We start from the raw sequence: 55,078 nt of genomic DNA, 5'->3' as shown, positions 1-55,078 counted from the left end.
GATTTGAAGACCTAACTCCCATTCAGGGAAATTCCCATCTTCAATTGCTTGCCACAGATCTTCACGGTGGAAGTCCGGGTTTTTCCCATTTACTTTTTGGGCTTCATCCCAGACCACTGAATGTGTGCCGAGCACTGGTTTCCAGTGGAACTTCACAAAATGGGATGTTCCTTCTTTATTAATCAAACGGAATGTATGCACACCAAAGCCCTCCATCATACGAAGGCTACGCGGGATAGCACGGTCAGACATCGTCCACATCACCATGTGCGCAGACTCTTGATTGTTCGCAACAAAATCCCAAAACGTATCATGCGCAGACGCCGCTTGTGGAATTTCATTATGCGGTTCTGGTTTTACGGAATGGACAAGGTCTGGGAACTTGATTGCGTCTTGTATGAAGAAAACAGGAATGTTGTTTCCTACTAAGTCATAGTTTCCTTGTTCTGTATAAAATTTTGTAGCGAATCCGCGAGCATCACGTGCTAAATCTGCAGAACCACGAGATCCTGCTACTGTTGAAAAACGTACGAATACGGGTGTTTTTTTCGATGTATCTGTGAGGAATTCAGCCTTTGTATAGGCTTCTAATGATTCATAAAGTTCAAATTCACCATGCGCTCCTTCGCCCCGCGCGTGAACAATGCGCTCTGGGATACGTTCATGGTCAAAATGGGTCATTTTTTCTCTGAAGTGAAAATCTTCAATGAGGGTGGGTCCTCGTTCACCGGCTTTTAAGGAAAATTCATCCTCTGCCATTTTGAGGCCTTGATTGGTCGTGAGGGCCTGGTCTTGATCATTTACACGGAACTGGTCAAGCTGCTGCTGCTTACTGTTCTTTTCTTGATTGGTCAAATGGGCTTCCTCCTTTAATGAACTTCGTTTCCATTTTTATTTTATTTTATTTTACTGTTCCCTAAGTTCATTAAAAAAAACCTATTCCAGTGAATTTGGAATAGGTTGTTGTATAAGGTTACGCCATAATGTGGTAGCCACTATCTACATAGATGACCTCACCTGTGACACCGCGTCCTGTGTCTCCAAGAAGCGCAACAGACATGTCACCCACTTCTTGTTGTGTAACATTTCGTTTCAGAGGTGCTTTTGCTTCAATCTGATGTAAGATCTCGTTGAAAGCTGGAACGCCTTTTGCAGCGAGTGTACGAATCGCACCTGCTGAGATTGCATTGACACGAATTGCGTCTTTTCCGATATCGTTTGCTAAATAACGAACAGATGCTTCTAAAGATGCTTTCGCAACGCCCATCACATTGTATCCATCTAATACGCGTTCTGCGCCTAAATAACTCATCGTGATGATTGATCCGCCTTCTGTCATGAACGGCTTTGCTTCCCGCGCTGTTGCAATTAACGAGTACGCACTTGTGTCTTGTGCGAATGCAAACCCGTCACGAGACGTCTGCAAGAAATTGTTGTGTAAGTCTTCTGCGTGAGCAAATGCAATCGAATGGACGACGCCGTGAATCACACCAAACTTCTCACCGATTTCTGTGAATGCCTGCTTGATACTCGCATCATCATTCACATCACATTGGATGACCGCAGCTTCGCGTTCTTGTTTTTCTAATACTTTTTGAATTTTTCCTAATGACCGTTCTTTACGGTACGTGAAAATGACATTCGCTCCAACATCAAACAATGATTTGGCGACTCCCCACGCAATACTCCGTTCGTTCGCAACACCCATGACAACAATATTCTTCCCAGCTAAGTTGATCAAATCTCGCATAGCGACCTCCATTGTTAACTGTTATTAGTACCTACTACTAATTTGAGTGTAGCATAAAAAAAAGAGCCTGTCATCACATGACAGACTCTACTTTTATAAGGATTCTTGAATAATAGCGTTTAAGTCTGGAGCAAAATGAATCGAGTCCAGATGATTGGTCTTCAAATACGTTTCCATTCCACTCCCACCTGCAAAGAACTTGACCTTTGGATGCTTTTTAGCAAATTCATTTAAGTTCACTAAAGTTTCCGGATGTTCCTTTAAGGGAACTGACGTAGAAGCAGACAACAAAACAAATTTCGGCTTTAGTCGGTCGACCAATGCTTCGATGGAACCAGGCGCTGGTGACGAGCCGATCATAAACGATTTCCAGCCGCGGACCATAAATTGTAATAGCAAAATATGAAGAGGCACTTCGTGATATTCTCCCGGGACACATGCGCCAAGAACGAGCGGTGCATCTTCACGGTACGGATAGTTTCGGCGGATTTGTACAAGAAAATCGCGTACAACCATACTTGAGACCGCTTCTTGGTATTCATCCCATTGCTTCTTCTCCCAACGCGTCCCTACTTCTCTAAGGTAAGGTAGAACGACGGAACTTAAGAATAAGTCGAGTCCCAAATTTTGATGCGCTTGGTGAAGTGTTCGGTTTAACTCGAGCTCCTCACAATTTGCACCGTATTCAAGTAATTTAAATACATAATCATTCCACTCTTCTACAACGGGAACGGGAATAGTTTGATTCCCCGCCTGTTCAGCCTCGCGTTCTTTCTCGAGAAGCAACGCAGCTTGTTTAATTGTATACCCTTCTTCAGAAAGACGTTTTACACGAAGAAGCGTCGAGATATCTTGATCTTGATAAAGGCGGTACCCATTGTCCATCCGTTCGGGCTCTATGAGCTGGTACCTCTCTTCCCATTTCCGAATGACTTGTTTCGACAGACCTGTTACATCAGAGACCTGTTGGATATTATAATTTCCCTTCATTAGTCGGCCTCCTTTCAATTTGTTGATTTGATAACATTATACAATAATTTGACGAAGAAAACAATCTTTCTGTATAATTGTTGTAAAGGATGTGTTGAATGTATGGATAAAGCAGGCCGTATTTTACTCGTTGGACTCATCTCAGGACTTGTTTTAAATTATTACTTCAAGTTCATTGAATGGCTAACAGGAGATAAAGTTTATACACTATTGTTAAATGTTGATTATTTTCCGATTTTGAAAAATTACACATTCCCTGAGTGGATTGAAATCAGTTTCCACATGGTCGTGTCGTTTGCATTGGCATTTATCTATGCCTGGCTTTGGAAACGCTGGAACAAGCCGTTCTTGTATACAGTGTTAACAGCACTACTCATTGGATTGATCATCTATCCAACGACAGGGTTTTCAGATCGGACACCTGAAGTGACCGACTTAAGTGCGCTAGCTTGGTGGCAGACAGGTCACCTTCTCTACGGATGGCTAGTTGCTTGGCTGCTTCAAAGACTTTACACCAAGACAGGAGGATGACTAGATGTTTTTAGCATGGAATGAAATAAAAAAGAATAAATTGCGCTTTGCGCTTGTGATCGGGGTACTGTTCCTTGTCTCTTATCTCGTTTTTTTCTTGACGGGACTTGCAAATGGACTCGCAAACTTAAACCGCGAGGCCGTAGATAAATGGGACGGTGACGGCATCATGTTGACGGAGGATTCTGACCAAAGCCTTCCACAGTCGTTCCTATCGATTGACGATGCGGATGAACTCGACGCAGAAACTGCTGTACTTGGCCAGTTGAATACCATCGTGACAAGCGGTGACTTGAAACAAGGTGTGGCGATCTTCGGTATTAACGAAGATGAATTTATCACACCAGCTATCTCAGAAGGAGAACTGTTCTCCGGAGAAAATGAAGTGGTTGCAGCAGACTTCTTACAAGAAGAAGGATTTGAAATCGGAGACACGCTTACGCTATCTTCTTCCGATGAAGAATTGACCATCGTAGGTTTCACAGAAGATGCGCGCTTTAACGCAGCACCTGTTCTCTACACGTCACTCGACACATTCCAAATAGTGCGTTTTGGAGAAGCTGCTGAGCAAAATTCAGATCAAGTAAATGGTATTGTCATTCGTTCAGATGATTTATCCGCACTGGATGCGCCAGAAGATTTGGCAATTGTCGATACCCAAACATTTATTGAGAACTTACCAGGCTATACAGAGCAGAAACTAACGCTCGACTTTATGATTTACTTCCTATTCATCATCTCTGCAACAATCGTTGCGATTTTCTTATACGTGTTGACCGTGCAAAAGATCAATATGTTCGGAGTTATGAAGGCTCAAGGAATTTCAAATGGGTACTTGGCACGTTCAGTAGTAGCGCAAACGTTTATTTTGGCAGCCGTCGGGGTTGTGACGGGCTATGTGTTGACCCTTGTGACAGGCTTGTTCCTTCCGAACGCAGTGCCTGTGCAATTTGATGGTGTTGCAATGGCCATCTACGGCATCGTGTTAATTGCAGTTGCCATCTTAGGCGCGATTTTCTCCGTATTAACGATAGTAAAAATCGATCCACTGAAAGCAATAGGAGCGTGATGATATGACAGTACTTGAACTCAAACAAGCGAAAAAGACATTCGGCTCGGGTCATAAAAAAGTCGAAGCCCTAAAAGAAACCAACTTTCAAGCCAAAGCTGGAGAAATGATTGCTATTATCGGTCCTTCTGGTTCCGGTAAAAGTACGTTTTTAACAATTGCCGGCGGATTGCAGACACCATCGGAAGGAGACGTTCTGATCAATGGCACTTCTCTAGCAAAACTCAACGAGAAGAAGCTATCCAAAGTTCGATTGAACGAAATCGGCTTTATTTTGCAAGCATCTAACCTGGTGCCATTTTTAACGGTCCACAACCAAATGATGCTCTTAAAGAAAGTAAAAAAAGACACATTAAACGACCAAGAGCTTGAAGATCTCTACAAAGACCTTGGTATCGAAGAGCTTCGCAACAAGTACCCTTCCGACTTGTCTGGAGGGGAACGCCAACGAGTGGCGATAGCAAAGGCTTTGTACACGAACCCATCTATCGTATTAGCCGATGAACCGACAGCCTCCCTGGATTCAGAGCGCGCGTATGAAGTGATGGAACTGTTGCAAAAAGAAACGAAGTCGAAAAAGACGACCACACTCGTCGTCACACATGATACGCGATTGATTGACTACTGTGACCGTGTCTTTAAGATGACAGACGGCACGTTACGTGAAGAAGACCATACCCCGAAAGAAGGCGCTGCGCATGACTAAACGGACACTTGTCTGGTTTCGTCGTGACCTCCGCCTTCACGATCACCCTGCGCTAGCACAAGCCGGTCACGATGGCCGCGTGCTAGCTCTTTTCACTCTATCCCCTGAGATGCGAAAACTAGAAGCTTCTTGTTGGTGGTTAGAAGAATCATTGAAAGAACTGAAAAGCACACTTCATGAAAAGGGAATTACACTTCTAGTCACGGATGAAGATCCAACGACTTGCATCCCAAAACTTGTAGACGAACATAACTGTGACCAAGTTCTGTGGAATGACAGCTATGCAACAGACGAGCGAAAGGTAGAAATCGCTGTAAAAAAAGTGTTAGAGGATAAATCCATCACGTATCAAACACTGGATGGAGACCTCCTCTTCCCCCATCACGAATTAACAAAAGATAACGGTGAACCTTATTCGATTTTCACTCCCTTCTATAAACGCTCGCAGCAAGAAACGGTGAAACGACCGGTTGCAATGCCTGAAGAATGGCAAGGGATCCGTGCAAAAACATTGAAGACAATTGAAGAACTAGAACTTCTCCCCGATCATCCGTGGACGAAAAAGTTTGCGAAGCACTGGACCCCTGGTGAGAAAGCGGGCATCAAAAACTTCCAACAATTTGCAAAAGAAAAGATTGAGGACTACAAAAAAATGCGAGACTTTCCAGACGCGCAGGCAACTTCTGAAATCTCTCCGTATTTGACGTGGGGCAATCTTAGCGTTCGCGCTGTTTACTATGCTGCGAAACGAGAAAAGAATGCGGAGCCTTACCTACGCCAACTCGTGTGGCGCGAGTTCGCAAAACGTCAATTGTTAGAGCATCCAACGCTTGAGACGAAGGCGTTGCGGTCTGAATTTGATAAGTTCCCATGGAAAGCAAGTAAAGCCGACTTCGAAAAGTGGAAACGCGGTGAGACGGGCTATCCCCTTGTAGATGCTGGCATGAAGCAGCTTTGGGAAACAGGCTGGATGCACAATCGCGTACGAATGGTCGCAGCTTCCTTCCTCACCAAACACCTTCTCCTTCCTTGGCAGTGGGGAGCTGAATGGTTCAAAGAGACATTGGTCGATTACGACGAGGCGAATAACGGGATGGGTTGGCAGTGGGTCGCTGGGACGGGTATTGACGCTGCGCCGTATTTCCGAATCTTTAATCCCACGACTCAACTCGAGAAATTCGATAAAAACGCGGAATACGTACATCACTGGAAAGTTGAGCAAGATATCGAACCCATCGTCGACCATAAAGAAGCACGGGAACGCGCACTTGAAGCGTATAAATCTATAAAATAACACAGTTGTACTTCTAGACAATACAACCCATGCTATACTGAAAAGGTATTTTATCCAATCAGTTAAGGAGTGACGCATGTGAATGTTCAACCTGCAACACGAATGGAACGCTTCCCTACATCAATTTTTGGAGAACTAAAAAAAGCCGCGGCTGTCCGCACCTCAAATGACTTACCTGTTTATGACCTGAGCCTTGGCAGCCCAGACCTCCCACCAGCAGAAGCGGTCCGTCAGACTCTTTCAGAGAAAAGTGCGCTTGCCACTTCTTATGGTTATACATTGACTGGGACTACACGTTTTTATGAAGCGGTCGCAACCTATTACAAAAATCGTATGGGCGTCCCCCTAGACCCCGAAACTGAAATTGTTCAGACAATGGGTTCACAAGAAGGTCTTGTCCACCTCCCTCTTGCGTTTTGCAATGAAGGCGATATTGTCCTGACAACCAATCCCGCATATGTCGCATATGATGCAGGCATCCATGTAGCCGGTGCAATACCTTACTACCTTTCACTTGATGAAGAGAACGGTTTCTTACCGGATATCGCATCGATACCTGATGAAATTGCAGATAAAGCGAAATTGTTGATTTTAAATTTACCTGGCAACCCAGTTCCGGCTTTGCCAAGTGATTCGTTTTTCAAAGACGTCGTCACGTTTGCGAAAAAACACAATATTATTGTTGTCCATGACGCTGCGTACGCTGAATTTTATTTTGATGGAAGCGGACCGAAGAGTTTCTTGGCCACTCCTGGAGCTAAAGAAGTGGGGCTTGAAATTAATTCTCTATCAAAGACCTTTAGTCTGGCTGGGGCACGAATTGCGTACATCGCAGGAAATGCTGAATTGATTGCTGTAATCAAAAGCTTGAAATCTCATCTCGACTATGGAATTTTTGAACCGATTCAAGAGGCAGCCATCACAGCCCTATTGCACGCAGAGGAAATCACTGACAATCTGCGCCGCGTATTTTCAGAACGTCACAAAGTATTGCGACAAGGACTTGAAGAACTCGGCTGGAAAGTCGCACCTTCAAACGGTGGTATGTTCATTTGGGCAGCGTATCCGTATCCGATGAAAGACACAGAATTTGTGTTCCACGTGTTGCGTGAAACAGGAATCGTCATGGTACCTGGATCTATCTTTGGTACAGAAGGTGACGGGTTTGCGCGTATTGCCTTAGTAAAAGATGTTGAAGTATTGAAGGAAGCACTCGAAGCATTAAAAACTCTCCAACCGATAGAAGTTGGATAAGGAGGAAGTTTAGGTATGTACATTTATTTGACAGATACACCACAAGTGAGCGGTTTTCATTTAAAAGGCGAAACAGAACGCTATATTAACGAATATGAAACTCTGCAAGAACTAGAGGGGCATGGCTACAAAGTGATTGATTCGTCTGGAGAGCTTTCTGATAAAGGATTTTTCGTACTAAATAATATTCCTGTGACGGAAGCAGGTCGCCCCGTGTTCGAACAACGCTTCATGAACCGCGCTCGCGCGATTGAAGACGAACCAGGGTTTATTGCGATTCGCGTGATGCGCCCAATGGATTCCAACACATACATCATATTGACGGAATGGGAAGACGAGAAGAATTTCAAGGATTGGCAGTCATCACAAGCCTATTCAAAAGCACACGCAAAACGCGGTACTGACGAGGGTATCGACAAACGTCCAGCAATTTTTGATGGACCGAGTTTTGTTACTACGTATAGCGCAAAATAAAACAACCGGCCCCGCATCATTGCGGGGTCGGTTTTTTATTACTCATATTCTTTTTGAATATCCTTCGTACTACGCACCGTATCAATCGGGCGAACTAACGCTTCGATTTGTTCGCGGCGGCCTTCAAACTTCGGTGGCAATGCTAGCTTCTCTCCCAAAGTCTCATATGGCTCATCATCCATAAATCCTGGTCCATCTGTCGCAAACTCGAATAATAACGGTGGCGCAATTCGTGCATACAATGACTCGAAATAGAATCGGTCGACATAGCCAGATGACGGAATACCCACTTGGTTCAAACGGTCAATCCAGAAATTCAATGCGTCCCGATCTTCAACGCGGAACGCCACGTGGTGAACCGTACCGAAACCTTGACGACCTGGTGGTAACACGACGTTCTTCTCGATGATGACCGCAGCCCCATTTCCACCTTCCCCTACTTCCATCCACGTCAAATCGCCTTCAGATGCGATTTCACGGAAACCAAGTACTTTATCTAGCATCTCTTTTAAGAAGTCGACGCGATCGTAGCGGAACACAATCGGACCCAATCCTGTAATCGCAAACTCTAGTGGAATCGGACCGTTCTGCCATGGAGTACCGGAAGCGACTCCACTATTTGTTTCGTCTGAAATCAATTGATAACGCTGGTCGTCAAAGTCAGCAAATTTTACAACTTTACGGCCAAACAGCTCTTCAATTCCTTGATTTTTAACACCTAGACGGTCAAATCGTTTCACCCAATACTCTAATGCTGCATCCGTTGGAACACGGAATGATGTACGGTAGATTTCGTTCGTTCCGTGAGACCCTTTTTGAATTCCTGGAAAGTCAAAGAACGTCATGTCTGTTCCTGCGCTACCGCGGTCATCTGCAAAGAATAAGTGATACGTCTGGATATCATCTTGGTTGACTGTTTTCTTTACTAAACGCATCCCGAGCACATATGTGAAGAACTCATAGTTTTTCTCCGCACTGCTTGTGATCGCTGTAACATGGTGGATTCCTTTTAATTCATTCATGATTTTTTCCTCCTTGTGTTTCTTTCTGATTTTAGTATACGACGTAATTATCTTGAATTCAAGATATTTGTTTACTAAAGAGCCCATTCCTATAGAATGGGCTAAAAACTCTTAGTTATCATCTAAAATCGAATCGCGTTTTTCAGTAAGGAACGTGAGAACTTTGTTGGTTGGATCATACGATTCCCCATAAAATTCTTCATCTTTGTACGTATGGATATTTTCATACGTCCATTTCATCGCTTCGTACACTTCTTTCTCATCACGTGGTTCAGGCGTCCAGTAAAGAATCTCAAGCACTGTGTTCTCGCCAGTTGCTAGAGAACGTCGATTGTATCCAATTTGAGTCGCGTGGACAAATCCTTCACGCTGATAGAAACGTAAACGTTTTTCAGTATCTGTATCTTCATAATTCACAGGCTCAACTTCTAATAGAATCGTTTTACCAGTGGCTTTTAGTTTTTCGAGTAACTTCTTCCCAAGACCTTCTCCGCGTGCTTCTTTTGAAACAAACAAGTAGTCGACAAAAATAAAGTCTTTAAATTCCACATACATGAGGACATGCTTTGGCCCCTCATCTTTGCGGTAGACTTTGCCTTTTTCTTCTAGCAACGTCTCCATATGCTCACGTGACTTCATTTCTTCTACAGGAAAGTATTGGTTCAATTTTGTATACCAGTTCATTGTTGTTAGCTCCTTCGAATTTTTCATTGCCCGGAGATTTTTGTTTTTTGCAGCGTACAAGTTGAGGAAAAATCAGGCTAGATAAAAATCCTCACCACGACATGTTTACCCGATATTCGTTATACTTAAACATAAAAGAGGTGTTTTTTTCGATGAAACTGTTTAGAGACCATTTAGATAGGGAATTACAGATTCCTACTTTTCCACAGCGAATCGTTTCAATCTGTCCTGCCATTACCGAAACGCTCTTTGCACTGAACGTTCAGGATCAAGTAGTCGGCCGTACAAAATATTGCATTTTCCCAAAACATCAGGTGGAGGCACTTCCTTCAGTCGGAGGCACGAAAGATGTTTCCATTGAAAAAGTACGCGCTTTAAAGCCTGACTTGATCCTTGCTGAAAAAGAGGAAAATACAAAAGAAACGGTAGAGCTTCTTTCAGAAATCGCACCTGTCGTCGTATTTGAGGTCCAAACGATTGAAGATTCTTACCGACTGATTCGTGACCTTGGAGCAGTGTCGGGTGCGCAACCTGCTGCAACCAAACTTGAGCAAGAGGCGCGCATGTCTTTCGACTCGCTACCTAAAGTTTCTGGACAGCCATCTGTCCTCTATATGATCTGGCGCAAACCATATATGGCAGTCGGTGATACTACGTATATCCAAGCAACGTTAAAAGCACTTGGATTCCAAAATGCAGCAAAGCCTCTTGATGGACGCTATCCTGAAATCACACCTGAATTACTCGAAGAACTCAAACCGGATTATCTACTTCTCGCATCTGAACCGTTTCCATTTGCCGAGAAACACAAACAGGAATTTGCAGAGTTCACATCAACTTCTAAGCCCGTGTTAGTCGACGGGGAAATGTTCTGGTACGGTGCAAAAATGACGGAAGCCGCACACTATTTTAAGAAACTTTTTGAAAATAATGAATCCTTCATCATTGACAACGACACAGTAAAGAAGGTAAGATAAACAAAACTTTTTGTTCGGGATGGGTAGAAGATGCCGGAGAGCCGCCATCGCCCTAGAGCAGAGTTGAGATGAGAGAGCAGAGATGAGAAATCCTCGACAAAGAAGAGTACACTGACGCGACATGTCAAAGAGAGCCGGTCATCGCTGAAAGCCGGTCATGTCATCAGCTGGAATGGACTTTGGAGAGTCTTCTGAAAAGGAAGAACGGATGATCCCCGTTACAAGATCTGGAGAGAGTTTTTGAACTTGAAACCAGAGGTGGTACCGCGAACCGTTCGCCCTCTGCAGGCTTTTTGCCTGTGGAGGGCTTTTTTCATTTTCTGCTCCTATGAGAGGAGCCAAGTCCAGATGACACACTATGTGCACGAATCTCTTAATGGAGATTCTTTAACCCCTATTTCTATCTACCACCGCTTACAAGGCGACCGTAAGTTTTTGCTTGAAAGCTCTTTAAAGCACGAAAAATCCGGTCGCTATTCCTTTATCGGCGCTTCCCCATCCACGATGTATCGTGGGGAAAAAGGCCAGTTGACTGTGAAAGACTTACTGAGTGGGGCCACTGATCAATTTCATGGAGACGCGATGACGCTTCTGAAACAGTTGCTTCCCCCTCCACTTCCCGAAGGTCCTTTCCCCTTTTCCACAGGGGCAATCGGCTACGTAGGATATGAAGTGCTAGGGCATACAGAACCAACAGGCCACCCACTTCCGAAAGCACGAGAATTACCAGACATCTATTTCCTGTGGTATCCAACAGTCGTCGTCTACGATCATCAGACGCATACGGTAACCGTACTAAACAGCAATGGAAATGAAGACGAAGTGGCGCAAGTGGTTGCGGAATTACAAAAGACGCCCACGACTGAGCTTCCCGATGAAGCGACGCCGCTTCACTTTACATCCAACATCACAAAAGACGAATTTCTAGCGAACGTTGAAAAATCGAAAGAATGGATTTATGAGGGGGAAATCTTTCAACTTGTATTGTCGCAAAGACTTTCTGCTTCCATTAATCAGACACCCTTCGCCTATTACCGAAAATTACGTCGCGTCAACCCTTCCCCTTATATGTTTTACATCGACTTCGGGGATGCCGTAGTACTTGGGGCTTCACCGGAAAGTTTCGTACGCGTTTCGGAAGGTGTTTTGCAGTCCAACCCGATTGCTGGAACGCGACCAAGGGGCGCTACGCCGGAACTTGATCTTGCGCTTGAAGAAGATTTGCGGCAAGACCCGAAAGAACGCGCAGAACACGACATGCTTGTAGACCTAGCACGTAATGACGTCGGTCGACTTAGTAAAGCTGGCAGTGTAAAAGTCACAAAATATCAGCAAGTCGAGCGATATCAACACGTGATGCACCTGGTGTCGGAAGTCGAAGGACAGCTACTTCCAAACATCCACCCACTTGAAGCACTCACAGCGTGTCTGCCAGCCGGTACCGTTTCGGGCGCACCAAAAATTCGAGCAATGCAGTTGATCAATGAACTTGAGACGACGCAGCGCGGTGTCTATGCAGGAGCAGTCGGCTATTTGAGCGCGAGTGGCAATTTAGATGCTGCCCTAGCAATTCGTACAGCGATCATCTCAGAAGGTTCCATCGCAATCCAAGCCGGTGCTGGTATCGTGTACGATTCAGACCCTGTGAAAGAATATGAAGAAACGTTACACAAAGCACGCTCTCTTCTGGAGGTGTTCCAATGATTCTCTTGATTGATCACTACGATTCGTTTACGTACAATTTGGCCCAGTACTTTCAAGAACTCGGAGAGCAAGTCGAAGTGGTGCGCTACGACACGTTGACAGTGGAGTCCATCCAAAAAATGAACCCAACTGCTATCGTACTTTCTCCTGGCCCGGGCCACCCAAAAGACTATACAGTCACGCAAAATATTTACAAAGAGCTCCATACTACTTACCCGTTCCTCGGCATCTGTCTAGGGCATCAGTTAATGGGACTTTGCACTGGAGCAGCCATTATCTCAGCTCCGCAAATCTTTCATGGCAAGACCTCACGCTTACTAGATGCAGATACTCAAGAAGAAAGCGGTGTTGTGATGCGGTACCATTCGTTAGCTGTCGATGCAACGACTCTTCCAGAAGAGTTTCTACCTGTCAGCTTCGCACAAGAAGACGGTACATTGATGGAGATGCGTCACCGCACGTTACCCATTGTCGGGATGCAGTATCATCCGGAATCCATCGGAACACCGGACGGCAGAAAGCGCTTGGCCAATTACTTACAAGGAGTGATGCGAAGTGAAAGCTACTTATGAGCGAATCCTACAAGGGGACTACTTATCGCGATTGGAGATGAAACAACTCGCCGGTCAATTTTTTGAAGCAGATGCAGAGGAGAAGTTGATCAAAGATATCTTGCTTGCTCTTCACGCGAGGCAAGAAACGGCGGAAGAACTTGCAGGTGTTGTGGATGCCTTGATGGAACGTGCGACATCCTATCCTACTGTTCCCTTCCCGGTATTCGATATGTGCGGTACAGGTGGTGATCAATCGGGAAGTTTCAATATCAGTACAACAGCTGCATTTGTCACTTCAGGGGCTGGAGTCCGTGTCGCTAAACATGGCAACCGGAGCATCTCTAGCCGTTCAGGAAGTGCCGATGTACTAACCGCTCTCGGATTAGAACTTACTGTTACACCGGAAGAAAGCGCACGACTCCTTGAGACGACAGGCCTAACGTTTTTATTCGCACCGGATGTCCACCCGGCGATGCGGGTTCTGCAACCGATTCGAAAAGCAATCGGGAAACCAACACTTTTCAATTTGATTGGCCCCCTCGCCAATCCGTATCCGTTAACGCATCAATTAATTGGCGTGTACCGTGAGGACTACCAGCAAACACTGGCTGAAGCGGCACGTCTTCTTGGAAGAAAGCGGGCGGTCATTGTAACGGGTGAAGGGTGTCTTGATGAAGCTTCTCTTGATGGCACAACGCGCTATACTGTGTTGCACGATTCGGAAATCATGACGCACACCCTTACTGCAGAACAGGTCGGGCTCTCCCCACTTCCACGTGAAGCGATTGCAGGTGGCGACGCAGAACAAAACGCACACATTTTACGGGCTGTATTAAATGGCGAGCCTTCAGCTTATTTGGATACGACACTGTTAAACAGTGGACTCGCATTGTTTGCTGCAGGAGCTGCATCTTCTGTCAAAGAAGGAATTGAAACTGCGCGGGAGAGCATTCAGTCCGGCAAAGCACTTCATCAATTGCTGCATTACCCAACAGCTGTGGAGGTAACGTCATGACAATACTAGATACAATCATCGCAACGAAATATAAAGAAGTAGAACAACTGAAAACAACAGTCTTACCGGAGCGATCCATCCCATTGCGCCAAAAATTATCGAATACACTCACGCATTCGAATCGCCTTGAAGTGATTGCTGAAATTAAGCGCGCGTCCCCTTCAAAAGGGTTGATACATCCGAACCTTGATGCTGTGGCGCAAGCCAGCCGCTACGTTGCAGGTGGTGCAGCTGCGATTTCGGTTCTCACGGACATCGAGTATTTCCAAGGGTCGTTTGAGGATTTGACGCAAGTAGCAAACTCTACCGATCTTCCAGTATTGTGCAAAGATTTTATGGTCGATCCAATTCAAATCGATGCCGCGTATAGCCACGGAGCGTCCATCATCTTATTGATTGTTGCAGCACTAGAAGTTGATGCACTACACGCACTCTACGATTATGCGACTCGTCTTGGCCTTGAAGTACTTGTTGAAGTGCACGACGAAGAAGAATTGGAAATCGCTCTAAATCTAGGTGCTCAATTGATTGGCGTAAACAATCGAGACCTTCGTACTTTCGAAGTGTCTCTTGATACGACAGAACGGCTGGCACGGAAAATTCCTGCTACTGCAAACGTTCACCTCATTAGTGAAAGCGGTATTGTCTCCCCGCAAGATGCAGAACGCCTAAGTGCTTGTGGTGCCCATGGATTACTAGTCGGTGAGACATTGGTTCGCGCAGATTCAGTGGAAGAAGCGCTGCAAGCATTCCAGGTCGGGAGGGTCGTTCATGACGCGTATTAAGATTTGTGGATTAAAAGAGGCGGAACATGTGGAAGCTGCAGTTTTTGCTGGGGCAGATGCCATCGGTTTTGTATTCGCCCCGAGCAAGCGCCAAATCACGCTATCAAAAGCCGCTGAACTTGCGAAAGCCATTCCGTTCCCTGTCAAAAAAGTAGGGGTTTTTGTGAACGCGACTGCCGAAGAAATCAATGCCACGGCACAAGCCGTTCCTCTCGATTACGTGCAGTTGCACGGGGATGAACCCGACACATTACTGGATGCCATTGAAGTACCCGTGATTAAAGCATTTTCAATCCGTTCAAAAGAAGATTTGGAGCGTGCGTTTGCAAGCCCCGCTCCTCTCGTACTCGTGGATGCACCAGGTACGACACACCGAGGAGGTTCCGGTCACACATTTGATTGGACGTACTTCCATCAAGTATCAACGTCGAGACCCTTCATCCTAGCAGGTGGATTGACGCCAGAAAATGTAGGAGAAGCCGTACGAGATTTACAGCCCGCTATGGTGGATGTATCGAGTGGCGTAGAAACTGATGGACGAAAAGACAGCGAAAAAATTAAGGCGTTCATACGCGCCGTACGGGAGGAATTAGGATGACAAACTACACAGCACCAGTAAAAGGTCGCTACGGAAATTACGGTGGCCAATTCGTTCCAGAGACGCTCATGCACGCTTTAGCAGAACTTGAAGAAGCCTACCTTGACGCGCAAAAAGATCAAGCGTTTAACGACGAAGTCCGCTATTATCTGGAACAGTACGTCGGGCGTGAAAATCCTTTATATTTTGCAGAACGTTTAACTAAACATTATGGCAAAGCAAAAATTTATTTGAAACGTGAAGATTTAAACCATACAGGAGCGCACAAAATCAACAATACAGTCGGACAAGCCCTCCTTGCAAAACGCATGGGGAAAAAGAAAGTCGTTGCTGAGACTGGTGCCGGCCAACACGGCGTTGCTACTGCAACTGTTAGTGCGTTGTTCGGCCTTGAGTGCACGATTTTTATGGGAAAAGAAGACATTCGTAGACAACAGTTGAACGTTTTCCGGATGGAGTTGCTGGGTGCTAAAGTTGTCGAAGTTACACAAGGAAGCGGTACGCTGAAAGACGCTGTCAACGAGGCTCTTCGTTACTGGGTCACACATGTGGACGACACGCACTACATCATGGGGTCAGTTCTAGGACCTCACCCATTCCCGCAAATTGTCCGAGACTACCAATCCGTAATCGGCCAAGAAACACGGCGCCAAAGTCTCGCGCAATTCGAGCAGTTACCTACACACGTTCTCTCCTGCATCGGCGGTGGTAGTAATGCGATGGGTATGTTCTATCCGTTCATCAATGATTCCGATGTAAAGTTGATTGGAATTGAAGCAGCTGGACACGGGGTCGCTTCTGGGAAACATGCAGCAAGCTTAACTGGTGGGAAAGTTGGCGTATTACACGGTGCCATGATGCACCTCTTACAAGATGAAGCTGGTCAAATTCAAGAAGCTCACTCGATTTCAGCAGGCCTTGATTACCCGGGTATCGGACCCGAGCATAGTTACCTGCACGACCTCGGTCGCGTCGAGTACACGTCTGTGACGGATGAAGAAGCATTGACAGCTCTACAATTACTCGCCCAGACAGAAGGCATTATTCCGGCACTTGAATCAGCACATGCACTTGCTCACCTAGACGTCCTCCTCCCAACGACAACCGAAGATGATCATGTTGTCATTTGTTTATCAGGTCGTGGAGACAAAGACGTGCATACAATCCGAGAAGCACTCGCTAGTAAGGAGGAAAACGAATGAGTCGATTAACAAAAGCAATCCAGTCGCGCGTGGAGGCAGGAGAAACTGCGTTCATCCCCTATATCATGGCGGGTGACGGAGGACTCGACGCGTTAAAGGATCAACTGCTATTCTTGCAGGAATCGGGTGCAACAGCGGTCGAGCTAGGCATTCCGTTTTCCGATCCAGTCGCAGATGGCCCAGTCATCCAAGCAGCTGGCCTTCGTTCACTTGCCCATGGAACTACGCTTCGCGACGTCCTTGAGGCTGTGAAGGCAGTAGAGAGCGACATCACTCTTCCACTTGTGGTCATGACGTATTTCAATCCTATTTTACAGCTCGGGCTTGATACATTTGCGAACTTGGCCAAAGAAGCGCGCGTTGCAGGTGTCATCGTACCTGATCTTCCACTCGAGGAATCCGAGATTTTGTCTGGTGTACTAGAACCTGCTGGAATCGATTTAGTTCAATTAGTCAGTTTAACGAGCCCGCGCGAACGTGTGGAACGGATTGCGAAAGCTTCCCAGGGATTCGTCTACGCTGTAACGGTGAACGGCATCACTGGGACACGCCAGTCGCTGCCAGAAGAGACATTTAAGCATCTTGCTGCACTTAAGTCTGTGAGCCCAGTTCCAGTGATGGCAGGCTTTGGTGTCTCGATTCCTGAGCATGTACAGCAATTAAGTGAGGTCGTGGATGGCGTAATCGTTGGAAGCTTTGTAGTCGACGCACTGCACCGGGGTGACCGTGACGCAATTCTTCCACTACTAGATGCAGCGCGTTCTGTGCGAGCAGAGGTTTAACTGATTTCTTAAGGTCTTTCTAGTAAGGGCTTGGGTCGCTCGGGGGGGTTTGTGCCCTGGGCGGCTGTTTTTGTGACGTGCGTGAGTTGTTTTGTTTCTCGAGCGAGCATTTCTATGCTCTCGAAACTCATTTGTGTGCCCTGAGTCATGTTATGGAAACTAATTTCATCTGCCAGCCCTGATTTCCTAAGATCTTTCTAGAAAACCACACAAAAGAGCCCGACACTCCCCAGAGTATCGGACTCTTTTTCTATTGGTAAAAGACGTTGGTCCAAATCATCAAAACGATACTGGCCCTTACATCCCTATGCTGCTAGTGTCCCCCGAACTAACTCTGAATAAGAGCTGTAAGGGTCTAAATTGGAATCTTCCAATCTAGTGGTCGTCGCGCATGATGGGATCCATGTCTTAACCCGCTGGATTAGTTCTGTTCGCTTTTACGGCGACGAGTCATGAATGCTGCTGCACCAAGTGATGCTGCTAGTAAAGATCCAAGTAGGAATCCTTGTGCACCCATACCTTCTTCTTCAGCCATTCCGCCCATACCAGTACTTGGCATACCTTCTGGCATCTCTCCACCTTGGAAGTTTTCAGGGAATTGATCAACAATTGCGCCTGAGATAGCCGCTGATGGCATTAACATGTGCGCATAAGCTTCACGAAGGTTTGAGTAAGCTCCTTCGAAATCGCCCTCTACATATAGATCAAATGCTGCTAGTAACTGATCTACGTGTTCAGTCAAACCAGCTTCTAAATCTGCTGCTGGTAAACGGTCTTCAGTAGCCGCTGCTAGGAATGCTGCTTGCTCAACGATATACTCGTCAAGTTCTGCCATTGCCTGCTCTTGTCCAGCTTCATCCTCATTTGCTGTAGCAACCACGTAATCTACGAAGTAGCCAATGTGGCTGTTCCAGATTTCTTTAAATTGTGCTCCGCCTTCTTCACCATACACTGAAGCGACTGCTGCTGATAGGTCATCTGCGTTAGCAAGAAGTGCTGCTGCTGATGCATCATAGTCAGGGTCACCATCTACTCCATTTTGCATAGCCATTACTGCAAGTCCAGCATGCTCTGTGAAGATACGGTCTAGGTTAGCACGTAAATCCGCTGCTGGTGTTACAGCTACAGTATTATCAAAGTTCTCTGGGAATTGGTCAGTAATTGCTGAAGCCATACCAGATGCTACCATTACCATGTGGTTGATTGCTTCGCGCTCGCTATTGTAAGACGCTTCATAATCTCCAGCTACATAGCTATCGAACGCTGCGACTAATTGACCTACATGTTCAGTCAACCCTGCTTCTAGATCTGCTGCTGGTAAACGTCCTTCAGTTGCTGCATCTAAGAATGCTGCTTGCTCTACAATGTATTCATCTAATTCAGCTACAGCTTGATCTTTTCCTGCTTGGTCATCTGCTGCAGTTGCATTTGCATAGTCTACGAAGTAGCCAATGTGTGAAGCCCAAATTTCTTTGAATTGTGCTCCTGCTTCTTCTCCATATACAGAAGAGACAGCTGCTGTTAAGTCATCTGTGTTCCCGTTTAATGCGCCAGCTAATGCTTCAAAATCTTCTGTTCCATCTGCACCTTTTTTCAATGTTTCCACTGCTAAGAATGCATGCTCAGTAAATAAGTGTGTTAGTGTCGAGCGAAGTTCTGATGCTGGTGAAGAAACTCCCATGTCATCTGAAACTGCTCCACCCATTGAAGAATGATCGCCGTGGTCATCTGCTAGTGCAATCGCCGGTGCCGCCATTGTCATTGCCAGTGTTGCTGCTAAAATTGCTTTTGATTTCATTTTGTAGTTCATGTGAATCTCTCCTTTTTTTTGGGGTTTTTAATTTACACCAAGCTAACGGAAGAGAAATTCGATTGGATCACTTTTTTTGAAAGTTTTTTTAAATTCTTTTGACCAACCTTCTCCAAACGTTGATACATAAAGGTTTCAACCTTCTACAAAATGTATAACAAAAAGAAAAAATCGCCCATTTTCATGAGCGATTCAAGAAATTAATTGGCATTTGGTGCTGAAATAGTTGAAGCCATCAATACATCACCAAGTGGTGTTTCACTATCTTTTGTTGGTTCATGAGATACAGCAATCTGATCCCATGTGAAATCTTTCCCAGCAGGAAGTGTATACACAACCGCTCCATCTGTTCCTGTGGATGTAAATGTTCCTGCACGATCTGGACCATCCTCATCAATTAACCAAACTTGATAGACTTCTTCATCTGTTAGTTCTGGCAATGAAGATGCTTGGACGACCACTCGAATCTCATCGCCATTTCGGACAATAGATGCGGTTCCTGTTGAGTCACCTTCAAGAGGTTGCAAATTCACAAGTGCAATCAATTGATCGACTGTTTCACTTTGCGACACTAATGTTTGTTGTTGATCACTTACCATCCATCCTAGATAAGCGTTTCCTACTAATGAGAGGACAAGCGCTGCTGCAAGGAGTGGGAGCCATTTTGGTGTACCTCTACTCTTACTAGAGGTATGTGTTACAGGTGTTGGCTGTGTAGTTTCTTTAGTTTCTGGTCGGAATGGGACAAGGGGATCCGCTTGCGCTGGTGGGGTCTCTTCAAAAATTGACCCAAGTACGCGTTCTTTCATTCCCACTGGCGGTTCCGTGAATTCCGACACGTACGGTAAATCTTCTGATAACGCCTGCCACTCAGCAAGCTCTTGTTGACACTCGGCGCATGTTGCCAAATGCTGTTCAAACGCTTCCTTCTCTTCCGTTGTCAGTTGTTCGTTGAAATAATCAATTGTTAAATCACACATCACTCGTTCCATCTGCAAGTTCCCCCCTTTCCGGTTCTAATCGTTTTCTGAGATGTTGTAAGGCTAATCGTATTCTACCTTTGACCGTGCCTAAAGGAATATTCAAATCCTTTGAGATCCGGTCCTGCGAATAGCCATGAAAATAAAACAGCTCAACGATTTTTCTTTGATCTTCTTTCAAATAAGACAATGCCTTGCGAATACGATCACTTTTCTCTTGCCACTCGACCGCTTGCTCGGGGGCATCATGCATTGTATCCGTGACACGTTCAGCATCTTTATCTAGTAATCCGACTTCTTGTTGTTTAGCAGACTTTCGAATCACGTCCAAACAACGGTTGCGTGTCATAGTGAGCAACCATGAAGAAAACTTGCCACGGCTAGCATCAAATGGTGCGTGATCACGCCAGAGCTTTGTGAATACATCTTGTACGATGTCTTCTGCTCGTTGTTGATCTTGCATCATGCGGTAAGCAAATGAATAGACCAGTCGTTCATATTTATTATAAAGCTCTTCTAGCGCATGTTGATCCTTGGCTAAAATTTGCTCGTACAACTCTTCATCCGAAAAAGACACGTAGTTCCCTCCCCTACTTCCAGTTCCTCTTATCATAACGGAAAGTAGCAAAGTATTACTATTAATAAGATAACGCAGAAACTCTGCATTTGGATCACTTTTCCTAGAACTAGGTGACAAGAATCATTTTAGGGTATGATGAAAAGAAAAAAGAGGTGGTCCAATGATATTTTTTGTAGTGTGGATTTTACTCGTTGGCTATGCTGTTTTTCTAGCACCTGGGCAAGGCAACAGCAGTGATCCCGTGTTAACAGAAGTATTTGCAGGGAATTGGGCGGCGATTGATCCCCTCGTGTTAACTGTATTTAATTCGTTAGGGATTTTCCCACTCATCTTTCTCACAGTACTACTTCGCAATGATACGAAACGTTGGCCGGCTTGGCCGTTCTCGCTCGTTTCATTCGGCCTTGGTGCGTTTTCACTACTCTTGTATTTTGCTTTCGGAAATCGACCACCGGAACGAAAAATCCGAACGCCTAAATGGTTGCTTCGTATTTTACGCTCAAAAACATGGCTACTATTCTTGATTGTGATTACAGTTGCCAATTTGATTTCCTTACAAAACGGCATTTCACTAGATGCTTATATGGAAACTTTCCAACAGTCGCATCTTGTATCGGTCATGACAGTAGATTGGTTCGTCCTCTGGGGCCTATCCATTTATGCCGTGTATCACTTTTATCCAGAAGCTCGCGCAAAGGCATTGGCCTTCATACCAATTGCCGGCCCAGCACTGGTGTTGCTAATTAATTCGAATCGTATCGACGTTTAAATTTTTTCATGGCGGGGTATTTCATAGTAAACACCTAAACAAGGAGGTCTATTTATGGATAACAACCGTCATGAAGAAAAGCACGTTGAGGTTCGACGTGAAGAAAAGACAGACAGCGGTCTAGTCGGTGCTACATTTATCAAATATGCAGCGTACATCATTATTTTCTTTGGTATTCTTTGGTTCTTGATCTCATACGTATTCCCGATGTTCAGCTAGCAGTGAAGCCGAGTTTACAACGACTCGGCTTCTTTTTGTTTTTCTGGCACTTTAACGAGCGCATATCTTTTCCATGCTTTGCTCTTCCATCTAAACAACATGATCAATCCACGCGTCCATTCATCAATTGCAATCGCAGCCCACACACCCACTAGTCCCCATTCCAAAGTAAAAACGAAGAAATAACCGAGCGGTAGACTGATACCGATCATTGAAATAGCTCCCATTATTACAGGGAAGCGTGCATCTCCTGCAGCGCGTAACGAGTTAATGATGACTATATTCAAGGTTCTTCCTGTTTCGAGTGCAAGACCTAACACTAGCACTTGTGCAGCAAGACGAATGACTTCAGGGTTGTCCGTGAAAATCCCTACAATCGACTCTCGGAAGATGACCACTATGGATACAGCCACAATAGTAAATGTCATCGCGTATTGCACACTCTTCCAAAGTTGACTGTACGCCTCTTCAGAACGCCCAGCCCCTACAAACCGTCCAACAATAATGGCAGTCCCCATTCCAATAGCTATCGCGAACAAGTACGTGAACATCGAAATGTTGTGCGCATATTGCCTCGCCGCAAGTGACTCTGCCCCAAGGTACGTAATATAGAAGAGAAATACGATTTGCGCAGCTTGGTACAAAATTTGTTCAAACGCAGCGGGCAGTCCAATACGAAGAATTTTTCCAATATAGTCTTTTGACCACTGGAAATAGTCTCGCCACATAACGCGAACATCCATCACTTTATAAAATAACCAGAAGAACACGAGCATCGCCAAGAAACGACTTCCAATTGAAGAAATCGCTGCCCCTTCAACGCCGAGTTCAGGAAAACCAAATTTCCCAAAAATCAAAACATAGTTCCCGATAACGTGAATGATGTTCATTCCAAGCGACACATACATCGTCTGTTTCGTCCATCCATGAACACGAATGACGGCCGACAAGGAGTTAATAATGGCTTGTAAGAAGATGGCTCCACCAACAATCGATAGATAACTCACTGCGTAGTCCAGGACATCTCCTTGCAGGTTCATCGCAACCATCATCGATTTGGCAAAAATCAAATAGACGATGCTGAGAATAATTCCGATCACAAGATTGAGTGTGATGGAGAGTGCTGCAACTTTGGAAGCTTCTTTAAAAAGCTTTGATCCAAGGTACTGCGCAACGACGATTGAAGCTCCTGCTGCCACTACTTCTAGTAGCAATATCGCTATATGAATATACTGATTAGCCGCTCCTACTCCAGAAACTGCGTCGTCTGAAAGGGAGCTGAGCATAAAGGTATCCACTATACCCATCAACATGAATAAAAAGACTTCTAAAAAAATCGGCCATGTTAAATGAAAGAGGTTTAAGTCACCGGTTTGTTTTGTTTTTTTCATTGTGCGTTCCTTCTTCCTCGCTAAACATTTACTTAGCATAGCAAAATCTCCGGAAAAAGAAAGGGCAATATTTTACTATTAGATGTGGAGCCGACTGTTCAGAAATAGTGCGAGATGACAGCGTGGACTGTGAAGTGTTCTATGCTTCATAGACCGCGATGGCATCTTGCGGGATTTCTAGGAGGCGCAACTCGATTACGGTTAGATGTGGCGATCAGAAGTTTTGGACTGAGCGAGCGTTCATCTACCGAAAGTATGATTTATTCTACCCAAATCGACTTTTTTTCTACCGAAACTGAAATTTATTCTACCCAAACCACTTTTTATTCTACCGAAGTCATACTATGGAAACCATTTCAGCCCCCTCCCCCTCCCCTCCCTAACCAGCACTAAAAAACCACGAGCGCAAAGCCCGTGGTTTCGAAAATTAATCTAAGATTTTAATTGTAACTGTTTGACGTCCCCAGTTTAGAGCACCTTGCTGATCTGGGATGAAGACATCGATTTTGTTCCCTTTGATTGCGCCACCAGTATCTCCGGCAATCGCTTCTCCATATCCTTCAACCCATACTTTTGAACCTAATGGGATGACAGATGGATCAACCGCGATTACTTTTTGATTTGGGTTCGCACGTAAGTCGATACCTGTTGCTGTTGTACCTGAACATCCTTCACAGTAAGCTGTGTAAGCTGTTGCTTCAACCGTCATCGTTTGAGCGGCTTCTACTGGAGCAGACTCAACAGGTTGAGACTCTTGTGGTGCTGCCGCTTGCTCAGTTTGTTCAACTGGCTTAGACTTTGCTTCTTCTACAGGAGCTTGCGCTGCTGGAGCCTGAGCGGCAGGTGCTGCTATATAGTCATTCCCTTCCACAACTAACACTTGGTCTGGGAAGATTAAGTCTGAAGTTAAGCCGTTCCATCCTTTAAGGTCGGCCACTGAGATATCATACTGCTGTGCGATTTGGTAGAGCGTGTCGCCGCTAACCACTTTGTATGTTTCAAGTTCCCCGACTTGTAGTTCTTGATTTGGGAAAATCAAAGTAGAATCTAAGTTGTTCCATTCTTTGATGTCTCCTACAGATACTTCATTTTGCTGTGCAATGGACCATAATGTGTCCCCGCTTTTAACTGTATATGATTGTTCGGCTGCAGACGCACCGGCTGCGCCAATAAATAATCCTGAAATAGCGGTTAGTGCAACGATTTGTTTTTTCATAAGTTAAAATTCCTCCTTTTCACTAACGACCCCTATCGTACCACCTCCACATTGCAGAACAATGACAGGAAAGTACCACGGGGCTATCAATTACACGTCAGCGAAATCTCAAACATAACAACCACACCACAACTATGACAAACACATAACAGACATGACCCCTCACTAACAATACGCAAAAAAACAGCCAGTTGAAGGGTTATCCCTTGCAACTAGCTGTTTTCCATCATTTCTCATTCGGTTTTAGAAAGCAAACTGACGGAAACTTTTACATCAATTTTACTAGCTCCACCGCGGTATACACCTTGGACTGGACTCACATCGTTGTAGTCGCGTCCCACACACATACGGATGTGGTTCTCAAGTGCTTCCACGTTATTCGTTGGATCTAATCCTACCCAACCAATTCCGGGAATCATCACTTCCACCCATGCATGGCTTGCTGCATCACCGACAAGTGCAGAGTCTTCACCAACATACAAGTACCCACTCACGTAGCGAGCCGGAATTTGTTTCGTTCGTAAAATTCCTAGCATGACGTGCGCCATATCTTGACAAACCCCTCCACGAAGTTCAAACGACTCCGAAGCTTTCGTTGAGACGTCTGTAGCATTCGGATCATAATTGAATGTGTCATAAACGTAGCGCATGACTTCAATGGAATATTGTACAGGATTGGTCATGAGCCCGATTGCTCGGTCGACGCGATCCATTTGTTGTGGCTCAAGATACGTGAAAGAGGTGTTTGCTAAGTAGCCTGCATAGTGTTCTTGGAACAAGTCGGAATGAAAGATGTCTTTCATTTCTGGAGAATAATCAATTTGTTGGATGAATGGACTTCGCTGAATACTTACAATAGAAGTCGATTTGATTTCTAAATGTTGATGTCGTTCAGCAATAAAGAAAGTCTCTACATTGTTCCCCCAAATATCGGTATGCTCTTTTGTCAATGACATTGGTGTGATATCTGTTCTATAGGAGAGAAGTCGCTGGCACTCGTCCGAACGCGGCTTCAAACGAATCGAATTCATACTTTGATCGACGACAGTGTCGTAGTCAAAGATGTTCGTATGTTCAATTTTGTACTTCATTGCTGTCTTTCTCCTCACTTCTGGCGGCAAGCTTTGTTCTTGGTGTTGTGAGATAGTTGGTGCTTCAACAGGTTGTGTTAAGTAATAAGTTCTCGAGAAAATCTGACCAATCTGATTACATTTATCTTGGAATTTATTTAAAAAACCAATTGTCTCATCTGTATCTAGATCTTGAATTTTCATTTGATTGAATTCCCGACGGAGAGCATCCATCGCCTCGTAAAGTTCCACAGAATAATGCGCAACTTTTGCATTCTCAAGAGCATCGACTGCTTCTCGTACATGATCCATACAATAGCGAATCGACCGCGGGAAGTCCTGATTCGTAATCAAGAAAGATAAAATCTTCGCTGGTTCCATGCGTGGCGGGTTTGACTTCAAGTAAGCTTCATACCCATTGACCATGCGAAGTGCACTCGACCAATAGTAGTAGTCGCTTGCTTCATATTCTTTTTCTCGGCTTCTTGTCTGTTCACTTACCACATTTAAAATGCGCGCTGTTTTTTCGGCACGTTCTAACCACTTTCCAATCTTCAACATATAGTATGCCACATCACGGGACATTGCTGCTTCAATAATGCCTTGTGCCATATAAGACGCTTGCTTTGTCTCATTGAAAAAGTCGCGCATCGTATGAATGGAATAGGCTCTGTCCGGAATTGGATTCGCCGACAAGTAAAATTGATTCCAGCACTCGAATAAATCATTGGGAATATAATCGCGGGTGACGCGGGCGTTATCTCTTGCAATACGCACACAATTAAGTGCTGAGTTCAAGTTATCTTCCCCATACGTTAAATACGAAATTAAATCTTCGACCCGCGTCTTTCCTTCACTTTCTAAGCGCTTTAACTCTTCGGCTGTTGCACACACTTCAAATAGAATATGGTAATCCTCTTCTTGAAAAATATCTTTATTCCCAGCTTCAAGCATCTGCGTTAAATGTACATGCATAATGCGGGAGTGACTTTCAGACCGTTCGATATTTCGCGCCATCCAATACAGCGCATCCGCTACACGACTAAGCATGTGCAGTCCCCCCATTCTTTAAAATCCAAGTATCTTTTGCACCGCCGCCTTGAGAGGAATTGACGACAAGTGAACCTTCTTTTAATGCAACCCGGGATAGTCCTCCAGGCAGTACGTGTGTTTCCTTACCACGCATGACAAATACACGTAGATCCACGTGACATGGATAAAATTCTTCTCCTTGAAATGCTGGCGCTCTTGAGAGTTGAATTGTCGGTTGTGCAATGTATTGGTGTGGTGTTTCTTGAATTTTTTGCTTAAAGATTTCAATCAACTCGTCATCTGCTTGAGGTCCAATCAACATATCATACCCACCGGAAGCCCCTACATTTTTGACAACGAGATCTCGGATATTGGCGAGGACCCAATCACGTGTCTCTTGTTCCTCGAGACGGTATGTCTTCACATTGGCGATAATCGGCTCTTCATTCAAATAGAACTTAATCATATCTGGAACATAGGAATACATCGCTTTGTCATCTGCAACACCATTACCTATTGCATTTAGTATGGCTACATTACCTTGTTTGTAGACGTCAACAAGTCCACTCACCCCGAGCATCGAATCTTCCCTAAATGCTGCAGGATCTAAGAAGTCATCATCGATTCGTCGATAGATGATATGAATGCGTTCTAGTCCGCGAATCGTTTTCATATAAACATGACCGTCTTTGACCAACAAGTCACGCCCTTCCACAAGATGAATGCCCATTTGTTGCGCCAAGAAAACGTGGTCATAATAGGCGGAATTATACATTCCAGGGGTCAGCAGGACAGCCGTAGGGTTTTCAATCCCTTCCGGTGCATGGTCAAGCATTGCCTCATGGAGATAAGTCAATTGATGTTCAAGTGTATGTACCGGCTCATCTGCAAAAAATTCTGGATAGACTTGACGCATGACATACCGGTTTTGATAGACGTATGACATTCCTGAAGGATTGCGTAAGTTGTCTTCTAACACCATATAGTTGCCTTCTGCATCTCGAATTAAATCAATACCTGCTAAGAAAATATGATTATCTAACGGAACACGCACACCTTCTGCTTGTGCTTTATAGTAATATGCATTCTTTTCAACTAAATCGCGTGGAACGATTCCAGCATCCAAAATGCGCCCTTCATGATAGATATCTTTTAGAAAACAATTTAGCGCTTCTGTGCGTTGCGCCATTCCTGTTTCAATCATCTTCCAGTCATCATTTGGAATGACGATTGGCACAAAGTCAAACGGCATGGTGCGTTCAGTCCCCACATTCTGATGGTAAACCGTAAATGTTATACCCTGACGTAAAAAGGAGAGCTGGGCGAGTTCATGTTTTTCTTTTAGCGTTTCATGCTCACTTTCAATTAGTTTCGTATGAAAATTTTTGTAGTGGGGTTTCGGGGAGCACGTGGTATCGAACATTTCATCGAAAAACGGGTGCACTTTGTAGTTGTCGAACATTGTGTCGCCTCCTATCGTCTTAATTTTCTGATTTCTAACATAATACCATACCCTTAAATCGATGTTCCTACTCTAAAAAAAATTCTCTAATTTGTTTGAGATTTGTGTAGTTGATAAAAACTAGGGTAGAGATACCATAATAAGTCTATTTAGGGAGGTTTCAAAATGACGAACGATTTTAAAAATGAACCTAGCTCGTACTGGCTTGATGGCCCTCAAATTCCGGAATTCGCATCACTTGGTGGCTCGATCAAAACTGATATTGTCATTGTTGGTGGAGGAATTGTAGGTATCACTGCCGCCTATTTGCTTCGAAATTCCGGTCGATCAGTAACTGTTCTTGAAGGTGGAAGATTGCTGCACGGAACAACAGGCTATACTACGGCTAAACTATCCGTACAACATGGTCTTATTTATGACGAATTGATTGGTACATTCTCAGAAGAAGACGCGCGCCAGTACTATGAAGCCAACCGACAAGCAATGGACTGGGCAAAATCTGTCACCGGTGAGTTAGGAATTGATTGCGGATTTGAAACGCGCCCTGCTTATCTATATGCAGAATCTTCTACTGGTGAACAAAAAATTGAAAAAGAATTTGAAGCCTATGAAAAACTAGGGATTCCAGGAGCATCTTTAACGAAGCAGACCGACCTCCCGTTTCCGATTCGTACGGCACTGAAGCTTGAGGATCAATACCAATTCCACCCCGTCTATTTCTTAGCGGCTCTTGTGAAAGAAGCGCAACAGGCCGGTGTGAAATTTTATGAGAATTCGCGCGCCAAGACCGTTCATATGCCAAGCCAAGTTGAACTTGTGAATGGCTACACGGTCCATGCGCAACAAGTCCTCGTAACGAGCCATTTCCCATTCAACGATTTTGAAGGACTCTACTTCTCTCGTATGCGTGTTGAGAGAAGTTATGCGATGACATTGCGGGGGAACTTTAATGAAGACATGGGGATGTATATTAATGTGGAGTCTCCAACCCGGTCGATTCGAACTGTGCTCGATGCTTCTGGTGAGCGTCTCTTACAAATCGGTGGCGAGGGTCACGTATCCGGTCGTCATGAAGAAAGCACACGCAACAATTATGCGAAACTACGGGATTTTGCATCAAGCTACTTTGGCACATCGGAAGTGACACACAACTGGTCGTCACAGGATTTGCTCCCACTTGATCACCTGCCGTATATCGGCCAGATGGTGACGGGCATGCCACATGTATTCGTAGCCACAGGGTTTTCAAAGTGGGGAATGTCTAACGGCATTGCGGCTGCACATGTCTTATCTGATCTCGTTCTCGGAAAAGCCAATCCGTATGAAGACCTGTTCTCCCCTACTCGTACAAAACTGCGACCTAAGGGAATTGGAAGCTTCATCAAAGACAATGCAGGTGTAGCTAAAGAATTAATCAAAGGGAAAGTCACAGGTGCAGAAGCAAATCTCGACGAGCTCGGTCTCGACGATGGAAAGCTTGTCCGCGTAGAAGGCGAAAAACTCGCGGCTTACAAAGACGACAACGGCCACGTGACTTTCTTAAAGCCAGCCTGTACACACATGGGCTGTGACGTCGCCTTTAACCAAGCGGAACGTTCGTGGGACTGCCCATGTCACGGTTCGCGCTTCAGTTACCGCGGGGATGTTTTAGAGGGCCCGGCAACTCAGCCACTTGAGCAGGTGCACCCGAAAGTTTAGATGTGGAGAACGCCATTCTAGAAACTCCGAGGAAATCAGTCGTGCCCGTGAAGGCTTTTTTCAGCCTTGGCGGGTGCGGCTGATTCCGGAGCGTGTTTCTGGCGGTCGGAACTCGATTCCGATTTAGATGTGGAGCCGACTGTTCAGAAATTGTGCAATTTTAGAAGTTGAGTTCCATTGCGGGGCTGCTTTCCGTGGGCGCTGCGTGAGCTTCCTCGTCGCAGGCTCCTGCGGGATCTCACGGCAAACTGGAATCCCACTGGAGTCAACCCCTCCATTCCACTCAACTATAGTTTTAAATGTAACAAACGCCACACAATTGCATAATAAAAAAGTGCAGCTCATCGCGAGCTGCACTTTTTAGTTGCGCTTAAAGCCTTCTTCTTTTAAATAGAGAATTGCTGCTTCTTGAGACTCGAAGCTATCTTCTAAGTTCAGACCGTGGTAGATGTTCCAAAGATCGTCTTCTTGAACAAGTTTGAGTTCTCCACCTGTTTTTGAAGTCCAGACTTGGTCCGCTGCTTCTTCATCGTCTGTAGCTTCTTTAGTAGAAAGTAGCGCAATCGAGTAGTTGATCATCTCGCGCAGCTCATCTTCTGTCACTTCACGAATGTTGGCAAGCCCACGCTCGTCCGCTTCGTACGGTCCGCCATCTCCAACGAATACATATCCGTTGCCATTCGGGTGCAATTGTTGCACAACGATTGTTTTGTCGTATTGGCTGTCTTCAAAGTGGTAGTTGAGACGTTTTAATGAGATCGATTTCTTCTTAAGCTCCGGAAATGTTTCGATAATCTGTTGTTTTTGTTCAAATGTAAGCATGTGGTACCTCTTTCTCCGTATGGAATGTTCGTAGTTTGTAGTATAGCACAGAATCGGGCTTGGAGGGTGTGCGCCGATGAGGGCTTTCCGGAAGTCGATGGTGGGGTGAGCGGGCGTTCATTAGCCATGTTTCTTTGTTTATTGGCCAGTAAACGTATTCCATTAGCCATGATTTAACTTTTATTGGCCATAATTACTCTTCCAATGTCCACAAATCGTATTATGGAAACCAATCTTTCTCTCGACCAAGTCCTCAGTGTCTTAAGGTCTTACTAGTAAGATCTACCACCATTTCAAAATGTTCTTGCAATTCAAGTTAGTAGCAACTAAAATTGAGAAAAAATACCATAACGTAAGGATGTGAATGTGATTTTCCATCTACCACTACTCAGCTCTATTTTCGTATTCACTTTGCAAGCTTATTTTGGTTTGACCTATCGAGTACGTGCAACTGTTGTAACGGCTATTCTTTTTACAGCGGCTTACTTCGGATTCTTAATCAATCACGAATGGGTCTTCATACAAAATATATTCTTGATTCAGTTCTGGGGTATTGCTCTTGTCACATTCCTACAGCGTAACTCATGGAAAAGAGTTCCCGAATTTTAATTTGAACAGGAGGAGTTAGTATAAAAGTCTATTCACCAGAAATTCAAACGAATCCCTTACACGCGTTTCTTGGGAGAGTTTCACCAAACCATCCCAGTTATTCCTTACTGCTTTCTATAACTAATAACCAAATGGCCGGTCAAGACGGCGAGAAAAAAGTTCTCTCATTTTTGCGTGAGGCACTTCATCATCAATCTGCTACTGTACTACATGATTTCCACGTACGAATCCCCAACGCATATGCTATTCAAATTGACTTCATTGTTTTCACCAAATCCTATATTCTCTTACTTGAAGTAAAAAATATCAAAGGCTCGATTCGGTTACAGCATTCCCCTGCCCAACTCGTCCGGACTATGAATGGCGTGACACAAGCAATGGATTGTCCATTTACTCAAATGACGCGCAATGTTCTGCAGTTTAAAAAACTCCTAGGAAATCAGCAATTACCGATCTATACAGCGATTGTGTGGACAAACCGCTCAGCAGTGATTGAGCCACTTCTATTTGATGCACCCCATCCTTTACTATTCCTCAAACAACTACCAGGCTTTATATCCAGCCTGCCGACTGATGAAGTGAATGGTTTATCCGTGAGTCGCTTAGTGAAGCAAACCCAGATGAAAGCAACACTTTTTCGGCAAATCAATTTATGTGAACGATATGCGATAAACCCTTTAGAGCTTACTGGTGGTCTTCAATGTATGAATTGTTATTCACTAGCTAGATTGTTTGAGAAGTCTTGGGTTTGTATGAAATGTAAGTGTAGAATCAATACGATGCTCACAGAAAATATATGTCTGTTATTTCACTTTGTAGGAGAAGAATTACCTCTTCGAACCTTTCAGCAATTTATCCCCTCACTCCGTTCTAGAAACTTAAAGGAATTGATTTTATCTGGGCGAATTCAAATTTCAGGAAATCGCAGAGGCCGTCTTTATCGTTTAAATCCCGAGACGAAGGTAAACTGGGTGGAGCTAACGAACTTCTAGTTTTCAAAGTAGCAATTGGTGGAAGACAGCATTTACTTATAAGAGCTTATTGCTTAAGTTCTTACTAGTAAGGGCTTAAAGAAGATAGCACTTTTATTAAGAATTTAGTTTACATAATTCGATTTGCGGCTAATGGAATGTGAATCATGGCTTATAAATGTTAGATCATGGCCAATGGATTGCAAATCATGGCTAATGGAGAGTGAATCATGGCTAATGAACGCTCGCTCACCCCAGAAACCACGATCCATTCCCGCCCCAAACCACACCCAACCAACAAAAACCCCAGCCATATAGGCTGGGGCAAATCATCAGCTTTCTGAAGAAGTTGGCTGAAGTTGTTTTTTCTCTTCACCAGATTGCTCTACTCTTTCAGCGAACAGTCCGTCAGAGATGCGGTCTAAGCTTGGACGGATCGTGCCTTTACCCGAGTAGTTTTCAAGCATTTCTTTTACATCGATGCCTGAAGAAGCTTTCAATGTTTCTTGTAGTGTTGACATCAAGTTTGTAGCGTATGAAGTGACTTTGTTTGCGCCGCCACCTTCACCGCCGCCTGTATCGACAACAGTAATCTTATCGATGTTGCCAAGTGGAGCTGCGATTTGTTTCGCGTATTCTGGCATCATGCGGACGATCATGTCGAGGACAGCCGCTTGTCCGTATTGTTCGAAGGCTTCTGCGATTTTACGTTTTGCTTCAGCTTCTGCAAGACCTTTCAAGCGGATAATGTCTGCTTCTGATTCCCCTTGCGCGCGTTCCGAGTCGGCTTTCGCCATCCCGTCCAATCGGACTTTTTCAGCATCGGCTTTTGCACGAGCTTCAATTGAGTACTTCTCTGCATCAGCTGCTGCCATTTGACGGGCTTTGTCAGCGGCTGCATTTTGCTCAATTGCGTAGCGGTCTGCATCGGCTTTTTTCTTTACTTCTGAATCGTATTGTTTCTCACGACGCAAAATCTCTTTTTCTTCAAGCTCAATTTGTTTTTGACGCTCGATGATCTGAACTTGCATCTCTTGCTCGGTAACTTCCTGCTTCGCACGCGCCGTTTCTAACTCATACGCTTGGTCAGCACGTGCTTTTGCGATATCTTGCTCTCGGCGGTACTCGGCTACTTTCAACTGGTTGTCTTTTTCAGACTCTGCAATTTCAGTCGCACGCTCAAGCTCTGCACGTTGCGCATCTTTTGAAGCTTCCGCACGTTTAATGCGCGTTTCTTTTTCTGCTTCGGCTGTTGCAATATCAGCATCACGTTTTACTTGCGCGATACGTGGTTTCCCGAGTGACTCTAAATAGCCATTCTTGTCGCGAACGTCTTTAATGGTGAACGATACGATGATAAGACCCATTTTCGCTAAGTCGTGCGAAGCGACGCGCTGCACTTCTTGAGAGAACTTGTCACGGTTTTTATAAATTTCTTCTACAGTCATAGACCCTAGGATTGAACGTAGGTGTCCTTCTAGAACTTCTTTCGCTTCGTTTTCACGATCTTCTTTGGTCTTCCCTAAGAACTGCTCAGCAGCAGTTGCGATTTGCGGAATCGTTCCACCAATCTTGATGATGGCTGTTCCGTCCGCCATAACCGGAACCCCTTGCTCCGTATAGACTTCAGGTGTTGTTACTTCTAGTTTGCTCGATAGTAAGCTAAGTGGCTCAGACTGTTGGAATACTGGTAACACGAATGTACCGCCACCACGAATGATTTTAATACGATTTCCAGATTCGTCTGTGTGAACGGTCTTTGATCCTAAGTAACTACCTGTAACAATTAACGCTTCATCTGGACCTACTGTTTTATACTTCGCTACATACACTCCAATGATTGAAAGCAAGACGAATGCGACAACAGCAAGCACAATCCATAATTCCATTCCCATGTGTGTTTCCCCCTATAATTTGATTGGTTCATATTCTTTGACGTAAAACGTCCCATCTTCCACTTCGACGACTAGCACGGTCTTTCCAAACTCTATCTCTTCATTTTCAAGTCCCGTGGCACGCTTGGCGAGATTCCCATTAACGGTTTCGATCATAATCTCTCCGTACCCATCGGCGGGAATTGGGATGATGACAGTGGCGACCTGACCAGCAAGTGTTTCATCCGTATACGCTAGAGATGCTTCAGCAGACGACAGCGGAATCAATACTAAGAAATAAATGAGCGCATCTAAGATTGCCGCAATGATCATAGCTGCGAATAAAATCACTAAACTGTTCCAGCTTGTGTACCATTCCAAGATAAGCCCCGTGGCGGACGTGAGTGTCACAAATGCGAGTATGAGTGTCGGGTGCAGGAATGGTATACCTTCCCCGATCGCTTCAGTCACATCACCAAAGAACAAATATAAGAAAGTCACAGCTGCCATTACAATCAAAACAAAGAAGTAAACTTGTTCAATTGAATAGCCGAAAATCTCCATCTTCATCACCTGCCAATATTCGTCATATTTAGTGGTCACCTACTATACGCACTGCGGTTCTGAAGGTTTCAAATTTACACAAAATAATTAGTGAATTGCGTGTTTCCGATTCTTTCGGGAACACGTTTTTTTAGACAATGCTACTATAAAAGAGACTTTTACAAAAGGGAGTGTTCTGCTGATGGTATTGGAACTAATGAAAGCTCATGCATCTGTTCGTGACTACAAAGATCAACCGTTAACAAAAGAACAAGTCGTGGAACTTGTCGAAGCGGCTCAAATGGCAGCTACGTCGCACTTCGTCCAGGCCTACAGTATTGTTTGGGTGACAGATCAAGACATGCGTAAAGAGATCGGGCAACTTTCAAGTAACGTGAATCAACTGGAGACGGCAGGTGCTGTATTTTTACTTTGCGCGGATTATCGCAGACTTGAAGAAGCGAGTAAGATGCACGGAGAACCTGTTGTTTATGACCTCGCAGAACAACTGATTGTAGCTGTGACGGACGTTGGTCTCTTAGCACAGAACTTGGCACTGGCTGCCGAGTCGAAAGGGTACGGCATCTGTTACATCGGAGGGGTTCGGAGTAATTTGGAGAAAATCAGTAATTTGGCGAAGTTACCGAAAGGTGTCTTCCCTGTTTACGGATTGACTGTAGGTGTTCCAAATGAAAAAAATGAAGTAAAACCGCGTCTACCTGTCGAAGCAATTTTGCATGAGAACGTTTATGACGCTGAAAAGTATGCCACTTTGCTTCCGGAATATGACGAAACAATGAAGGCATATTATGCACGCAGAAGTTCGAATCAAAAGTCTACAACGTGGACGAAACAAATGGCAGACTTCCTAAAAGCACCACGTCGCGCGGAAATCACGGAGTTCTTAAAAAAACAAGGCTATGAAATGAAGTAGGTGCAACAGCAAAAGCAGCTTGTCCAAGTTTGATCGGGCAAGCTGCTTTTCTATAGACGATATTTTAATGTTTCAAAAACTACGCGAATGTGATTGTCGAGTGCTGTAAATGTAGTTTCCGTTGTAAATAAGTGCGTCAGCATATAGACGATTCCGATAATACCTAAAAATCCAATGACAAAATACATGCTAAGTGTCATGAATTCTTTAATGCTGCCCCATATATCTGTAAACATACTGTACATCCTCTCACCCCTTACAAACAATAGTGCTAGCGACTGATTTAAAGCTCGATTCGTTATCGAAGCATTATTGAAATTTCAGAACCCACGTAGACTTCCGATGGATCAGAGTGCTTCCGAAGCCCCGCAGAGGGGAGCAAAGCGCTAGCTTTGGGTAACCAAGAGGAGATTCGGAAGTACTCCCATGGAAACGCGAAGTGGGTTCTGGAATTTCATAGCAATTAGCCTGCTTCACTTTCCTATACTATACTCCACCAATGTTTCTATACTATGTCAGTACGTTTAAGAGGATGTTTCGTTACAGTTTCAATTAAATTTTACAAACGAGGATCTGCAGGGTCTGATTCAATCGCCATCACTGCAAGTACGCATTCATGGATTCGCTCCACCGACTCTTGGTGAATGAAACGCTGAATGCCTTCTAAACCTAAAGCATATTCATCAAGCGCCATTTGTTGTTTCTTTTTCAGTCCGCGTTTCTTCACATGTGCAAGCACTTCTGGTTCTAAGTAATTCATGCCGTAGATCAAGCGCAAATATTCGCGACCACGTACTTTCATAGCTGGCTGAACCGGACGATCAGTGGAAGATGAAGCGTCCCAGTCGAGAGGCTTCACGACAAACCCTTCACCCCCAGCATCTGTCAGCTCATGCCACCACTGAATGGCGTCTTGCTTTCCTTGTTCTCCGGAAATCAATCGGAACTCAGTCGCTACAAATAATTCACTTGCATCTGCTAAACGCTGACTCTGTTCCATATGCCACGAGTGTGGTTTAGATATTAATAGCTCATGTTGATGTGCAAGAACATGGAAAACAGCAATTTGAATGGCATCGTCATTTTGGACGCTCCAGATGTAGGGTGCATAAGCATTTCGGAACGCTTCTGCATCGCGTAAGCCTTTCTCTGCCTCTTGTTGCCAATCGTTCACATCAACAGTTGCCGCCTCAGACAGAGTAGTTGCAATCGAGGCACGGTCAAGTATCGCGGCGTTCGCCACATGCGCATATTCACTCGCAATTAGCTCGCCTGCTTTAACGTTCCACGGAAGAATTTCTGAATCAAGTAGGATCCACTCGGTCTCCAATTCCTCGAAATAACCAGCGGTCACCACAGCGTCATGAATCCGTTCATGCATTTTCATTTTCAGGTCCCCATCAAAGAAATCGCGACCTGTGCGAGAAGTCGTAATTACAGTATCGGCATAACCTGTCCATTTCAAAGCAACTTCTTGCGAACGGAATACGAGGATCACTGCGCGGCTTCCCATGTGTTTTTTCTGAACAATCAAGCGGTCGATTCCGAGATCTTGATAATACGCAATCGCCTCTTCTGGATGTTCCAAATAGTCTGGAAGCGTAGATACCGGAGGAGGACTCATTGTCGGTGGTAGGTAGACGAGCTGCTCAAGTGGAAGTGTAGCGTGCGAGAAATGATCGAGTGCCGTTTTGACTTGCTGGCCCGCAATTCGAATCGCGCCACGCTCTGTTTTAGCAGTAAACCCACCCAGCCATTTTTGAATCGCAGGTGGCTTCAAGCGTTTCTCAAACCACTCTTCAAGCGGGTTGATCGCTGACTTTGCATAGTCTATTGCTTCCACCTGTACAATCTCTTTTGATGGCAGACGCAGGGCCGTCAGTTTACCGCCAAATACAGCCCCTTGATCAATATTGATTGTGCGCTGAATTTCAACAGGTACAGGACGAGGATCATGCCCCCACACCACAAGTACAGGATGTAGATGGTCGATTGTCCAGTCTCCTCGTTTTGGTTTTCCGTTTTGCTCAACACCACCTACAGGGCCGTAGCGGCAAAAATCTGCGATACGTTCGGAATGCCTTCCAATAAATGAATCACGAATACCTGCATGAACCGCAACAGCTAGTGGAATGCCTTCCTCTTCAATCACATAATGAGACGGAGCATCGAGAAGCATCTTCTTCATGCGCGCTTTCAACACACTTGTCTTCTCTTTTCCATATAGATTCTCATACGCCATGAACTCTTCTTCGACGTTCTCATCTCCGTGGGCAAGCGTCACTTTTCGACCATCGAGCCAGCGTGCAATTTTCCACCCATGATTCGAATCAATCATATATGCAAGACCTGCTTGGATATGCGCTTCAAAGAACAACATCGCTTCAAGTGATTTCGGTCCACGGCTCATGATATCACCGAGCGACAAAATCTTGCGGCCTTCCGGATGACGATATAGACCGTCTTTCCCTTGTTGATAGCCTAGTTTCACAAGCAGTTCTAACCACTCATCCATGCAACCGTGAATATCTCCGATTACATCTAAACCATCGCCAAGCGGAAGCGTAAACGGAGAACTTGTTCGTGTGACTTCTTCACGCCCTGACTCTACTATATACAGCGCATCGAATTCTTCGCGTTCAATTTTTCTCATTTCACTTTTTAGTTGTCGTACTTGAGATTGTACGCGGCGTTTGCCTCTTGCATGCTCACGCTGGGCATCTCTAGTTAATAACTCACTTTCTGAAACGTTAAACAGTAAACCGTAAAAGGGAAGATGATAACGACTAGCTAGCTTCCGGTAACGTTCTCGGTCGAGAGTAGCAAGGTTTGTCGCATCAATGATCACAAGTTTACCGAGTTTCAATCGAGCCTCTGCTAACGTTTCCATCAAGTGAAAGGCTTGCTCTGAAATTTGTGCGTACTCTTCTCTCAAATACGCCTGTTTTTGAACGTCTGCGTGTGTGGTCGGTGTAAACAATGTGCCACTGACTTGCAGGCGACACTGATCGGAACTGATGATTTCATCTTGCGAAATGATGCGGTTCGCAACCCATTGCTTAAGGACAGTGGATTTTCCGCTGTTGGATGGACCAATGCACAGAACAATCCCTGCATTCGGAAGTTGAATGGTCATGCACGTGTCCACTCCTTTCGTGTAAATATGGCCGCTTGTGTCGGAGAACCGAAATCAGAATGATGTTCACCAATGCCATAAAATGTGAGGGTATAAATAGTGTGTAGATTCATTTGTTCACACCAGTTTTGAAATTCAGAACGCGTCCACTCGAATCGATGATCGGTATGCCGAGATGTTTCTAGGCCATACACGGTATTGTATTCGCGGTTTGGTGTGGTCAAAATCAATTGTTTTGGGAAATAATCGTGCAAGATTGTATTGAAGATGCTTGGTAAACGTTCTTCTTCGATATGCTCGATGACTTCACATAACACGATAGCACCTTTGTCTTTCCACTGCGCATCGTAGTAGAACAATGAGCCCCATGTCGCTTCCGGAACTGAACAACCAATTCGATTAGTCAACGCTTCAAAACGCTTTTGCGCTTTTTTAAGTGCTCGTGCAGATGGTTCAACCGCCCAAATTTGCTCTACCCCAGGAACAAAAGCAAGTCGTTCAGCAAGCTTCCCTTCTCCTGCTCCAAAATCGACAACAGAACGCACACGGAGTGCATCGATTTGTTCTGCAATCCAGTCGTAACGCGCATCATTCAAACGTGGCGATTCATCACCGCCAGACCGTTTAGGAATGAACTGTTCAATCAATCCTGGAAACTTCAAATACTTCCGCACGATTTCTTCACGAAGTGGGTGCGTGTCTAGCCATCCTGCACCATATCGCTTCAATTTTTCAATTTGATCGTTATCGAGGAAGTGGTGGCTGTCGGCATCTAAAACCGGTAATAAAATCCACAGCTGTGAGAGAAGTTCTTTCAACGAAACTGTTCCTTCTAAAGTCAATAAAAAAACAGACTTACGAGCTACTTCGGTTAACACAGTTTCCTCCGGTGGATGTGTATAGGTGACCGTGTATCCCAGCGGCTCGAAAAGTTGCGATACAGTTGTTATCGGCATGGCCGTTGCCACAGGACCTACTGTAATCTTGAATGGAAACTTGTACTCCACCCACTCCGTCCATTCTTCTTTTACTTTTCCATTTAGCGCTGTTCCTAGTGTGGTGCGAATAAGCGAGAGAAATACGGTGTTTGTGACGATATTTCGATCATGTATGTAATGCGTGATATCCATAGGGCCATTCGATGATTTCGTCCACGACATCGGATCGGTTTCGACGTAAATAAGTGCATCTACTTGGTTTTCATCTGCTTTTAAATAAGTAAAACGAACAGACTGCTCTTTTTCTCGGCGTTCATGACGGCGCCCTGGATGTTTTGCGAAAAGATGAGTGAGTACATTGGCGTGTGGTGAAGTTGTACGAATGCGTAATTGCATAGGTCGGCGCCTCCTTTTTTCTATAAGTATAGCCCATTTTATGTAAAGAAACAGCCAGCACATGATGTGCTGGCTACTAGTTATCTTCGTTTAATTTTATAGCCCACTTTTTAGCGCGTCAGCTAATGAATGGTCTCCATTTACGAGTTCAATTGATTTTCTTGAAGTGGATGAATCGCCTACTACGTGTGCTAATGCATGTGCTACATCATGACGCGTGATGTCTCCAGGTTTTGCATCACTTCCAGCGGCGAACTTTCCAGTTGGCTCATCATCTGTTAAGGCACCAGGTCGTAGAATCGTCCAATCAAGCGATGACTCTTCCACGTGATGGTCTGCATAATACTTCGCTACGTAATACGGCTTGATTTCGTCACTCCACGTGCTGCGGTCTCCTACACCAAATGCACTTAACATGACGTATCGTTTCACGCCAGCGTGCTCTGCTGCTTCAACTGTCTTTACAGCTCCGTCTAAGTCAATCAAGAGCGTCATGTCTTGCCCTGTACTTCCGCCTGAACCTGCTGCAAAGATAACTGCGTCGTACCCTTTCATCGCATCAGTTAAATCCTCAACCGTGCTTTCTAGGTCAGCAAGTACACTGTGAATCCCTTTGTCTTCAAATTCTTTTTGTTGTTCTTCTTTTCGAACCATTGCAGTGACTTCATGATGTTCGTCTTTGTGTAATGTGTGAACGAGTTCGTGTCCAACCTGTCCGTTTGCTCCAACTACAAATACCTTCATGTGAAATCTCTCCTTTTTGTTCGATCTCACAGCAACATCAACAGCTCCAACTTCTCTTTTTCGCTAGATGCGTCACCGATTTCTCCATAGCAAAATATGCAATCACAAGAATCACGAGTGCCATCAACGGATGGTCGAGTATGGGTGCGCTAGATTTTGTAGCCACCCACAGACTGCCCAAACCCGCTAAGTATGCACTGAAAATTCCTGCTCCATAGAGAAGGTTTTTAGTACATCTCATGTTGTTCCCACCTTTTGTTCTACGCTACCATAGCTCTTACAGCTAGGACAACTCAAAGGACTTACAGCTTATTTTGTTGGTATATATATGTACGAATCGGGAGTAACCAATTTATAATCCGAAAACCAACGTATCCTAACAATACCCCTAGAGTATTTAAAAGCAGATCGTCTACATCAAAACTTCCAACCGCCATAAACCACTGAGCAAGTTCAAGGCCAAGACTGAATAAAAAGCCAAAGAACACCGTTATAAGTAAATAAGGCTTCGTTCGAAACAGTAGAGGAAATAAAACGCCAAACGGCAAGAATCCAATGACATTCCCTGCTAAATTAGAAAGCCTTACTGTCCACGGGATTCGTGAATCGTTCCAGTACAAACGAATGGTTTCAAACAATGTGAAGTTATTGGTGGTCCATTCACTTGGGCGTTCCCGTTCAAAGATATTGGTAACCGCACTTTGAGCATCCATTTCTTTTAATACGACTAACTGAACAATGACAGCTAAGTAAGCTAGAAAGGTCACCCAAAGTGCACCACGTGTTAATGTTCGCATATAAACTTCTCCTTACAACTCCTCCCTATAGCGGGCCATAGGGTCATTCAACGTGTTGTACCCGTTTCTCTCGTAAACTATGCGTCCCTCGTCACTTGGCCATACAATTGTAAATTTAACTATCCCCCAATAGTTCTGTTACCGTATAAATACGGCCGTTTTCAACAGTGCCGGTCGTCACCAAACTGACTAGCGCATCCGCTACTGTGCGCGGTGCACGAAGATCCCCTTTTTGCTTTAACTCTTTAAAACGCCCAACATCCGCAAACGCTTCTTCCGACGAACTGCGGATTGTTTGCTGCATACCTGTATCCATCACACCTGGATTGTAGGCAATCACTCGGTGTTCACTGCTCGCTTGGTCTAGTTCTAAACCCGTTACTTGCGTGTGCATGTTGATTGCAGCTTTTGTACTGTTATAGACGCTCCATCCTGAAATCGGACGAGAGCCTGCACCTGAGGTGACATTTACAATCGTCAAAGTGCCCGTCCACTGTTTAGCTTTTGCGAGCCAGACATTTGTCATCAGCATCGGTGCCAGTACATTAACTCGAAACGCAATTTCTACTCGATCAGCGTCCAGTTTCCCAACACGTTCAATCGGGTCGATGACACTCGCATTGTGAATGATCGTGACGTCTTGCGCACCGCTCTTCTCAATCTCTTGCCATATATGTTCAGCAGCCGTCAATGGTACTCCAGACTGCGATAAGTCATAAAGTAAAGATGTAAACTCCTCGCGACTTTCTGTTTCTGAACGAGCCAAGCCGATGACCGGAATCCCTTTTTCTAAAAAGCTATCGACCAATCCGTCTCCAAGTCCTTTTGATGCGCCCGTAACAATTGCTAGTTGCATTTAAACTCCTCCTAACGGTTTACTTCACGAATACTCATTGTCCTTCACTTTCTGGTACATCATGCAAACTGATTTCTCCACGCAAAGAAGTCAACATGATCTGATAGTCACCTTTTTCATAGAAACGCGTTGGTCCTTGTTTAGATGTCTGTTCCCATCCACGTTGCCAAATGATGAGCCGATAGCTTAGTGGAATATCTCCATCTGCCTCAGCTTTGTCCCAACTATAAATCGTGAGGCCCTCTGTTTTTTCAATTTGCTCCGCATCTTTTGCAATCGGGAACCCCGCGTGAGCACCCGAAGATTGATAGTGACTCGTCTGATAAGCATAGCCGATAATGACAACATTGATGACCAAGAGAGCTATGAATGTGAGCAACTTCCACCGTTTCATGTCTTTTTCCCCTTTCGGTATCGATAGGTTTCAAAAATCGCAAGTCCTAATAAGATGCATGTGACGACCACATAAATCCAAAATGTACCGACTTCTTGCAGTTCCGTGCGGTATAAAAAGATAAAAATGAGAGCCGCTATAGATACGATGTAATGAAAGAACATTAGCATCAATCGGCGGTCTGTTGTTTTAGTCATTGTGCACTTTCCTCTACTAAGTTTTTTAAAATTCGAGCAGGATTGCCTCCTACCACAGCATCATTTGGTATATCTTTTGTAACTACAGCTCCGGAAGCTATCACAACCCGGTCGCCGACTGTGACACCCGGCATAATAAGTGCACCTCCACCAATCCAGACGTCGTCTCCTATTTTTACCGGAATGGCATATTCTCTGCCAGAAGAGCGTTCTAAAGGATCTAAAGGATGTGTAGCTGTATAGATGTGAACACCTGGCCCTAGCATGCAGCGGTCCCCAAAACGAATTTCACAAACGTCTAAAAATACACAGTCAAAGTTAGCAAAAAAGGCCGTACCTGTATGGATGTTATATCCATAATCCACGCGAATGCTCGGCTCGATAGTTGGTGGTTCTTTCGTGTCTCCTAAAAGTTCAGTTAGAATTTCGGTTCGACGCGCTGTTTCTTCCGGAAGTGTTTGATTGTAGCTATGTACAAGTTGTCGCGCACGATTTCGTTCGGCAACTAATTGTGGGTCAGCAGCCAGGTACATTTCACCTGCCAGCATCTTTTCTTTTTCAGTCATGGTGCTCACACCCCTTTTCGCCATTATCTCCAAAACGCGAGGAAAATACAAAAGAGACCTTGATTACTAAAAGAACTTTCTAGAAAAGATTTTGGGAAGTTTGCGCTTTAGCGCCCGAATTTGCTCAATTAACGACCGAACGTCTCTCATTAGCGCCCCAACTTCCCTAATTAACGACCGAGTTCTCCTCATTAACGCCCCTACTGATGTTATGGAAACTAACTCGCTCGAACCCTACAAAAAATCCGCCCAAATTCACTCTGGGCGGATGGATCTTATACTTCGCGGACTACGACCCCAAATTTTCGGTCGTGTGGAAACTCGCTTCCGTCTGTCCCTTCAAAGCCTTTGCGATCTTTCAAATAATCAAATGTACTGAGTGTGTCACGGTAAACGGCACGCTTCAACGCTTGCTCACATGAAGGCACGCGACCATCTTCTGTTTCAAGCTTCAAGCCCATTGCTTTATAGCCAAGTGTTTGACCATTATTTTTAAACTGCAACGCCTCTAAACCCCACATGACAACTGTCGGAAGCACCGTTGCGTAGACTGCTTCTGCTGAACGATTCTTCTTCGTAATCCCTTTAAGTGCTGCTTCAAGTGTCAACGATACGGCTGTAGCGACTGCTGTGTCGATTAATACTGCTTTTGTTCGTTTTTTTGAAAGTTCTTTCATTCTGTAACACCCTTTCTTTTTTGAGAAACCCGGTAAATAGCCCAAAGACCTGTTCCTACAACTACTGTTTGAAACAGTAAGAACACATCACCTGAACTGACTGGTGCTCTTCCAGGCAAATATGTACTCGTCAATAGATAGCCTGAAATCAGCTGGGAAAAGAGAAGTAACAAAAATACAGTGATACAAATTACAATCCAAGTCTTCATACGATCACCTCTCTCTGTTTACGAAGAGAGGCGCTTAAAAGTTTCAATCTAAAAATCGCGTTCGGACGTTTAGTGGCGGAATACTGCATGCCTCTTTCTTCCCAAACCACTTGTACCGGTTGCGTGCAATCACCCGATATGCAGCATCTCGCAAACGCTTTGGAACGAACCTTCCGATTGAAAGCATGCGCCATGCTCCGTCCAAATAGCGTACTACCCGAAACGCAGCATCCGACTCGATATACGCATGGCCATTATCAAGGAAGATAAAACTATCTGTCTCTTCTGGTATGCGGTTTTGAGCAAGAAGCATTCGTCCTGTCTCACTTTGGAGAGAAACAAAATGGATAACTCCTTTTGAATCGCGCTTCCATATAAATTGAACGCTGGCATCGCAGAAATTACATACGCCGTCGTACAACACAATTCGTTTCGCTTCCATACTGTCTCCCCCCTCTACTGAGTAGTTTACCATACAAAAACAGGGAATTCTTGTTATGGGTTCATAACAAAAACCGCTCAGATAGACAGAACGGTTTAGTCTTTATATTGTTTCACATGACTTCGCTGATTGCGGAATGACATCATCCCTACTGCAATGATTAAAATCCCGACAATGCCGAGCATCAACGTCCATAGCGAGAAGCCACCTTCATTCGCTTCGGAATATGTCGCTTTTACAAACTCACCTGAAGACACTTCGATTGCAATAGCTTCCGAACGATTCGTGCCTTGAATGTCATACAAAAATGTTCCGACTGGATAGACGTTGGATGCACCAGTTTGGATCTCATCCGACTCGACCGTAATCTCTCCAATGGCTGTACCCACTTCATCTGCGGCTATCACTTCAGTTGTCACATTGTAGACTCTGCCATCATGGACAACGAATTCCGTGTCTGCTGATGCAACGAAGCTCCCTAGTAAAAACAATACGATGAAACTATGTAAGATTCTCATGATGCGTTTTCTTCACCTACTCATAATGTTTTTCACGAATAAACAGTTCACTAACTTTCCAAACCGTGTACTGTGCAATTGCTACACAGAGGACCATCATGAAAATACTGACGAGCAACACTTCTCCTCCGTTTAAGTTCGGCATGAATTCGGTCCATGCCCACTCAGCAATTTGGAAGTACACGTAAATTAACACGACCCACAATACAAAGCGAACAAGAAACAACATGACCGACACCTCTTCCACTAAAGTTCTAATCTTGTAGTATTCGCTAGTGTATGGGTCGAATCCTCTATTTATTTTGTTGATTTTCAAAAATAAATGTATGAATTTGCTCTGCATTGTCTAAATTTGAATTGCACACAGCTGGATCTTCACAGATATAGTGACTGTAAGACGTAAAGGTATCTTCCGTCTTTCCTCTGACAGTTGCTGTGAATAAATTTACAAGGGTATGCTGGCGACAAATTCTGCAGACACCTTTTAACGTATCTACCTTTGTTACGCCTTGTAGTGTCTTCCACTTCCCCTCTTGTTCAATCACAAAGTACTGGCGATGTGTTCCTCCATCTTTCCAAGATAAGCAGGTCACTTCCTTCCAATCATAGGACTGGAGTGGCGGTATCCGAAGACGTTTTTCTTTTTTAAACAACTTCTTCAAGTCCTCTGCGGTCGGAGCTTTGAACGGAATGACATAGGATTTGACTGCATGTAGGAATAAATCGGCATCTGTACGGTCTGTCACTTGATGCAATTGATGCACGATTGTATCGGTCTGATCTGTTTGTGGAAGGGCAGCGCGAAGGTCTGTCTCAATCAATCCTTTGACAGCTGCAATAACGTCTTTATCTTTGGAAGTCGAAAGTGCATTCAGTAGTTTTGTAATTTGTCTTGTAAGCAATCTGTAGTTGGCTACGGTTAGAAATTCCATATAAGACTCCCCCTTCTTAGGTTTATCGTACCATTATCTAATCCATGAAAAAAGCACAAGGCCCAGTGGGTTACTTGTGCTGACTATAATGGCCTGAACCTTGAAGTTGAATCCAAAGAGAATAGGTAGAGTTGGGTGCTGCGACTTCAATACAGTCTGGGCTTGGAGGGGAATCAGAAGCGTGAATATACCCTGCAGTTAAATACGCTTCTTCGATAGATTGACCAATGGTGTCTTTTGTAGCTACACCAAGATCCAGGCTTTCTACTAGCTTCCAATGTGTCAGTCGATTTTGACCAAGTACCATGACATGACGATAGCCGTCTGGTTCTAATACTTTCACGATGGCAAGTTGTTGCCGACGTGGTAGTTTATGTGTTTGAACGATTTCGTAGGTTTTAGGAAGCTGAAGTTGCTGTTCCCATTCTTTTAAAGGTTTTTCTATTGGTTCTGCTGAAATCATTAAAATGCCGCTGATTCCAACTAATGCACAAATGCATAGAGCAATATACCGTTTCATCAGAACCTCCTACTTTTTCTTCATTTTACCATTTTACTAAATAGTATATACCATTTTATTAGAATTTTATGTACAATTAAAAAAAGTGAGGGGGAAGTTCAATGTTCTGGTTGCCACTCTTTCTGTTGATGTTCTTTTTGACGATTCAAGCCACCTTTGCTTCACTCGGGGTTGTGCGGTATTCACTACTCGCTGTCAGTATCCACACGATTATTTTATTTTTGTTTTTCACAGATCACCCAACGACATGGATGCTTTATATTTTGACGATTCAGATGTGGGCGTTGTTTGTAGTCGGTGTATTTCGCCGGAATAAATGGCGAGAAGGACATATTGTATAGACTAAGAAAAAACACTATTTTCTCTTCTATCATGAGAAAATAGTGTTTCATTCATTCGATGAATATCTTTACCTACTAAATTTATTGTTCATATATAGAAAGCAAAGCTTCTTGGAATTCTGGTTTCACTTTTACGGAATCTCGGACACTTTGTACTTGTTGAATGGCGTCCTCTACAGTCGAAGCGCGTCCCATTTCGAGTAGAACGGCAGCTGCAACAGTTCCTGTTCTTCCGCTACCACCTTGGCAGTGGAAATAAACAGATTTGCCTGCATCAAAATCTTCTACAATCTGATGCGCGACTTCTTTGATGGTATTCGCTTGTCCTTCCCCATCTTCAACAAGTGGTAAAGAGATACTTTCAGACGTCGACAACTCGCCTCGTTCTTTTGCTTCTGCTCGTAGATCGTAAATCACGTCGACTTTCTCGTTTTGCACTACTTCATCGGCTGCTTCTGCGCCGCCTATATAGATTTTTCCTGGTATTAGTTCGTTGTAGTTTGCCACTTGGCATTCCTCCTTTTTCCCTCTCTTTACTATACCCGTTGTGCACATCTCTACGCATTACAAATAGTTAACGTAACTAGTTTCATTTTAATGGCTGCTCCTTTAGGGGAACGGCCTTTTATTATGTCCATCTGCTTATAGCTGCTTCTATAGACTCCAGTCTAACAGATCCCTTTTGCATTGGCGGTGGGCATTGTTGATTGTACTTAAAGATTTTGTCGTTGATTTGTTTTAAGCGAAGTTCGCTGTCTTTCTTTTTTCCTGCTTGAATGTCGGCATTTAGTTTATTCAAGTCGTCCCGTATAGCATGTTGGAGCTCAAGCCAATAGGGTTTATAGCCTTGTTCTTTCGCAATGCGTTGAAAGTTTTGAAATACGTCCCCTGACAAATACTCTTCTGACAATGGTTTACCCATTCCAGGAAGGTTGTCCATCCCGCCTGTTTTGGCATATTCTTTCACGATGTCACCAATCAAATCATTGTATTCCGGTTTGTCATTCGTCATAGCTTTCGCCTCACTTTCTGTCTCATTAGTAAATTCTAGATAATTTGTTGAATTCCTATTACTAAAAGTGACAAAAACAGGAACTGTTGCGAGATAGTGACTTGGAGTTGAATGGTGAGCGTGCGTTCATTATCCATGATTTGTATTCCATTGGCCATTAAGTGTATTTCATTGGCCATGATTTTTATTCCATTAGCCATTAAATGTATTCCATTAGCCACAAGTAGAATTATGGAAACTAAATACCTGGCCTTCGAAGAAAACATTGCTTCTTTTTAAAACCGAGCTGCCCAAGCCCTTGCTAGAAAGACCTTCAAACGACACATGGCCTCTGAAAATGTAAAAGGCCTGTACAGTGACAGGCCTTTTACTCCATTATAGATTCCAGATTGTCCTGAAGGAATTCAGTAATTGCATCTTTTTTTGGAAGAAGGATGAGGGAATCGTACACTACAGTAGCAACAAGTATATATACGGCTATCAATGAAAGCTTAATGGAATTCGTCATTTACTACCTCCCCGTATCTCCAATTCGCCCATACTTTACTGCCTAGATGAAAAATTCCCCACCCAAGGAGTGCACTTGGAATGTTCAAGATAAAATCATCTACATCGAAACTTCCTCGAACTGTTAGTAACTGAGTCACTTCAATACTAGTAAGTATACTTATAAACACAATGAGAAATGGTCCTATCTTACGCAGCTTTTCGAATAGTAGTGGTAGGAACAATCCAAAGGGTGTGAAGGCGATCAAATTGCCTCCTAAGTTACGCACAATGATGTCTGTATTCAATGTTTGGTTTTGATAGGCGGTTATGTAATCTGAAATTGTCGCAAACGGAACAAAGTTCGCATTGTATCGGAGCTTTTCCGCAAATGTATAGTCATAAACGAGATAACCATGTCGAGAACTCACAAACAACAAAGTTCCTAAAACGAGCAAGTACAGAATAAAACTCCCCCACATCAATGCTTTCAAAAACTTCATGAACCCGACCTAGTTGAATACATCTGTTTTGCTTTCGTCAAATAGACTTGTTGCATGTCCTCTGGCACCATTCCACCGCCTGTAGCCCAGATTAGATGTGTGGCCGATTCATCTGTACCTGGAACCATCACAGGGCCAATCATTCCTGCAAATGCAGATGGCTCTAAGAATAGTCCTTCTGCCCCGTAAAAGAGGTGCATCAATTCAAAAAGTCGCGCATCTGACACGGTGAAGCACCCGCTCATAAATGGCTTCATTACCTTTCCCACAAAGCCAGAAGCACGACCGACTGCAAGTCCATCCGCTTCTGTCACGTTATCGAGCCCGATATCTGCCACTGACACTTTGTCATGAAGATTGGTTGCCATACCGAGTGTCATACACGGAGAGTGTGTCGGTTCTGCAAAATAGCATTGCACTGCGTCTCCAAATGCTAGTTTCAATCCAAAAGCGACGCCTCCTGGACCTCCGCCCACACCACAAGGCAGGTACACGATAAGCGGATTTTCTGGATTCACTTCAATTCCTTGTTCCGCCAATTGACGTTTTAAACGAAGTCCAGCCACTGCGTAGCCCAGAAATAGATCTGTCGAGTTTTCATCATCCACAAAGTGACAACTCGGATCGTTTTCAGCTTGCTCTCTTCCTCGTTCTACTGCCAAACTGTAGTCTGAAGCATATTCGATTACCTCGACACCCTTCTCCCGCAGCAAATTCTTCTTCCACTCTTTTGCGTCTGCTGACATATGGACTGTTACATGGAAACCGAGTTTAGCACTGATGATGCCTATACTAAGACCCAGGTTTCCTGTTGAGCCTACAGCGACCGAGTAATTGGAAAAGAACTTCTTGAATTCCTCTGAAGCGAATTTTTCGTAGGTATCTTCTAAATGAATCAGTCCAGCTTCAAGAGCCAATGTTTCGGCATGCTTCACTACTTCATAAATCCCCCCACGTGCCTTGATTGAACCGGAAATCGGAAGATGACTATCAAACTTCATGAAAAGTTTACCGGCAATCTTACTTCCGGAATAGTTCACGAGAGCCTGTTGCATCGCAGAGATTTCTCTTACTTCAGATTCAATAATCCCTTCTGTCACAGCGGTTTCTGGAAAAGCCTTCACAAAAAATGGGGCAAACCGCTCCATTCTTTGCTCCGCATCACGCACATCGTCTTCGCTTAACAAACAAGAAGAGAGTGCGACATCTGTCGGAAATAACTCCTCGTTCAACCAAGCTGTTTCTTTTTTCGCAATCAAGTCTTCTACGACTGGGTGCAATTTACGTAAATTATCTGATGTGTACATATGTAAACTCCTTTACTCCTAAATTGAAAACCACTGGAGACCAACATCTTCTATCAAAACGGCTGCAAAAAGTGCTAAGACGGCTAGTGATCCTACTCCTTCGACGAGCGATGCCTTGTAAAGGATGCGGTTTTCATCATGCTTCCACTCCATGAAAATTCGAATAGCGCCAAGTGTAAATGCAACAAGAGCTGAAACCATGAATGCTAGTACTGGAATCGTTGGACCTTGACCGACAGCGTAATAAGAAGCAATAGGTGGAACCAAAACAATAATCGTATTCAAAGTGTAGTGTAAATACTTGTGCGTAGGTGTGTAATAAACCCCTGCTTCTCTTTTAGGTAATTCAAAGTAGCGTTTCACTGTAACTCGAATTAGATACAGTGCGAACAGGGTCAGAACCACTGCAAGTATGAAGTTCGATACATCCATTTAAAAGCCCCTTTACTGAGAAGGTTCATCTTTCAACGTAGCGTCTATATGAAGCTCCTGTTCTTGAATGGACACATTGCTAGCTTCGTCTTGGATCGCCATAAAAATAGCTGTATAGGAAAACAAACCGGTGAACATAGTCAGAACTCCAAATATAATACCTGCTAAGAACAATTCAAAAATCCATGAGAATACAAACACATCTACTGAAGTCCCAATCAACGAAACAATCGAAAATATACCGCCAAATTGAATAAGAACTTTACTGAAGTCAATTGTCGATTCAAGATTCCATCGGTTTTTAATAGACTGAGTGATTGCCGCAATCCAAATGACGACGAACACTAAAAATACAATCGAAAATAGAGCAATAAACATTTAAATTCCCCCCTTAATCTTTTTGAAAAATAGTTCTGCTGTCGGCTTTGGTTCATCTGCGACGATGTCATGAAGCAGTTTTGTAGCCGTCAAAATAAAGACGAGTAACGCAACTGCAGCGACTAATTGTGTTACCAATGAGTTTGGAATCCACAGCCAGTAGAGAATGCCTCCGCTGATGAGTAGTTGTAAAGATAGTAGAAGATAGTGCATAGTCGTTACCTCAATTCTGTTTGAATGGACGTTCTGTAAATTCGAGTCCGTAATTAAGCGCGGTTTTATAGATAGCGCCTCGTTTTTCAAAGTGAAGTTGAGGACTATCTTGAATGACAACAACTTCTCCGTGCTTCGTAATAAATTGATATCTCCCAGGCTCATCGTCTCCATATTCATAAACGACAGCTTCAAATTGATCCATCGCGTACTCCTGTTTATTCCAATAATCTCGAACAGTAATGTAATCCGGATGGATGATCACATAACTTAGGGTAGAAAATATAAACGCGGTAACAGCTGCAACTGTCAGTACACCGCTCGCTAGGTATGTCCACTTGGTACGCTTGAGCGCTAAAAGAACGAGTAAGGTAAACACTAGCCCGAATGAAAGTGTCAGCAAGTAATGATTTTTAGTGGGAGCCAATACAACGATTTGGGAAGGGTCATAGAAAAAGCTTTGAGTAATTGTAATCGGCAAGAAAAGGATGACTAGTGGCGATAATAAAACGATGACAATAGCCCACACCATCAAAACAGCACGTGGTGATTTCTCATGTAGCATGACAGAACCCCCTTATTCATCTCTATAGTTGTTATACGTGAATGGCTTCAAGTAGTTTCGTAATTTGGAAGAGTTTATCATTTTATTACTTTTCTTGTTCTGCCATACTGAAAGAACAAAGGGGGAATTTTACATGATACTTGGCTTACACCATGCTCAAATTACCATACCTTCGGGAAAAGAGGCAGAAGCAAAAGCATTTTATAGTGAACTGCTCGGTCTTCCGGAAATCCCAAAACCTGAATCCTTACAAGGTCGAGGTGGGTTCTGGTTACAAGTTGGCACGCAGGAAGTGCACGTCGGCGCTGAAGAAGGGTTCGATCGTTCCACGACAAAAGCCCATCTTGCTTATCTTGTTTCTGATTTAGCACACTGGAAGCAAGTACTCGATCAAGCAGGGATCGAAGCGTTAAGTGGGATTCCCATCCCTGGCTATGACCGGTTTGAGTTCCGCGATCCGTTTGGCAATCGTGTTGAGATGATTCAGGAGCTATAGAAGTTAAGATACTTAGAGTTGAGTTCCGTTCCGGGGCTGCTTTCCGAAGGCGCGGCATATGTATTTAGTAGTAAAATTTGTTTCAGACTATGCTTTAGTAAGCTAGAGTAGTGATCCAGATATAGACCGCTCCAATGAACAGTAGAACAATAAATCCTACAGTCACCCATGAAATCACTGTCCATTTCGGATTTTCACCGTGCTTTTTCTGCATGTAGATATTGACTAACTCCATAATAAAAAAGCCTATTATTGGAAAGAACATGAATGGAAACGGTCTTTCCTCATTGATTTGGCTCAGCCCAACAACTAGTATTAGCGCTATTGCCCCTCCTGTAATACTGAAACGTATTACTTTGTGAGCTTTCGAATAACTTCGAGGAGGATTTCCTTCTAATCCCCATCTTCGTTTTAAATAAAAAACTATGCTTAAGTGTGCGAATAACAGTAATGCTCCTGCGATGACTATTTCATGAAACTCCATTGTTGTCCCCTCTCTATTTTCTTACTATTCACTCAGTATACTAAATTTGTAGCATTTACCATATATCAGAAAATAAAAAAATGAAAGGTGACAGGCACCAAATGGATGTAGTTCCCAAATGGTGCCTGTCACCTTTCTCTAAAATAAAAAATCGACCGAGTTCGGCCGACCATTAAGAGCTTTTCCGTCTCATAAAGTAATAAACGACTATCCCTAGACCAAGTAGTAGAGGAATTCCTATTAACCAAAAACTAATGGGCGTGCGGTCCAAGGAAAGTTCCACTTGTTCATCAGGCAACTGCCCTTCACCAAGGATTGATAAATCGTCGGCTGCTGAGGAAGCAAGTGTTGTTCGATCACAAAGACCTGTCGTATAGCCGGTTCCAACATCTCGTGCATAAATCAAATGGTCCAGACCTTGTTGAAATTCAAAGCCACATGCTGCAGAGTCACCAGCAGTCACAATAATTTGTTGCGATTGAGTCTCTCCTTTAAATATGCGAGATACTTCAACTAGGACTTCTTTGTTACCTGCACTACTTGATTGCTTGATTTCACGTACAGTTCCCAAAATCACAAGTGCGCTGCTTTCTAGTTCTTCTTGTACTGAGAATGGTTCCACACAGCTACATGCCGAAGCTGTCGGGGTAAAGTATGGAAGCAACATAGAAAACAACATCATGCATAAAACTAGAATACTTCTTTTCAAGACAAGTCCCTCCTTTTGATGAGTAAACCTTATTTGGTTGAATTTGGTTACAATTATCTTCTTCAATTATTTCGTATCATTTGGAAAATGTCGACAGGAAGTTTGAAGAATGAGAAACTAATTGGAAGTAATAATTTCCATTTTCACTTAGAACAAATATAGAGGTGATTGAAATGCAGACATATTGCACAGAAACAAGGGGCTATTTTGTCATTTACGGAGATGACTTCCCCCTCGAAGAATTTACAGAAGCAATGGGAATTTCTCCGACAGAAGCCCATAGACAAGGTGAAGAATTTATTAGAGGTAAAACAAAACATACGCGCTTTGAAACTGCGTGGGAATTAGGCAGCGATTATGTGGATACGGATCATCCGGATGAAGTAATCGAAACGATAGTAGCTAAACTACATAACTCAGTAGATACTATTAACTTGTATGAAGAAAGGTACAAGTTAGAATGTAAACTCGTTGGGGTCATAACTTTCAAAACTGCCCAGACGCGAGGTTTAATAATTTCTCCAGAACTTGCTGGGTTCGCAAATAAGATAGGCGCACCATTCGAATTTGATATTTATAATGAATCCACCGAAGACGAGTTTTAAGAGATACTTAAATACCTCACAAAAAGACAGTAGTTCCTCTTAGTGTTAAGTGGAGAAGCTACTGTCTTCTTTCTATCCTAAATTTAACTAGTGTATTAAAGCGCCGAAATCTCAAACCCTAAAACGACTACGCCCAACAGAGCAATCACTGAATAGAAAATGAACGCCACTTTTTTGTTATTCCGACGTGCATCAATCGCCGACACTGTAAACAACGTCATCAACAACAACGTCGACAAAATATCTAAAAACGGATTATCGATTATGTACGACGCAATAATACTGATTAGCGCCACAACCGCAATCCCCACACCTATCTTATTCATCCTTAACCACCTCAGCTTCATTGTATCTCCTTTCATACGATTGATTCCAGTCAAAGTTCCAAGAAATTCATAGTACACTTCACATGACTATATCTCAAATTCGAGCTATACTAAAACTGAATTTTCAGATACTACGAAGGAGGAAATGAAATGCAAAAAGCAACAGATACTCTTCTCGTGAATACATTTATTGATGGTGTACTCGACCCACAAAAAGAAATGCTGGGACCCGTTCGTGATGGTGGCCATATTATCGCCAACACAGCACCTGGATGCTGGGGACCAATGATTACGCCTTGCATCCGCGGAGGCCATGAAGTTACAAAACCTGTATACGTAGAAGGAGCAGAACCCGGAGATGCCATTGTTGTGAAGATCCATTCGATTCGTGTGACCTCTCTTGCAACCGCTTCCGGAAATGATGCTCCTGTGGAAGGCCGCTTTTTAGGCGATCCATTTGTCGCCGTGAAATGCCCGGGTTGCGGAACGATGTATCCGGATACGGTCATTAAAGGAATTGGCCAGGAA

Annotated in this window: 68 protein-coding genes and 1 other annotated feature (2 of these 69 only partly in view); of the genes, 24 read left to right on the top strand and 44 right to left on the bottom strand. The window is 44.1% G+C overall.

Annotated elements, in window-relative coordinates:
- From ACF3OH_RS02865 to ACF3OH_RS02855, 3 genes are all read right to left on the bottom strand, one after another.
- A protein-coding gene (locus ACF3OH_RS02865; RefSeq protein WP_204590122.1) for a catalase crosses the window boundary here: on the bottom strand, positions 1–855 show its 5' portion. Its footprint begins 1,179 nt before the window's first position; 855 of the gene's 2,034 nt are visible here — the first part of the coding sequence; it begins with the start codon at positions 853–855; its stop codon lies beyond the left edge, outside the window.
- A 118-nt stretch (positions 856–973) separates the two neighbouring features.
- A complete protein-coding gene (gene fabI, locus ACF3OH_RS02860; protein ID WP_392455730.1) occupies positions 974–1,750 on the bottom strand; it encodes an enoyl-ACP reductase FabI in 777 nt (258 codons plus the stop codon).
- Positions 1,751–1,843: 93 nt separating this feature from the next.
- A complete protein-coding gene (locus tag ACF3OH_RS02855; RefSeq protein WP_204590123.1) occupies positions 1,844–2,740 on the bottom strand; it encodes a MerR family transcriptional regulator in 897 nt (298 codons plus the stop codon).
- 102 nt (positions 2,741–2,842) lie between these two features.
- Between ACF3OH_RS02855 and ACF3OH_RS02850 the strand changes: the two genes are divergently transcribed.
- The 6 genes from ACF3OH_RS02850 (at position 2,843) to ACF3OH_RS02825 (ending at position 8,068) form a co-directional block, all read left to right on the top strand.
- Entirely contained in the window at positions 2,843–3,271 is a 429-nt protein-coding gene (locus ACF3OH_RS02850; protein WP_392455728.1) for a hypothetical protein, read from the top strand.
- A gap of 4 nt (positions 3,272–3,275) precedes the next feature.
- Positions 3,276–4,340 (top strand): ABC transporter permease, encoded by a 1,065-nt coding sequence (locus tag ACF3OH_RS02845; protein ID WP_392455726.1) that lies wholly within the window; start codon positions 3,276–3,278, stop codon positions 4,338–4,340.
- Between the two features lie 4 nt (positions 4,341–4,344).
- Positions 4,345–5,046, top strand: a complete 702-nt coding sequence (locus tag ACF3OH_RS02840; protein ID WP_204590126.1) for an ABC transporter ATP-binding protein — start codon at positions 4,345–4,347, stop codon at positions 5,044–5,046.
- Positions 5,039–6,340 (top strand): cryptochrome/photolyase family protein, encoded by a 1,302-nt coding sequence (locus ACF3OH_RS02835; protein ID WP_392455725.1) that lies wholly within the window; start codon positions 5,039–5,041, stop codon positions 6,338–6,340. The genes ACF3OH_RS02840 and ACF3OH_RS02835 overlap by 8 nt, the downstream gene beginning before the upstream one ends.
- A 78-nt stretch (positions 6,341–6,418) precedes the next feature.
- Positions 6,419–7,594 carry an aminotransferase class I/II-fold pyridoxal phosphate-dependent enzyme gene (locus tag ACF3OH_RS02830; RefSeq protein WP_392455724.1) on the top strand — a complete coding sequence of 392 codons (1,176 nt, stop codon included), beginning with the start codon at positions 6,419–6,421 and terminating at the stop codon, positions 7,592–7,594.
- A 15-nt stretch (positions 7,595–7,609) separates the two neighbouring features.
- Positions 7,610–8,068 (top strand): antibiotic biosynthesis monooxygenase family protein, encoded by a 459-nt coding sequence (locus tag ACF3OH_RS02825; protein ID WP_392455722.1) that lies wholly within the window; start codon positions 7,610–7,612, stop codon positions 8,066–8,068.
- Positions 8,069–8,106: 38 nt separating this feature from the next.
- On the opposite strand, the gene ACF3OH_RS02820 is transcribed toward ACF3OH_RS02825, so the two are convergent.
- Together ACF3OH_RS02820 and ACF3OH_RS02815 are read right to left on the bottom strand one after the other, a co-directional pair.
- The gene (locus ACF3OH_RS02820) at positions 8,107–9,090 is read right to left on the bottom strand and encodes a ring-cleaving dioxygenase (RefSeq protein WP_204590130.1); all 984 of its coding nucleotides are present in this window, start codon (positions 9,088–9,090) and stop codon (positions 8,107–8,109) included.
- Positions 9,091–9,201: 111 nt separating this feature from the next.
- Positions 9,202–9,774, bottom strand: a complete 573-nt coding sequence (locus tag ACF3OH_RS02815) for a GNAT family N-acetyltransferase (RefSeq protein ID WP_392455721.1) — start codon at positions 9,772–9,774, stop codon at positions 9,202–9,204.
- Between the two features lie 152 nt (positions 9,775–9,926).
- Between ACF3OH_RS02815 and ACF3OH_RS02810 the strand changes: the two genes are divergently transcribed.
- The 8 genes from ACF3OH_RS02810 (at position 9,927) to trpA (ending at position 17,391) form a co-directional block, all read left to right on the top strand.
- Positions 9,927–10,751 (top strand): ABC transporter substrate-binding protein, encoded by an 825-nt coding sequence (locus ACF3OH_RS02810; protein ID WP_392455720.1) that lies wholly within the window; start codon positions 9,927–9,929, stop codon positions 10,749–10,751.
- A gap of 84 nt (positions 10,752–10,835) precedes the next feature.
- Positions 10,836–11,037: a binding site (T-box leader), on the top strand.
- Positions 11,038–11,099: 62 nt separating this feature from the next.
- Positions 11,100–12,455 (top strand): anthranilate synthase component I, encoded by a 1,356-nt coding sequence (trpE, locus tag ACF3OH_RS02805; protein WP_392455719.1) that lies wholly within the window; start codon positions 11,100–11,102, stop codon positions 12,453–12,455.
- On the top strand, positions 12,452–13,027 hold the full coding sequence (locus ACF3OH_RS02800; protein ID WP_392455717.1) for an anthranilate synthase component II: 576 nt from the start codon (positions 12,452–12,454) through the stop codon (positions 13,025–13,027). The genes trpE and ACF3OH_RS02800 overlap by 4 nt, the downstream gene beginning before the upstream one ends.
- Positions 13,011–14,024: an anthranilate phosphoribosyltransferase gene (gene trpD, locus ACF3OH_RS02795; protein ID WP_392455716.1), complete on the top strand. Its 1,014-nt coding sequence runs from the start codon at positions 13,011–13,013 to the stop codon at positions 14,022–14,024. The genes ACF3OH_RS02800 and trpD overlap by 17 nt, the downstream gene beginning before the upstream one ends.
- The gene (trpC, locus tag ACF3OH_RS02790; RefSeq protein ID WP_392455714.1) at positions 14,021–14,809 is read left to right on the top strand and encodes an indole-3-glycerol phosphate synthase TrpC; all 789 of its coding nucleotides are present in this window, start codon (positions 14,021–14,023) and stop codon (positions 14,807–14,809) included. Before trpD ends, trpC begins: the two co-directional genes overlap by 4 nt.
- A complete protein-coding gene (locus ACF3OH_RS02785; protein ID WP_392455713.1) occupies positions 14,796–15,407 on the top strand; it encodes a phosphoribosylanthranilate isomerase in 612 nt (203 codons plus the stop codon). The genes trpC and ACF3OH_RS02785 overlap by 14 nt, the downstream gene beginning before the upstream one ends.
- Positions 15,404–16,609, top strand: a complete 1,206-nt coding sequence (trpB, locus tag ACF3OH_RS02780; RefSeq protein WP_392455711.1) for a tryptophan synthase subunit beta — start codon at positions 15,404–15,406, stop codon at positions 16,607–16,609. The genes ACF3OH_RS02785 and trpB overlap by 4 nt, the downstream gene beginning before the upstream one ends.
- Entirely contained in the window at positions 16,606–17,391 is a 786-nt protein-coding gene (gene trpA / locus ACF3OH_RS02775) for a tryptophan synthase subunit alpha (RefSeq protein ID WP_392455710.1), read from the top strand. Before trpB ends, trpA begins: the two co-directional genes overlap by 4 nt.
- Before the next feature lie 421 nt (positions 17,392–17,812).
- Here the strand turns inward: trpA and ACF3OH_RS02770 are convergent, their stop codons facing one another.
- The 3 genes from ACF3OH_RS02770 to ACF3OH_RS02760 all read right to left on the bottom strand — a co-directional run bounded on the left by ACF3OH_RS02770 (position 17,813) and on the right by ACF3OH_RS02760 (position 20,758).
- A complete protein-coding gene (locus ACF3OH_RS02770; RefSeq protein WP_239584876.1) occupies positions 17,813–19,201 on the bottom strand; it encodes a copper amine oxidase in 1,389 nt (462 codons plus the stop codon).
- Positions 19,202–19,401: 200 nt separating this feature from the next.
- Entirely contained in the window at positions 19,402–20,193 is a 792-nt protein-coding gene (locus tag ACF3OH_RS02765; protein WP_392455708.1) for an anti-sigma factor domain-containing protein, read from the bottom strand.
- Positions 20,174–20,758 carry a sigma-70 family RNA polymerase sigma factor gene (locus tag ACF3OH_RS02760; RefSeq protein ID WP_338032445.1) on the bottom strand — a complete coding sequence of 195 codons (585 nt, stop codon included), beginning with the start codon at positions 20,756–20,758 and terminating at the stop codon, positions 20,174–20,176. Before ACF3OH_RS02760 ends, ACF3OH_RS02765 begins: the two co-directional genes overlap by 20 nt.
- A gap of 163 nt (positions 20,759–20,921) precedes the next feature.
- Here ACF3OH_RS02760 and ACF3OH_RS02755 point away from each other — a divergent pair, with 163 nt between their 5' ends.
- A complete protein-coding gene (locus tag ACF3OH_RS02755) occupies positions 20,922–21,530 on the top strand; it encodes a hypothetical protein (RefSeq protein ID WP_392455706.1) in 609 nt (202 codons plus the stop codon).
- 54 nt (positions 21,531–21,584) lie between these two features.
- Positions 21,585–21,749 (top strand): hypothetical protein, encoded by a 165-nt coding sequence (locus tag ACF3OH_RS02750; RefSeq protein WP_204590142.1) that lies wholly within the window; start codon positions 21,585–21,587, stop codon positions 21,747–21,749.
- A 14-nt stretch (positions 21,750–21,763) separates the two neighbouring features.
- On the opposite strand, the gene ACF3OH_RS02745 is transcribed toward ACF3OH_RS02750, so the two are convergent.
- From ACF3OH_RS02745 to ACF3OH_RS02730, 4 genes are all read right to left on the bottom strand, one after another.
- Entirely contained in the window at positions 21,764–23,140 is a 1,377-nt protein-coding gene (locus ACF3OH_RS02745) for an MATE family efflux transporter (protein ID WP_204590143.1), read from the bottom strand.
- Between the two features lie 427 nt (positions 23,141–23,567).
- A complete protein-coding gene (locus ACF3OH_RS02740; RefSeq protein WP_392455705.1) occupies positions 23,568–24,356 on the bottom strand; it encodes a LysM peptidoglycan-binding domain-containing protein in 789 nt (262 codons plus the stop codon).
- A gap of 233 nt (positions 24,357–24,589) precedes the next feature.
- Positions 24,590–26,476 (bottom strand): alpha-E domain-containing protein, encoded by a 1,887-nt coding sequence (locus ACF3OH_RS02735; protein ID WP_392455704.1) that lies wholly within the window; start codon positions 26,474–26,476, stop codon positions 24,590–24,592.
- A complete protein-coding gene (locus ACF3OH_RS02730; protein ID WP_392455703.1) occupies positions 26,469–27,920 on the bottom strand; it encodes a circularly permuted type 2 ATP-grasp protein in 1,452 nt (483 codons plus the stop codon). Before ACF3OH_RS02730 ends, ACF3OH_RS02735 begins: the two co-directional genes overlap by 8 nt.
- A 165-nt stretch (positions 27,921–28,085) precedes the next feature.
- Between ACF3OH_RS02730 and ACF3OH_RS02725 the strand changes: the two genes are divergently transcribed.
- The gene (locus ACF3OH_RS02725; RefSeq protein WP_392455701.1) at positions 28,086–29,618 is read left to right on the top strand and encodes an FAD-dependent oxidoreductase; all 1,533 of its coding nucleotides are present in this window, start codon (positions 28,086–28,088) and stop codon (positions 29,616–29,618) included.
- Between the two features lie 360 nt (positions 29,619–29,978).
- Here the strand turns inward: ACF3OH_RS02725 and ACF3OH_RS02720 are convergent, their stop codons facing one another.
- The gene (locus ACF3OH_RS02720) at positions 29,979–30,440 is read right to left on the bottom strand and encodes a hypothetical protein (protein ID WP_392455699.1); all 462 of its coding nucleotides are present in this window, start codon (positions 30,438–30,440) and stop codon (positions 29,979–29,981) included.
- A 366-nt stretch (positions 30,441–30,806) separates the two neighbouring features.
- Here ACF3OH_RS02720 and ACF3OH_RS02715 point away from each other — a divergent pair, with 366 nt between their 5' ends.
- Together ACF3OH_RS02715 and ACF3OH_RS02710 are read left to right on the top strand one after the other, a co-directional pair.
- Entirely contained in the window at positions 30,807–31,049 is a 243-nt protein-coding gene (locus ACF3OH_RS02715; protein ID WP_204590149.1) for a hypothetical protein, read from the top strand.
- A gap of 131 nt (positions 31,050–31,180) precedes the next feature.
- Entirely contained in the window at positions 31,181–32,041 is an 861-nt protein-coding gene (locus ACF3OH_RS02710) for a nuclease-related domain-containing protein (RefSeq protein ID WP_392455697.1), read from the top strand.
- 311 nt (positions 32,042–32,352) lie between these two features.
- On the opposite strand, the gene ACF3OH_RS02705 is transcribed toward ACF3OH_RS02710, so the two are convergent.
- Both ACF3OH_RS02705 and ACF3OH_RS02700 read right to left on the bottom strand, forming a co-directional pair.
- Complete coding sequence (locus tag ACF3OH_RS02705) at positions 32,353–33,915, bottom strand: flotillin family protein (RefSeq protein WP_392455695.1); 1,563 nt, start codon at positions 33,913–33,915, stop codon at positions 32,353–32,355.
- A gap of 12 nt (positions 33,916–33,927) precedes the next feature.
- Complete coding sequence (locus tag ACF3OH_RS02700) at positions 33,928–34,458, bottom strand: NfeD family protein (RefSeq protein WP_204590202.1); 531 nt, start codon at positions 34,456–34,458, stop codon at positions 33,928–33,930.
- Between the two features lie 181 nt (positions 34,459–34,639).
- Between ACF3OH_RS02700 and nfsA the strand changes: the two genes are divergently transcribed.
- The gene (gene nfsA, locus ACF3OH_RS02695; RefSeq protein WP_204590153.1) at positions 34,640–35,371 is read left to right on the top strand and encodes an oxygen-insensitive NADPH nitroreductase; all 732 of its coding nucleotides are present in this window, start codon (positions 34,640–34,642) and stop codon (positions 35,369–35,371) included.
- 50 nt (positions 35,372–35,421) lie between these two features.
- Here nfsA and ACF3OH_RS02690 read toward each other — a convergent pair whose 3' ends face one another.
- The 17 genes from ACF3OH_RS02690 to ACF3OH_RS02610 all read right to left on the bottom strand — a co-directional run bounded on the left by ACF3OH_RS02690 (position 35,422) and on the right by ACF3OH_RS02610 (position 46,693).
- Complete coding sequence (locus ACF3OH_RS02690; RefSeq protein WP_204590154.1) at positions 35,422–35,607, bottom strand: hypothetical protein; 186 nt, start codon at positions 35,605–35,607, stop codon at positions 35,422–35,424.
- A gap of 323 nt (positions 35,608–35,930) precedes the next feature.
- Complete coding sequence (locus ACF3OH_RS02685; protein WP_392455692.1) at positions 35,931–38,507, bottom strand: AAA family ATPase; 2,577 nt, start codon at positions 38,505–38,507, stop codon at positions 35,931–35,933.
- The gene (locus ACF3OH_RS02680; protein ID WP_392455691.1) at positions 38,504–39,841 is read right to left on the bottom strand and encodes a 3' terminal RNA ribose 2'-O-methyltransferase Hen1; all 1,338 of its coding nucleotides are present in this window, start codon (positions 39,839–39,841) and stop codon (positions 38,504–38,506) included. Before ACF3OH_RS02680 ends, ACF3OH_RS02685 begins: the two co-directional genes overlap by 4 nt.
- A 96-nt stretch (positions 39,842–39,937) precedes the next feature.
- Positions 39,938–40,585 (bottom strand): SDR family oxidoreductase, encoded by a 648-nt coding sequence (locus ACF3OH_RS02675; RefSeq protein ID WP_392455689.1) that lies wholly within the window; start codon positions 40,583–40,585, stop codon positions 39,938–39,940.
- 37 nt (positions 40,586–40,622) lie between these two features.
- Positions 40,623–40,826 (bottom strand): hypothetical protein, encoded by a 204-nt coding sequence (locus tag ACF3OH_RS02670; protein ID WP_204590157.1) that lies wholly within the window; start codon positions 40,824–40,826, stop codon positions 40,623–40,625.
- 61 nt (positions 40,827–40,887) lie between these two features.
- A complete protein-coding gene (locus ACF3OH_RS02665) occupies positions 40,888–41,382 on the bottom strand; it encodes a VanZ family protein (protein ID WP_392455687.1) in 495 nt (164 codons plus the stop codon).
- 115 nt (positions 41,383–41,497) lie between these two features.
- Positions 41,498–42,238: an SDR family NAD(P)-dependent oxidoreductase gene (locus ACF3OH_RS02660; protein WP_392455685.1), complete on the bottom strand. Its 741-nt coding sequence runs from the start codon at positions 42,236–42,238 to the stop codon at positions 41,498–41,500.
- Between the two features lie 34 nt (positions 42,239–42,272).
- On the bottom strand, positions 42,273–42,632 hold the full coding sequence (locus ACF3OH_RS02655; protein WP_392455683.1) for a hypothetical protein: 360 nt from the start codon (positions 42,630–42,632) through the stop codon (positions 42,273–42,275).
- Entirely contained in the window at positions 42,629–42,829 is a 201-nt protein-coding gene (locus ACF3OH_RS02650) for a hypothetical protein (protein ID WP_204590161.1), read from the bottom strand. Before ACF3OH_RS02650 ends, ACF3OH_RS02655 begins: the two co-directional genes overlap by 4 nt.
- Positions 42,826–43,395 (bottom strand): maltose acetyltransferase domain-containing protein, encoded by a 570-nt coding sequence (locus ACF3OH_RS02645; protein WP_392455682.1) that lies wholly within the window; start codon positions 43,393–43,395, stop codon positions 42,826–42,828. Before ACF3OH_RS02645 ends, ACF3OH_RS02650 begins: the two co-directional genes overlap by 4 nt.
- A 275-nt stretch (positions 43,396–43,670) precedes the next feature.
- The gene (locus tag ACF3OH_RS02640) at positions 43,671–44,072 is read right to left on the bottom strand and encodes an RDD family protein (RefSeq protein WP_204590163.1); all 402 of its coding nucleotides are present in this window, start codon (positions 44,070–44,072) and stop codon (positions 43,671–43,673) included.
- Positions 44,069–44,281, bottom strand: coding sequence for a hypothetical protein (locus ACF3OH_RS02635; RefSeq protein ID WP_392455680.1), 213 nt, complete (start codon positions 44,279–44,281; stop codon positions 44,069–44,071). Before ACF3OH_RS02635 ends, ACF3OH_RS02640 begins: the two co-directional genes overlap by 4 nt.
- Positions 44,282–44,324: 43 nt before the next feature.
- Positions 44,325–44,723 carry a thiol-disulfide oxidoreductase DCC family protein gene (locus tag ACF3OH_RS02630; protein WP_392455678.1) on the bottom strand — a complete coding sequence of 133 codons (399 nt, stop codon included), beginning with the start codon at positions 44,721–44,723 and terminating at the stop codon, positions 44,325–44,327.
- 95 nt (positions 44,724–44,818) lie between these two features.
- The gene (locus ACF3OH_RS02625; RefSeq protein ID WP_204590166.1) at positions 44,819–45,241 is read right to left on the bottom strand and encodes a hypothetical protein; all 423 of its coding nucleotides are present in this window, start codon (positions 45,239–45,241) and stop codon (positions 44,819–44,821) included.
- Positions 45,242–45,257: 16 nt separating this feature from the next.
- Positions 45,258–45,470 (bottom strand): hypothetical protein, encoded by a 213-nt coding sequence (locus tag ACF3OH_RS02620; protein WP_392455677.1) that lies wholly within the window; start codon positions 45,468–45,470, stop codon positions 45,258–45,260.
- A 64-nt stretch (positions 45,471–45,534) separates the two neighbouring features.
- On the bottom strand, positions 45,535–46,173 hold the full coding sequence (locus ACF3OH_RS02615; RefSeq protein ID WP_204590168.1) for a FusB/FusC family EF-G-binding protein: 639 nt from the start codon (positions 46,171–46,173) through the stop codon (positions 45,535–45,537).
- Positions 46,174–46,243: 70 nt separating this feature from the next.
- Entirely contained in the window at positions 46,244–46,693 is a 450-nt protein-coding gene (locus ACF3OH_RS02610) for a hypothetical protein (protein WP_392455676.1), read from the bottom strand.
- A gap of 101 nt (positions 46,694–46,794) precedes the next feature.
- Here ACF3OH_RS02610 and ACF3OH_RS02605 point away from each other — a divergent pair, with 101 nt between their 5' ends.
- Positions 46,795–47,034 carry a hypothetical protein gene (locus ACF3OH_RS02605; RefSeq protein ID WP_204590170.1) on the top strand — a complete coding sequence of 80 codons (240 nt, stop codon included), beginning with the start codon at positions 46,795–46,797 and terminating at the stop codon, positions 47,032–47,034.
- A gap of 81 nt (positions 47,035–47,115) precedes the next feature.
- Here ACF3OH_RS02605 and ACF3OH_RS02600 read toward each other — a convergent pair whose 3' ends face one another.
- The 9 genes from ACF3OH_RS02600 to ACF3OH_RS02560 all read right to left on the bottom strand — a co-directional run bounded on the left by ACF3OH_RS02600 (position 47,116) and on the right by ACF3OH_RS02560 (position 51,930).
- Entirely contained in the window at positions 47,116–47,541 is a 426-nt protein-coding gene (locus tag ACF3OH_RS02600; protein WP_392455674.1) for a dual specificity protein phosphatase family protein, read from the bottom strand.
- A gap of 121 nt (positions 47,542–47,662) precedes the next feature.
- The gene (locus tag ACF3OH_RS02595) at positions 47,663–48,046 is read right to left on the bottom strand and encodes a DnaJ family domain-containing protein (protein ID WP_392455673.1); all 384 of its coding nucleotides are present in this window, start codon (positions 48,044–48,046) and stop codon (positions 47,663–47,665) included.
- Between the two features lie 35 nt (positions 48,047–48,081).
- Entirely contained in the window at positions 48,082–48,225 is a 144-nt protein-coding gene (locus ACF3OH_RS02590; protein WP_392455672.1) for a hypothetical protein, read from the bottom strand.
- 312 nt (positions 48,226–48,537) lie between these two features.
- Positions 48,538–49,035: a VanZ family protein gene (locus tag ACF3OH_RS02585; RefSeq protein WP_392455671.1), complete on the bottom strand. Its 498-nt coding sequence runs from the start codon at positions 49,033–49,035 to the stop codon at positions 48,538–48,540.
- Complete coding sequence (locus tag ACF3OH_RS02580) at positions 49,032–50,342, bottom strand: D-serine ammonia-lyase (RefSeq protein WP_392455670.1); 1,311 nt, start codon at positions 50,340–50,342, stop codon at positions 49,032–49,034. The genes ACF3OH_RS02585 and ACF3OH_RS02580 overlap by 4 nt, the downstream gene beginning before the upstream one ends.
- An 18-nt stretch (positions 50,343–50,360) precedes the next feature.
- Complete coding sequence (locus tag ACF3OH_RS02575; protein ID WP_392455669.1) at positions 50,361–50,774, bottom strand: DUF4181 domain-containing protein; 414 nt, start codon at positions 50,772–50,774, stop codon at positions 50,361–50,363.
- Positions 50,775–50,786: 12 nt separating this feature from the next.
- Complete coding sequence (locus ACF3OH_RS02570; protein WP_204590178.1) at positions 50,787–51,152, bottom strand: hypothetical protein; 366 nt, start codon at positions 51,150–51,152, stop codon at positions 50,787–50,789.
- On the bottom strand, positions 51,153–51,365 hold the full coding sequence (locus ACF3OH_RS02565) for a hypothetical protein (RefSeq protein ID WP_392455668.1): 213 nt from the start codon (positions 51,363–51,365) through the stop codon (positions 51,153–51,155).
- 10 nt (positions 51,366–51,375) lie between these two features.
- Positions 51,376–51,930: a hypothetical protein gene (locus ACF3OH_RS02560; protein ID WP_392455667.1), complete on the bottom strand. Its 555-nt coding sequence runs from the start codon at positions 51,928–51,930 to the stop codon at positions 51,376–51,378.
- 133 nt (positions 51,931–52,063) lie between these two features.
- Between ACF3OH_RS02560 and ACF3OH_RS02555 the strand changes: the two genes are divergently transcribed.
- Positions 52,064–52,426 (top strand): VOC family protein, encoded by a 363-nt coding sequence (locus ACF3OH_RS02555; protein ID WP_392455665.1) that lies wholly within the window; start codon positions 52,064–52,066, stop codon positions 52,424–52,426.
- Positions 52,427–52,520: 94 nt separating this feature from the next.
- On the opposite strand, the gene ACF3OH_RS02550 is transcribed toward ACF3OH_RS02555, so the two are convergent.
- Positions 52,521–52,910: a DUF4181 domain-containing protein gene (locus ACF3OH_RS02550; RefSeq protein WP_392455663.1), complete on the bottom strand. Its 390-nt coding sequence runs from the start codon at positions 52,908–52,910 to the stop codon at positions 52,521–52,523.
- 172 nt (positions 52,911–53,082) lie between these two features.
- Entirely contained in the window at positions 53,083–53,619 is a 537-nt protein-coding gene (locus tag ACF3OH_RS02545) for a hypothetical protein (RefSeq protein ID WP_392455662.1), read from the bottom strand.
- A gap of 173 nt (positions 53,620–53,792) precedes the next feature.
- Here ACF3OH_RS02545 and ACF3OH_RS02540 point away from each other — a divergent pair, with 173 nt between their 5' ends.
- Positions 53,793–54,224, top strand: coding sequence for a DUF4279 domain-containing protein (locus tag ACF3OH_RS02540; protein ID WP_392455661.1), 432 nt, complete (start codon positions 53,793–53,795; stop codon positions 54,222–54,224).
- A 95-nt stretch (positions 54,225–54,319) separates the two neighbouring features.
- Here ACF3OH_RS02540 and ACF3OH_RS02535 read toward each other — a convergent pair whose 3' ends face one another.
- Positions 54,320–54,550: a hypothetical protein gene (locus ACF3OH_RS02535; RefSeq protein ID WP_392455660.1), complete on the bottom strand. Its 231-nt coding sequence runs from the start codon at positions 54,548–54,550 to the stop codon at positions 54,320–54,322.
- 150 nt (positions 54,551–54,700) lie between these two features.
- Between ACF3OH_RS02535 and ACF3OH_RS02530 the strand changes: the two genes are divergently transcribed.
- Positions 54,701–55,078 carry the 5' portion of an acetamidase/formamidase family protein gene (locus ACF3OH_RS02530; RefSeq protein WP_392455659.1) on the top strand. 924 nt of this gene lie beyond the right edge of the window, so only the first 378 of its 1,302 coding nucleotides appear in the window; its start codon is at positions 54,701–54,703; its stop codon lies off the right edge, out of view.

Source organism: Chryseomicrobium aureum (assembly GCF_043182735.1).
In the GTDB taxonomy this organism is placed as follows: domain Bacteria; phylum Bacillota; class Bacilli; order Bacillales_A; family Planococcaceae; genus Chryseomicrobium; species Chryseomicrobium aureum.
Note: the sequence above shows the minus strand (reverse complement) of the source record. Positions and strands in the feature narration are given on the sequence as shown.

Bases quoted from the DNA above. Each gene is read 5' to 3' on its own strand.
- ACF3OH_RS02810 (WP_392455720.1), top strand. From the start codon at position 9,927: ATGAAACTGTTTAGAGACCATTTAGATAGGGAATTACAGATTCCTACT.
- ACF3OH_RS02740 (WP_392455705.1), bottom strand. From the start codon at position 24,356: ATGAAAAAACAAATCGTTGCACTAACCGCTATTTCAGGATTATTTATT.
- ACF3OH_RS02650 (WP_204590161.1), bottom strand. From the start codon at position 42,829: ATGACTAAAACAACAGACCGCCGATTGATGCTAATGTTCTTTCATTAC.
- ACF3OH_RS02570 (WP_204590178.1), bottom strand. From the start codon at position 51,152: ATGTTTATTGCTCTATTTTCGATTGTATTTTTAGTGTTCGTCGTCATT.
- ACF3OH_RS02535 (WP_392455660.1), bottom strand. From the start codon at position 54,550: ATGAATAAGATAGGTGTGGGGATTGCGGTTGTGGCGCTAATCAGTATT.
- ACF3OH_RS02705 (WP_392455695.1), bottom strand. From the start codon at position 33,915: ATGGGAATGGAATTATGGATTGTGCTTGCTGTTGTCGCATTCGTCTTG.
- trpE (WP_392455719.1), top strand. From the start codon at position 11,100: ATGACACACTATGTGCACGAATCTCTTAATGGAGATTCTTTAACCCCT.
- ACF3OH_RS02845 (WP_392455726.1), top strand. From the start codon at position 3,276: ATGTTTTTAGCATGGAATGAAATAAAAAAGAATAAATTGCGCTTTGCG.
- ACF3OH_RS02660 (WP_392455685.1), bottom strand. From the start codon at position 42,238: ATGCAACTAGCAATTGTTACGGGCGCATCAAAAGGACTTGGAGACGGA.
- ACF3OH_RS02820 (WP_204590130.1), bottom strand. From the start codon at position 9,090: ATGAATGAATTAAAAGGAATCCACCATGTTACAGCGATCACAAGCAGT.
- ACF3OH_RS02745 (WP_204590143.1), bottom strand. From the start codon at position 23,140: ATGAAAAAAACAAAACAAACCGGTGACTTAAACCTCTTTCATTTAACA.
- trpC (WP_392455714.1), top strand. From the start codon at position 14,021: ATGACAATACTAGATACAATCATCGCAACGAAATATAAAGAAGTAGAA.
- ACF3OH_RS02620 (WP_392455677.1), bottom strand. From the start codon at position 45,470: ATGTTGTTTCTTGTTCGCTTTGTATTGTGGGTCGTGTTAATTTACGTG.
- ACF3OH_RS02640 (WP_204590163.1), bottom strand. From the start codon at position 44,072: ATGAAAGAACTTTCAAAAAAACGAACAAAAGCAGTATTAATCGACACA.
- ACF3OH_RS02605 (WP_204590170.1), top strand. From the start codon at position 46,795: ATGTTCTGGTTGCCACTCTTTCTGTTGATGTTCTTTTTGACGATTCAA.
- ACF3OH_RS02690 (WP_204590154.1), bottom strand. From the start codon at position 35,607: ATGTTTACAGATATATGGGGCAGCATTAAAGAATTCATGACACTTAGC.
- ACF3OH_RS02580 (WP_392455670.1), bottom strand. From the start codon at position 50,342: ATGTACACATCAGATAATTTACGTAAATTGCACCCAGTCGTAGAAGAC.
- fabI (WP_392455730.1), bottom strand. From the start codon at position 1,750: ATGCGAGATTTGATCAACTTAGCTGGGAAGAATATTGTTGTCATGGGT.
- ACF3OH_RS02610 (WP_392455676.1), bottom strand. From the start codon at position 46,693: ATGAAACGGTATATTGCTCTATGCATTTGTGCATTAGTTGGAATCAGC.
- ACF3OH_RS02750 (WP_204590142.1), top strand. From the start codon at position 21,585: ATGGATAACAACCGTCATGAAGAAAAGCACGTTGAGGTTCGACGTGAA.
- ACF3OH_RS02540 (WP_392455661.1), top strand. From the start codon at position 53,793: ATGCAGACATATTGCACAGAAACAAGGGGCTATTTTGTCATTTACGGA.
- nfsA (WP_204590153.1), top strand. From the start codon at position 34,640: ATGGTATTGGAACTAATGAAAGCTCATGCATCTGTTCGTGACTACAAA.
- ACF3OH_RS02770 (WP_239584876.1), bottom strand. From the start codon at position 19,201: ATGAACTACAAAATGAAATCAAAAGCAATTTTAGCAGCAACACTGGCA.
- ACF3OH_RS02680 (WP_392455691.1), bottom strand. From the start codon at position 39,841: ATGCAATTACGCATTCGTACAACTTCACCACACGCCAATGTACTCACT.
- ACF3OH_RS02825 (WP_392455722.1), top strand. From the start codon at position 7,610: ATGTACATTTATTTGACAGATACACCACAAGTGAGCGGTTTTCATTTA.
- ACF3OH_RS02665 (WP_392455687.1), bottom strand. From the start codon at position 41,382: ATGCGAACATTAACACGTGGTGCACTTTGGGTGACCTTTCTAGCTTAC.
- ACF3OH_RS02835 (WP_392455725.1), top strand. From the start codon at position 5,039: ATGACTAAACGGACACTTGTCTGGTTTCGTCGTGACCTCCGCCTTCAC.
- ACF3OH_RS02735 (WP_392455704.1), bottom strand. From the start codon at position 26,476: ATGCTTAGTCGTGTAGCGGATGCGCTGTATTGGATGGCGCGAAATATC.
- ACF3OH_RS02755 (WP_392455706.1), top strand. From the start codon at position 20,922: ATGATATTTTTTGTAGTGTGGATTTTACTCGTTGGCTATGCTGTTTTT.
- ACF3OH_RS02675 (WP_392455689.1), bottom strand. From the start codon at position 40,585: ATGAAGGTATTTGTAGTTGGAGCAAACGGACAGGTTGGACACGAACTC.
- ACF3OH_RS02550 (WP_392455663.1), bottom strand. From the start codon at position 52,910: ATGGAGTTTCATGAAATAGTCATCGCAGGAGCATTACTGTTATTCGCA.
- ACF3OH_RS02615 (WP_204590168.1), bottom strand. From the start codon at position 46,173: ATGGAATTTCTAACCGTAGCCAACTACAGATTGCTTACAAGACAAATT.
- ACF3OH_RS02720 (WP_392455699.1), bottom strand. From the start codon at position 30,440: ATGCTTACATTTGAACAAAAACAACAGATTATCGAAACATTTCCGGAG.
- ACF3OH_RS02555 (WP_392455665.1), top strand. From the start codon at position 52,064: ATGATACTTGGCTTACACCATGCTCAAATTACCATACCTTCGGGAAAA.
- ACF3OH_RS02785 (WP_392455713.1), top strand. From the start codon at position 14,796: ATGACGCGTATTAAGATTTGTGGATTAAAAGAGGCGGAACATGTGGAA.
- ACF3OH_RS02765 (WP_392455708.1), bottom strand. From the start codon at position 20,193: ATGGAACGAGTGATGTGTGATTTAACAATTGATTATTTCAACGAACAA.
- ACF3OH_RS02855 (WP_204590123.1), bottom strand. From the start codon at position 2,740: ATGAAGGGAAATTATAATATCCAACAGGTCTCTGATGTAACAGGTCTG.
- ACF3OH_RS02850 (WP_392455728.1), top strand. From the start codon at position 2,843: ATGGATAAAGCAGGCCGTATTTTACTCGTTGGACTCATCTCAGGACTT.
- ACF3OH_RS02815 (WP_392455721.1), bottom strand. From the start codon at position 9,774: ATGAACTGGTATACAAAATTGAACCAATACTTTCCTGTAGAAGAAATG.
- ACF3OH_RS02840 (WP_204590126.1), top strand. From the start codon at position 4,345: ATGACAGTACTTGAACTCAAACAAGCGAAAAAGACATTCGGCTCGGGT.
- ACF3OH_RS02565 (WP_392455668.1), bottom strand. From the start codon at position 51,365: ATGCACTATCTTCTACTATCTTTACAACTACTCATCAGCGGAGGCATT.
- ACF3OH_RS02730 (WP_392455703.1), bottom strand. From the start codon at position 27,920: ATGTTCGACAACTACAAAGTGCACCCGTTTTTCGATGAAATGTTCGAT.
- trpA (WP_392455710.1), top strand. From the start codon at position 16,606: ATGAGTCGATTAACAAAAGCAATCCAGTCGCGCGTGGAGGCAGGAGAA.
- ACF3OH_RS02655 (WP_392455683.1), bottom strand. From the start codon at position 42,632: ATGAAACGGTGGAAGTTGCTCACATTCATAGCTCTCTTGGTCATCAAT.
- ACF3OH_RS02800 (WP_392455717.1), top strand. From the start codon at position 12,452: ATGATTCTCTTGATTGATCACTACGATTCGTTTACGTACAATTTGGCC.
- ACF3OH_RS02670 (WP_204590157.1), bottom strand. From the start codon at position 40,826: ATGAGATGTACTAAAAACCTTCTCTATGGAGCAGGAATTTTCAGTGCA.
- ACF3OH_RS02595 (WP_392455673.1), bottom strand. From the start codon at position 48,046: ATGACGAATGACAAACCGGAATACAATGATTTGATTGGTGACATCGTG.
- ACF3OH_RS02630 (WP_392455678.1), bottom strand. From the start codon at position 44,723: ATGGAAGCGAAACGAATTGTGTTGTACGACGGCGTATGTAATTTCTGC.
- ACF3OH_RS02685 (WP_392455692.1), bottom strand. From the start codon at position 38,507: ATGACCATTCAACTTCCGAATGCAGGGATTGTTCTGTGCATTGGTCCA.
- ACF3OH_RS02635 (WP_392455680.1), bottom strand. From the start codon at position 44,281: ATGAAGACTTGGATTGTAATTTGTATCACTGTATTTTTGTTACTTCTC.
- ACF3OH_RS02625 (WP_204590166.1), bottom strand. From the start codon at position 45,241: ATGAGAATCTTACATAGTTTCATCGTATTGTTTTTACTAGGGAGCTTC.
- ACF3OH_RS02560 (WP_392455667.1), bottom strand. From the start codon at position 51,930: ATGCTACATGAGAAATCACCACGTGCTGTTTTGATGGTGTGGGCTATT.
- ACF3OH_RS02725 (WP_392455701.1), top strand. From the start codon at position 28,086: ATGACGAACGATTTTAAAAATGAACCTAGCTCGTACTGGCTTGATGGC.
- ACF3OH_RS02700 (WP_204590202.1), bottom strand. From the start codon at position 34,458: ATGGAGATTTTCGGCTATTCAATTGAACAAGTTTACTTCTTTGTTTTG.
- ACF3OH_RS02575 (WP_392455669.1), bottom strand. From the start codon at position 50,774: ATGGATGTATCGAACTTCATACTTGCAGTGGTTCTGACCCTGTTCGCA.
- ACF3OH_RS02585 (WP_392455671.1), bottom strand. From the start codon at position 49,035: ATGAAGTTTTTGAAAGCATTGATGTGGGGGAGTTTTATTCTGTACTTG.
- ACF3OH_RS02710 (WP_392455697.1), top strand. From the start codon at position 31,181: ATGGCCGGTCAAGACGGCGAGAAAAAAGTTCTCTCATTTTTGCGTGAG.
- trpB (WP_392455711.1), top strand. From the start codon at position 15,404: ATGACAAACTACACAGCACCAGTAAAAGGTCGCTACGGAAATTACGGT.
- ACF3OH_RS02645 (WP_392455682.1), bottom strand. From the start codon at position 43,395: ATGACTGAAAAAGAAAAGATGCTGGCAGGTGAAATGTACCTGGCTGCT.
- ACF3OH_RS02590 (WP_392455672.1), bottom strand. From the start codon at position 48,225: ATGGCCAATGAAATACACTTAATGGCCAATGGAATACAAATCATGGAT.